The following is a 56,816-nucleotide window of genomic DNA, read 5'->3' on the forward strand; positions in this document are numbered from 1 at the left end:
TCGAGGAGACCCGGCAGTTCGTGGTCAACCTCGCGCCCGAGCACCTCTTCGAGCAGATCAACGCGACCGGCACCGACTTCCCGCGCGGCGTCAGCGAGTTCGACGCGGTCGGCATCGCCCGTGAGCCCAGCCGAGCGGTCAAGCCGCCCCGTGTCGCCGCCTCGCCCGTCGCCCTCGAGTGCGAACTGCACAGCACGGTCACCCTCGGCGACTCCACCGTGGTCTTCGGCCGCGTCGTGCACGCCGCCGTCTCCGAGGCCGCGATGGTCGAGGGTCACCCCGACGTCCGCAAGCTCCGCCCGCTGGCCCGCCTCGGCAAGGACGAATGGGGCACGACCGGCGAGGTCCTGGAGATCTCCCGCATCCGCTACGCCGACTGGCCGGGCATCAACCAGGGTTAGCCGACGGCGGCCCGGACCGGCGCGGCAGTCCGGCGCACGGTCCGGGCCGCCGGGTGTCAGGCACGGCGGCGCAGGGTCGGGTCGAGCAGGGCGGGCGGGGTGTCGAACTTCTCGTGCGGGGCGAGGTCGAGGCCGGGGGCGACGATCGCGTCGATCGCGTCCAGCACGTCGGCGGAGAGCACGGTGTCCGCGGCGGCGAGGTGCGACCGCAGGTGCTCCGGGGTGCGCGGGCCGATGATCGCGGCGGTGACCGCGGGGTGCGCCGTCACGAAGCCCAGGGCGAGCTGGACCATCGTCAGGCCGGCCTCGGCGGCGAGCGCGGCCAGCCGTTCCACGGCGTCGAGCCTGGCCCGGTTGGCGGGTAGCGCGGTGTCGAAGCGCTCCGGCATGAACGCGGAGCGGCTGGTGGTGATCTCCCGGCCCGCGCGGACGGCGCCGGACAGCCAGCCCGAGGCCAGCGGGCTCCACGCCAGCACGCCGAGGCCGTACTCCTGGGTCACCGGCAGCACATGGGTCTCGGCGCCGCGCTGCAGGATCGAGTAGCCGGGCTGTTCGGTGACGTAGCGGCCCAGGTGGTGCTCGCGGGCGGCCCACTGGGCCTGCACGATCCGGTACGCGGGAAACGTCGACGAGCCGAAGTAGCGGATCTTGCCCGCGCGTCGCAGGTCGGTCAGGGCCGACAGGGTCTCCTCGTCGCCGGTCGCCGGGTCCCACCGGTGGATCTGGTAGAGGTCGACGTGGTCGACGCCGAGCCGGCGCAGGCTGTCCTCCAGGGCCGTGACCAGCCAGCGGCGCGAACTGCCGCGGTGGTTGCGCTCGTCGCCCATCGGCATGGTCGCCTTCGTGGCCAGCACGACGTCGTCGCGGCGGCCGGCGAGGGCCTTGCCGACCATCTCCTCCGACTCGCCGGCACCGTACATGTCGGCGGTGTCGATGACGTTGATCCCGGCCTCGAGGGCGGTGTCGACGAGGGCGGTGGCCTCGTCCTGGGTGGTGCGTCCGATGCTGCCGAAGTTCATCGCGCCGAGCGCGAGGGAACTGACCTGCACACCGGTGCGGCCCAAGGTGCGGTACTGCATGACCGTGTTCTCCCTTGCGGGTGGGGTGTGGTGGCACTGCGCGGCACAAGCGCGCACGACTTGGTCCCGGGGCGTCCGCCCTGGCATCATGAGCAAACGGAACCTCGTTCCGCTAACGATACGGAACCAGGTTCCGTTTAGCAAGGACGGGTCGTGGAAGGAGCGGCGCAGTGGTGGAGCGGTCCAGGCGGGCGGACGCCCGGCGCAACGAGGAGAGCCTGCTCGAGGCGGCTGCCGCGGCCTTCGTCGCGTCGGGCGTGGAGGCCCCGGTGCGCGACATCGCGGCCCGGGCGGGCGTCGGGACGGGCACGATCTACCGCCACTTCCCGACCCGGGCGGATCTGATCATCGCCGTCTACCGCCACCAGGTCGAGGCCTGCGCCGAGGCCGGACCGGCGCTGCTGGCGAGCGGTGCGACCCCGCACACCGCGCTGGCGCGGTGGATCGGCCTCTTCGTCGACTTCCTGGTGACCAAGCACGGGCTCGCCGCGGTCCTGCAGTCCGACAACGCGGGCTTCGAGACGCTGCACACCTACTTCCTCGACCGCCTCCTGCCCGTGTGCTCCGGACTGCTGGACGCCGCCGTCGCCTCCGGCGAGATCCGCTCCGACGTGGAGGCGTACGCGCTCATGCGCGGCGTCGGGAACCTCTGCATCGGTGCGGACAGCGATCCGCGCTACGACGCACGCCACCTGGTCGGGCTCCTGGTCGCCGGCCTGGGCCAGGGGAACTGACCTGCCGTCAGGCGAGGCCGGCCCGGTACACCACCAGGGCGATCTGGACCCGGTTGTTCAGGCCGAGCTTGGTCAGGATGTGGGACACGTGCGCCTTCACCGTGGGGACGCTCATGTAGAGCGCCGCCGAGATCTCGGCGTTGGTCCTGCCCTGCGCCACCGCCAGCGCGACTTCCCGCTCCCGTTGCCCCAGGAGCCCGAGCAGCCGCCCCGCCTCGCCCAGGTCGTCCGGGCGCGCGCCGCCCGCCGAGCCGCCTGCCGCGCCGTCCGCCGTGTCGCCCGCCGTGGTGACGGCGCCGATGAGCTGTTTGACGGCGGCCGGCGAGAGGACCGGTTCACCCGCCACGACGTTCCGCACCGCGGCGACGATCTGGGCCGGGGGCGTGTGCTTGAGGACGTAGCCCGCCGCCCCGGCCCGCAACGCCTCCAGGACGTAGCCGTCCGTCGTGAACGTGGTCAGGATCAGCACCTCCGGCGGGTCCGGCCGGTTCCGCAGCTCCGCGGTGGCGGTCAGGCCGTCCATCCGCGGCATCCGGATGTCCATCAGGACCAGGTCGGGCCGGTGCGCGTCGACCAGCGGCAGGACCTCCGTACCGTCCGCCGCCTCGGCGACCACCTCGATGTCCGCCGCGCCGGACAGCATCATGCGCAGGCCGGAGCGCACCAGCGGGTCGTCGTCCACGATCAGGACGCGGGTCACCTGGTCCACGGCAGCCAGATCTCGACGGAGAAGCCGGTGGCGCCGAGGGTGCGGCGCATCCTGCCGCCGGCCAGGGCCGCCCTTTCGTCCATCCCGACCAGGCCCTGGCCGGAGCCACCGGGACGCTCCGGGTGCTCCTGGCGCACGGGGTTGCGGGCCGTGATCGTCAGCCCCTCACGGGCCCCGCCGGTCAGCGACAGCCGCAGCGGGCCGTCCGGTGCGTGCTTGCGGTGGTTGGTGAGGGCCTCCTGCAGGATGCGGTACGCGGCACGGCTCGTGGCCGGATCCATCGTCGTCAGATCCTCCGTCTCGCGGTGCAGGTCGACGGTGGCGCCGGCCGCGCGCGACTCCTCGACCAGTCGGTCCAGGTCGGCCACGGCGGGCTGCGGCGGCTCGGCGTGGGCGTTGACCGTGGGGGTGCGCAGGACGCGCAGCACGTCCTGGAGGTCCTCCAGGGCCTGCCCCGCGCTCTGCCGGATCACCCCGGCCGCCTCGGCGACCTGGTCGGGAGACGCGGTGGGATGGAACTCCAGTGCCCCCGCGTGCACGCTGAGCAGGGTCAGCCGGTGGGCCAGCACGTCGTGCATCTCACGGGCGATCTCCTCCCGGGCGTGCTGGCGGGCCTGCTCGGCCTTCAGATCCGCCTCCCGCTCCGCCCGCTCCGCCCGCTCCCGCACCCCGGACACGTACAGACCCCAGCCGACGGCGCCGCCCACGGACGCCACGGCGGACACGGTCTCCGCGGAGGTGAGGGGCCCGGAGTACGAGGTGAGCACGAGTTGCGCCGGTACCGGCAGCAGCGCCACGCAGGTGACCCTGAGCGTGGTCCGCAGGGGGCAGGTGGCGGCCACGGTGAACAGCGCCACCAGCAGCGGTACGACCACGGGCCAGACGACCGCCGACGCCACGAGGGCCAGGGCCAGGGCCACCGGGTGCCGTCTGCGCCAGAACAGGGACACGCAGGCCAGCAGGGGGAACACCGCTCCCCGGACCGCCCACAGGGTGGGCATCAGCGGACCCAGGAACGCGCCGCTGGACAGCTGCGGGTACACGTGCGCGCCCCACTGCTCGGCCCGGATGACGACGACCGTCAATGCGGCGGCACCGATCACCACGCCCGCGTCCACGAGCCCCGGACGCCCGTGCAGAGCCCGTCTCACATCGATCACGCACGCAACCGTAAACGCCGTCCCCGGCCCGCATCAAAAGATACGGGCGTCCTCGGCGGACTTCTATACCAAAGTATAGGGACGCCCGCCGCACATCGTTCCTTCGGACGGGAAAGGCCGCTGCCCGCGACCGAATTCCCGGGTTCCCGCGGTCCGTGCCTTTGTGGACGCGAACCCCGGGAAATGGACCGGACATTTCAACCGGCCCTGAATTCCGGTCGCCGGGCCACCGGAATCCAGGGCCGTCATCAGCGCCTGCAGCACGCTGCAGGGGTGACGTCACACGGCGGCCGGGGGCGGGGCAGTGGCTATCGGGCGTGCCCGAACGGTGCGCGGCCGCGCGTGCGCCGGCCTGTGCGGAAATGCGTCGCGCTCGCCTTCGACGGCGCCCCGGCGCGCCCATGCCGAAACTCCTGGACATTCTCGTGGGGGAGAAGGTCCACGCGACCTTTTTCGTCCAGGGAAAAGCCTTGCGGACACGTGTCCGCGGACGCCGCGGCGGATGGCGGGCGAAGGGCACGGCACAGGCAACCGCACCTGGTCGCACAAGGCGCTCACCGAACCGGACGCACAGCGGGTGAGCGACGAGCCGACTCGCGTCCGGAACGACGTGCGGGCCGGGCCCGACGCCCGCCGCGGCCCGGTACGGTCCACCGCCCGCAGGGCCCCGGCACCCGCCGGGATCAGGCGTCGGCGGGGAAGTCCGTCGACGCCGTCACCTCGGCCCACGCGGCGAGGTCGCCGGCCAGTTGCCGCTGCCCCTGCTCGACCAGGCGCAGGGCGTCGGTGCCGAGCACGAGGTGGACCGGCGGGTCGTCGGACTCCAGGACCCGGAGCACGGCCCGGGCGGCCCCGGCCGGGTCGCCGGTCTGCTTGCCGCTCTTGGCCCGCCGGGCGGCGCGGATCGGCTCGAAGAGGGCGTCGTAGTCGGGAACGGTGCGCGGTGCGCGGACCATCGAGCGGCCGGCCCAGTCGGTACGGAACGAGCCGAGTGCCAGGGAGGTGACGTGGATGCCGAAGCCCGCGACCTCCTGGGCCAGGGACGCGGCGACGCCCTCCATGGCGAACTTGCTGGCCCCGTAGAAGGCGACGCCGGGCAGCGCGGTCAGACCCGCCATGGACGACACCGAGAAGATGTGGCCGCCGCGGCGCCGGCGCATGTGGGGCAGAACGGCCTTGATGACCGCGACGCTGCCGAAGACGTTGACGTCGAACTGGCGCCGGAGGTCGTCCATGGTGGACTCCTCGACGGTCCCCTCCAGGCCGTAGCCGGCGTTGCTGATCAGCACCTCGATGGGTCCGATGTTCCGCTCGGCCTCGTCGACCACCGCGACGACGGCGTCCTCGTCGGTGACGTCCAGGACCCTGGCGACGGCGCGGCCGGGGGCGAGGGCCTCGAACCCGGCCGCCTGGTCCGGCTTGCGAACGGTACCGATCACCCGGTGCCCGGCGGCCAGCGCTTCCTGGGCGAAGGCGCGGCCCAGGCCACTGCCGACCGCGGTGATGAAGAACGTCCGGTGCACAGCGCAACTCCTCGGCGACGACGGATGTGCGGGGACTCGCCCGGCCTGGGTGCCGGCCCGCGCCGGGGCGCCCGGCGGCGGTGTCCGCGTCCCGATCATGGGCCGGGAACCGGCACCGCTGCCACGACCGGCTCCCTCCCTGCTGGAAGGCGGGGCCTCCCAGCCAGGGGTCACCGCCTGCGGCGGGTGCGGGCGGCGACCAGGACGGCGGCGAGGCCGGTGACCGCGATGAAGCCCATCGCCACGAGGAAGACCGGTGACGTCGGCGTCGTGGCGCGGCTGCCGGCGATGACGTAGGCCGCCGTGTTGGGCACGCTGCCCGCGGCCGTGGCCAGCAGGAAGGGCGCCAGGCGCATCCGCGAGACCGCGGCGCTGTAGTTGGCCGCCGCGAAGGGCACGCCCGGGAAGAGCCGCATCGCCAGCATCGTGCGGAAGCCGTGCTCGCTGAGCTGGCGGTCCGCGGCGAGCAGCACCCGCCCGCGCAGCAGCGGGCGCAGCGCGTCCCGCCCGAGGAGGCGGCCGAGGACGAAGGCGAGGCCGGCGCCGAGCACCGTACCGGCGAGCGCCGCGGGCAGCCCGGCCTGGGCGCCGAAGAGCGCCCCGGCACCGACGTTCAGCAGCGGGCGCGGTACGAAGGCGAGTGCGCAGAGTCCGTACCCCGCGGCGAAGAGCACCACGGCCGCGGCGCCGGTGAGTTGGGCGGGCCAGCCGTGCGCGAGAAGCCGCTGGGGCTCCCAGACCAGCACCGAGGCGGCGGCCCCGGACAGGAGCACGACCAGCAGCGCCAGCCGGGCCCACGACGCCGGGCGCGGACGCGGGCGGGAGAGGGCGGTGACCTCGGACATCCCGCGAGCCTAGCGGAGGAGTATGTCGCTCCGGTGCCGCCGCGTACCGTGGGGCCATGACCCCTGCCGCCCCGGTCGTGCCGGACAGCGCCCTCGCGGACCTCGTGCTGCCGCGCCTGACCTCGGCGTACGGGGCCGCCGCCGACCCGGTGCGGGCCGCCCCGGCGGCTGCGTACATGCGCGATGCGTTCCCGTTCCTCGGCATCCCCACGCCCGCCCGGCGTGCCCTGTCCCGCACCGTGCTCGCGGGCACACCGCGCCCGGACGAGGCCGACTGCACGGCCGTCGCGCTGCGTTGCTGGGCGCTCCCCGAACGGGAGTACCGCTACTTCGCCGTGGACTACCTGCGCCGTCATGTGGGGCGCTGCTCCTCGGACTTCCTCGGCACGGCCCGGCACCTGATCACGACGGAGCCGTGGTGGGACACCGTCGACCTGCTCGCCGCGCACGTCGTCGGACGGCTCGTGGCCGCCGACCCCGCCCTGGTGGACGTGATGGACGAGTGGATCGCCGGCGAGGACCTCTGGCTCGCCCGCACCGCGCTGCTGCACCAGTTGACGTACAAGGCGGACACCGACCCCGGGCGGCTGTTCCGTTACTGCCTGCGGCAGGCGGACCACCGGGACTTCTTCGTCCGCAAGGCGATCGGCTGGGCGCTGCGCGAGTACGCCCGCACCGATCCCGGCGCCGTGCGGGCGTTCCTCGCGGAAGCGGGGGAGCGGCTGTCGCCGCTGTCGGTACGAGAGGCGGGGAAGCACCTGTGAGCGGGACCGACGGGCGCGGCCGGGTGCGCCGCAGCTACGACACCGTGGCCGAGGAGTACCGGGAGCGCATCGGGACCGAGTTGGCGTACAAGCCGCTGGACCGGGCCCTGCTGGCGGCCCTCGCCGAGCAGAGCGCGGACGGCGCGCCCGTGGCGGACCTGGGGTGCGGCCCCGGCCACGTCACGGCGTGGCTCGCGGAGCGCGGGGCGCGGACCGTGGGCATCGACCTATCGCCGGGAATGGTCGCGCTCGCCCGCCGCGAGCACCCCGGGGCCGAGTTCCGCGAGGGCGACCTGCTCCGCCTCCCCGCGGCGGACGGCGAGTTCGGGGCGGTCGTGGCGCTCTACGCGGTGGTCCATCTGGCGCCCGGTGAACTGCGGGCGGCATTCGGCGAGATGCGGCGCGTGCTGCGTCCGGCCGGGCGGGTGCTCGTGGCCTTCCACGTCGGGACGGAGATCCGGCACGTGACGCAGTGGTGGGGGCACGAGGTCGACGTCGACTTCCACTTCCACGACCCCGGGACGGTCACCGGGGCGCTGTCCGACGCCGGGTTCGAGGTGGAGGCGCTGCTGGAGCGGGCCCCCTACCCGCAGGAGACGCAGACCCGGCGCGCCTACGTCCTCGCCCGCGTCAGCGGGGCGTGAGGCGGCCCGCCGGAAAATCGTTCGACCGACGGCCGTGCCGTACCCGATCATCGAGGCATGTCCCGGTACGCCTTCAGCGCAGATACGTCCGCAGTCGCGGACGCGCTGCAGGCTGCCCCGGCACAGGCTTTCTCGGCCAACGCGTTCGGCGGCGCCCGAACCTGACCCTTCCCGGACAGTCCGGCGGACCCCGCAGGGGGAGGGTCGGCACGGTCCAGGGGTCCCGCACGCGAGGCGATGAATCGACTTACCGAGGAAGCAACATGCCCAAGCAGGCGTACGTGCGCACCAAGCCGCACCTCAACATCGGGACCATGGGTCACGTCGACCACGGCAAGACCACGCTGACCGCCGCCATCACCAAGGTGCTCAGCGCCCGCGGCTCCGCCGCGTTCGTGCCGTTCGACCGGATCGACAGGGCCCCGGAGGAGGCCGCGCGGGGGATCACGATCACCATCGCGCACGTCGAGTACGAGACGGACACCCGGCACTATGCGCACGTCGACATGCCCGGTCACGCCGACTACGTGAAGAACATGATCACCGGCGCGGCCCAGCTCGACGGGGCGATCCTCGTCGTCTCCGCCCTCGACGGCGTCATGCCGCAGACCGCCGAGCACGTGCTGCTCGCCCGCCAGGTCGGCGTCGAGCACATCGTGGTGGCGCTCAACAAGGCCGACGCCGGCGACCCCGAACTCACCGACCTGGTCGAGCTGGAGGTGCGCGAGCTGCTGTCCGCCCAGGGGTACCCGGGCGACACGCTGCCCGTCGTCCGGGTGTCGGGCCTGCGGGCGCTGGAGGGCGACCCGCGGTGGACGTCCGCGATCGAGGCGCTGCTCGACGCGGTCGACACCCACGTGCCGATGCCGCACCGCTACACCGACGCCCCCTTCCTGCTGCCGGTGGAGAACGTGCTGACCATCACCGGGCGCGGCACGGTCGTCACCGGCGCCGTGGAGCGGGGCACGGTGCGGGTCGGCGACCGCGTGGAGGTGCTCGGCGCGGAGACGGCGAGCGTGGTGACCGGTCTGGAGACCTTCGGCAAGCCGATGGACGAGGCCCAGGCCGGCGACAACGTGGCGCTGCTGCTGCGTGGTGTGGCCCGGGACGTGGTCCGGCGGGGCCACGTGGTGGCCGCGCCGGGCAGTGTCACGCCGAGCCGCCGGTTCCGGGCGCGGGTCCACCTGCTGCCGGCCGCCGAGGGCGGGCGGCGTACGGGGATCGCCAGCGGATACCGGCCGCAGTTCCACGTCCGCACCGCCGACGTCGTCGGCGACGTGGACCTGGGCGAGGCGGGGGCGGCCCTGCCGGGGGCGACCGTCGACATGACGGTCGAGCTGGGCCGTGCGGTGCCGCTGGAGCCGGGGCTCGGATTCGCGATCCGCGAGGGCGGCCGCACGGTGGGCGCGGGCACGGTGACGGCGGTCGCCGGGTGAGCCGGGCCCGCTGAGCGCGGGGGTCCGGGGGTTCCGCCCCGGGCCCCCGTGCGTGCTGGGAGAATTGCCGCGTGGAGGACGACGGACGCATACCCGTGAGCCAGGACGTGGACTTCGGCGCGGCCAGGCTGCTGCCCGACGTGGACCGGCCGGCGGGCTGGCTGCTCACCGTCGACGGGGCGCCGCAGTCGTACGTGGACCTCGACGACCCGACCCACCTGGAGTTCGAGTACACCCGGCGCCTCGCGTACGTGCTGGACGAGGCCGCGCCCGCGGGCGCGCCGCTGGACGTCGTCCACCTGGGCGGCGGCGCCCTGACGCTGCCCCGCTACACGGCCGCGACCCGGCCCGGTTCGCGGCAGCGGGTCGTCGAGGCCGACCGGGCGCTCGCCGCGCTGGTCGCCGACCGGCTTCCGCTCGGGCGCACCGGCGAGGGCGTGGCGATCGCGACGGACGACGCCCGCACGTGGCTCGAAGGCGCCCCGGACGCGTCGGCGGACGCCGTCGTGGCGGACGTCTTCGGCGGTTCACAGGTGCCGGCGCACCTGACCTCGTACGAGTTCGTCACCGAGGCGGCCCGGGTGCTGCGTCCCGGCGGGGTGTACCTGGCGAACCTGGCGGACTCGGCGCCCTTCGACTTCCTGCGGCCGCAGATCGCGGGCCTGCGCGAGCTGTTCGGCGAGGTGTGCCTGATCGCCGAGCCCGGGGTGCTGCGGGGCCGCCGTTTCGGCAACGCCGTACTGGCCGCGAGCCGCGCCCCGCTGCCGGTGGCCCGGATCGCGCGGCGCACCGCGTCCGACGTCTTCCCCGCCCGGGTGGTGGACGGCGACGCGCTGGAGCTGTTCGGGCGGGGTGCGCGGCCGGTCTACGACAAGGACGCGGTGCCCTCGCCGATCCCGCCCGACGGCTCCTTCGGCGTCGGCTGACCGCGCCGGGCGACGGTGCGGCCGCCCTCGGGGTCGTCCACGCGCCGCAGCCGACGCACCTCGGGCAGGGTGAGCACCGCGCCGGTGAGCAGCACCGTCAGTCCCGCGCAGCCCCACAGGGCCCCGTACAGGCCGAAGGCGTCCGCGGCCGGGCCGGCCAGGGCGGTGCCGATGGGCATCATGGAGACCGAGCCGAACCAGTCGTAGGCCGCGACGCGGGAGAGCTTGTCCTCCGGGATCTCCTGGTGGAGCGCCATCATCCAGGCCACGCCGAAGACCTCGATCGACATGCCCGCGACCAGCATCGCGCAGGCCAGCAGCGGCACCGGGAGCGCCAGGGCCAGCGCGGCGGCGGGCAGCGAGAACGGGAAGACGCAGAGCACCCCGGCGAGCAGGATGCGACGCGGCCGCCAGCGGAGCATCAGCAGCCCGCCCAGCAGGTTCCCGGCGCCGAACGCGGCCAGGGCGGCGCCCCAGGGCCCGGCACCGCCCAGGTGCTCGCGGGCGACGAGCGGCCCGTACACCGCGTCGGCGGCGGTGATCACCGCGTTGACGACGGAGAACTGCACGACGATGCCCCACAGCCAGCGTCGCGAGACGAACTCCCGCCAGCCCTCGCGCAGATCGCCCAGCAGACCGCCGCCGCCCCGCTCCGCGCGGTCGCGCAGGGCGACCGGGGAGACCCGCAGCAGCGCGCGGAGCCCCGCGGCGACCGCGAAGCACGCCGCGTCCACCGCCAGGACCCAGCCGGGTCCCGCGAGGGCGACCAGCGCCCCGGCGAGCGCCGCACCGCCGACGTTCGCCCCGTTGACGCCGAGCCGGAACACCGCGAAGGCGCGGCCCGCGTGGGCGGAGTCGACGGTCGAGAGCAGCATGCCCTCGTTGGCGGGGGCGAAGAAGGCCTGCCCGGTGCCGCCCAGTGCGGAGAGCACGGCCATGTGCCAGATCTCGGCCCGGCCGGTGAGCACCAGGACGGCGAACAGGCCCTGCGAGACGGTGTTGAGGCAGTTGGCGGCGACCATGACCCGGTGCCGTGGCAGCCGGTCCGCGACCGCGCCTCCGATGAGCAGGAAGACGACCAGCGGCACGGTGCGCGCGGCGGCGACCAGTCCGATCTCCGTACCCCCACCGCCCGCCTGCAGCACGGCGAACGCCGACGCGACGACGGCGCCCGAGGCGCCGAGCCCGGTCACGAAGGCGGAGGCGGCGAGGAGCCGGAAGTTGCGGCCGGCCCAGTCCGGGAAGCGCAGCCGGTGGGAGACGTCGCGTTTCACCCGGGGACTATCGTCGCTGGGCCGGTCTTTGGCAAACCGATTTCCGGGCCGACGGCGGGAACCGTGCTACGACCTCAGCCGATCAGCCGGACGCTGTCGCGGACCTTCGCCACGGTCCTGGCGTCGATCGCGCCCGGGTAGCCGCTGTCCACGATCAGCAGCCAGGAACGGACCTCCTTGTCCTTGCCCAGGAAGGTGAAGCTGTAGGAGGTGCCGTCGGCGGCGCACGTGCCCTTCATCCCGGTCGCGCGCGTCGAGGCGGTCCAGCCGTGCAGGCCCTGCGCGTTGGTGTAGGCGCGGGGGGCGGACTCGGTGAGCCTGGTGCCGCCCTCCTTCTTGTACTTGCCGTACGCCCAGTTGTAGGACTCGTTGGCGGCCTCGGACTTCAGGCTCTCGGCGCCCTTGCCGCCCTTCACACCGGCCAGCCCGCGCTCGTCGCTGCCGCACCACTTCTCGTCGAGGACGGCCGCGCCTCCGGTGACCACCCGGTTGTCGTCCCACTCGTACCCGATGAGCAGGCCCTGCGGCTTGACCGTCCAGTCCTTGGGGAGGTCGTAGGCGACGCCCATGTCACTGCGCACGACGGTCTGCCAGCCGGGCACCACGGGCTTGATGGTGTCCTCGCCGGGGTTGCCGCGGGCGTCGTCCGGGCCGGGGCCCTCCTCGCTCGCCGTGGCGGAGGGGGTGGGGGTGGTGGATGCCGGCGGGCTTTCGGAGGCGACCGGTGACCCGGTGGCGGACGGGCCGGCCTGCGGGTCCTGGTCGCCGTCGGTGAGCTTCACGGCGACCAGTACACCGGCGGCGACCACCGCGACCGCGGCGACCACCGACACCGCGATCACCGCGCCCCGTCGCCCCCCGGGCGGCTTCGGCCCACCCGGCACCGTCGGCGGCCCCCACATCTGCGGAGGCTGCTGGTAGGCGGGATGCTGCTGCGGCTGGTACGGAGAGGGCTGCTGCTGGTGCCCCCACTGGGGCTGGTTCTGCGGGGGCTGCTGCGGATGCTGCGGTCCCCCCGGCTGCTGCTGTCCGGGCCACATGGCTGGAAACACTAGGGGTTGAGCGCTCACGGTTCCATGGATGCGTTCATTACTTGCTGGTAACATCCGGCCATGTCCGAGAACCAGCCGCAGATAGGCGAGCTGATGGCGGCCACCGTGCCGATGGCCGCCACCCTCAGCATCGAGTTCCTGGAGACCACCGCCGAGCGCGCCGTGGTCCGCCTCCCCGACCAGCCCGCCTACCACAACCACGTCGGCGGCCCCCACGCCGGCGCGATGTTCACCCTCGCCGAGACCGCCAGCGGTGCCGTCGTCCTTGCCGCGTTCGCCGACCGGCTCTCCCGCGCCGTCCCCCTCGCCGTCCGCGCCGAGATCGGCTACAAGAAGCTGGCCATGGGCCCGGTCACCGCCACCGCCCGACTCGGCCGTCCCGCCGCCGACGTCATCGCCGACCTCGACCGCGGTGAGCGCCCCGAGTTCCCCGTCACCGTCGCCCTCCAGCGCGAGGACGGCGCCGTCACGGGCGAGATGACCATCGTCTGGACCCTCCGCCCCAACAGCTGAGCGACGCACGGGTGCCGCACCCCGGTGCCCGACCGGGCGCCGGGACGGGCATCGCGAATCCGCTGCGAACTCGCCCGCCCCGCACACGCAACCCCCTGTTGACGCCGGACGCGTTCGGTTCCAAGATCGTGGCTCCCGCGGTCTTCGTGCGGCCGGCGTGGTTCCGGCTCCATGCCCCGGCTCAGGCCGCACGGGCTCACGGGGCGACCCGAGAGCCTGGAGGGCTACCCCATGTCGTACCTGATCGTCGGCTTCGCCGGCCTGTACAGCGGCGTCCGGGCACTGCTGCTCCGACGGCGGCAACTGGGCCCCGAGGCGGCGCGGTCCTCGTCGGTGATCCTGCGGCCGGGGGTGCTCGCCGTCCTCGCGGGGCTCGCTCTCGCGGGCGGGGTGTTCCTGCTCGCCGACGGGATCCTCGTCATGGCGCAGGGCTGAGCCCCCGGGGCGCGGCCGGTGGCGACACGCCGGTCCCCACGTCGGATACGCTGCAACGACGTGCGCGCACCGGCGCGCCGACCGACATCCGTCCGCCCTAGGGGGAGGAAGCGGCCTTGCACGTCCAGGAGTGGCTCGGCACGATCCCGCCGGTCAGCGTCTACCTGCTGGTGGGCCTCGTGATCGGCCTGGAGAGCCTGGGCATCCCGCTGCCGGGCGAGATCATCCTCGTCAGCTCGGCCCTGCTCGCCTCGCAGGGGCACGTCGACCCGTGGTTGGTCGGCGTCTGCGCCTCGGCCGGGGCGATCGTGGGCGACTCGATCGGCTACGCCATCGGCCGGCGCGGCGGGCGGCCGCTGCTGGACCGGCTGGGGCGGCGGTTCCCCAAGCACTTCTCGCCTGCGCATATCGCGACCGCCGAGGCGTCGTTCACGCGCTGGGGCATGTGGGCGGTGTTCTTCGGGCGCTTCGTGGCCCTGCTGCGGATCTTCGCCGGCCCGCTGTCGGGCGTGCTGAAGATGCCGTACTGGAAGTTCCTCACCGCCAACGTCCTCGGGGGCATCGTGTGGGCGGGCGGCACCACGGCCGTCATCTACTACGTGGGCATCGTCGCCGAGCCGTGGCTCAAGCGGTTCTCCTGGCTCGGCCTGGCGGCCGCCGTGCTGATCGGCGTCGGCTCGTTCCTCGTCGTGCGCCGTCGTGCCAAGGCCGCGGCGAAGGCACACGAGGCAGCCGCGCTCGAGGCCGACGCCGTGGCGGCCGCCGCCGAGTGACCGCGGTCCGTCCGGGGGCGGCAGGTCCCGGGGCGGCAAGCCCAGGGACGGTCAGTCCCGGGCGAAGGCGGCCCGGTGGGCGCCGGCGAGCGCGACGTAGTGCTCGGCGTTGATCCGGACCATCTCGCGCTCCTCCGTGGTGAGCTCCCGGCGCACCTTCGCCGGCACGCCCGCCACCAGCGATCCCGGGGGCACCCGCATGCCCTGGGGGACGAGCGCGCCCGCCGCGACCAGCGAGCCGGTGCCGATGTGCGCGCCGTTGAGGACCGTGGCGCCCATGCCGACCAGCACGTCGTCCTCGACGACGCAGCCGTGCAGCACCGCGTTGTGGCCCACCGTGACGCCCGCGCCGATCACGGCCGGGAACCCGGGGTCGGCGTGCACCGTCGAGTTGTCCTGGACGTTGCTGCCCTCGCCGACGCTGATCGACTCGCAGTCGCCGCGCAGCACCGCGTGGTACCAGACGCTCGCGCCGGCCGCCATCGTCACGTCGCCCAGCACCACCGAGGTCGGCGCGGTGAAGGCGGCGGGGTCCAGCCGGGGTGTGCGTCCGGCGACGTCCGCGATCAAGGCTCTCTCCGTCATGGGGGTCACCGTAGTCCGGTGATTGCGCCCCTCGCGTGGCGGGTAGCGCGTACTGCGTGCTGAAGTTCTCCGACGAAGTGATCATCGCGCTGGAAACGGGCGCCCCGGTCGTCGCCCTGGAGTCGACGATCATCTCCCACGGCCTGCCGCGCCCCCGCAACCACGAGGTGGCGCTGGAGCTGGAGGCCGCCGTGCGCGAGGCCGGCGCCGTCCCCGCGACGATCGCGGTGCTGGACGGCGTGCCGTGCATCGGGCTCGACGGGAAGGGCCTGGAGCGCATCGCGGGCGACGAGGGGATGCGCAAGCTCGGCCACCGCGACCTGCCCGTCGCGGTCGCCACCGGCGCCAGCGGCGCGACCACCGTCTCCGCCACGGCCTTCCTCGCCGCCCGCGCCGGGCTGCGGGTCTTCGCCACCGGCGGACTGGGCGGAGTGCACCGCGGCTGGACCGAGGAGCAGGACGAATCCGCCGACCTGAGGCTGCTTGCCGGCACCCGGATCACCGTCGTGTGCGCAGGGGTGAAGTCGATCCTCGACGTGCCCGCCACCCTGCAGCGCCTGGAGACCCTCGGCGTCACCGTCGTGGGCTACGGGACGGCCGAGTTCCCCGGCTTCTACCTGCGCGGCTCCGGGCACCCCGTCGACTGGACGGTCCGCACGCCCGACGAGGCCGCCTGCGTCATGGCCGCCCAGGACGACCTCGGCGGCCCGCCGTCCGCGGTGATCCTCGCCAACCCCGTTCCGGAGCACGAGCAACTCGACCCGGCCCTGCACGACCGCGTGCTGGCGGAGGCACTGTCCGCCGCCGAACGCGAGGGCGTCAGCGGGCAGGCCGTCACACCGTTCCTCCTCGGGCACCTCGTCGAGCACACCGGCGGCGCCAGTCTGGAGGCGAACCTCGCCGCCGTGCGCGGCAACGTCCGCCTCGCCGCACAGGTCGCCGTCGCGTGGCAGGAACGCGGCGCACATCACATCTGATCCCCCGGCCGCGCCCCCGCGCCCTCGATACGGTGAGCGGGTGCCGAAGAACGAGAACCTGTTCTCCTCCGTGGCGGCCTGGCGCCGCCGCGCCGTCTCGCGCCTGGTGCACCGCGGCTGGCGGTGGGTCCAGAACGCGGGTGCCGTCTCCGCCGACCGCCCCGGGCCGCTGCGCTTCGGCCGGATCGGCGCGGGCACCCGGCTGGCGTTCCCGCAGGGGACGATCTTCGGCGAGGAGTGGATCCACCTCGGCGAGTGCTGCATCATCGGCGAACAGGTCACCCTGACGGCCGGGATGATGCCCGGCCTCGACCTCGGCCCCGATCCCGTCGTCCGGCTGGGCAACGGCGTCGTCCTCGGCCGCGGCAGCCACGTCATCGCCTCCCGGCCGGTCGTGTTCGGCGACGACGTCTACTGCGGGCCGTACGTGTACGTCACGAGCGACAACCACTCCTACGACGACCCGCACGAGCCCATCGGCCGCCAGTGGCCGCGCTCGGCGCCCGTCGAGATCGGGTCGGGGAGCTGGCTCGGCGCGGGCGCGGTGATCCTGCCGGGGGCGCGGATCGGGCGGAACGTCGTCGTCGCGGCGGGGGCCATCGTGCGGGGCGAGGTCCCCGACCACTCGGTGGTGGCGGGCGCGCCGGCCCGGGTCGTCCGCCGCTGGACGTCCGAGCGCGGCTGGGAGCCGCCGCTGCGGACGCCCGCGCCGCGGCCGGTCCCCGCCGGCGCGACCCACCAGCAGCTGGCCGCGCTCGCGGGGCTGGAGCCGGAACTCCTCGCGGGCCTGGAGGAGAAGCTCACCTCGGAGACCTGACCGGCCGGCCGCCCGGCGCTTCTTGCCGAATCGGCATGGAACTTTGCCCCCTGCCGGCGGCCGGGGCGATCGTGCCGCCATGGACGAGAACACGAACGACAACAGCGGCAACGGCATCGAGGCACCGGGCGGCGCGTGGGACGTGGTGGTCGTCGGGGGAGGTGCCGCCGGGCTCTCCGGCGCGCTGACCCTGGCCCGGGTGCGCCGGCCGGTGCTGGTGATCGACGCGGGCGAGCCCCGCAACGCCCCCGCCGCCGCGGCACACGGACTGCTGGGGCGCGACGGCATCGCCCCGCTGGAACTCCTGCGCAAGGGGCGGGAGGAGGTCGCCTCCTACGGCGGCCGCGTCGTCGGCGGCCGCGTCACGGAGATCCGCCGCGAGGGCGGCCGCTTCGTGGTCGAGTGCGCCGACGGGCGGAGCACGGTGGCCCGGCGGGTACTGGTGACCTCCGGCCTGGTCGACGAACTGCCCGACGTGCCGGGCCTGGAGCAGCGGTGGGGCAGGGACGTGGTGCACTGCGTGTTCTGCCACGGCTGGGAGGCCCGGGACACCGCGGTCGGCGTACTCGGCAGTTTCCACCAGGCTCTGCTGTTCCGGCAGTTGTCCGAGGACGTGACGTTGTTCGTGGGCCCCGGCGCCGATCTGACGACCGATCAGTGGGAACAGCTCGCCGGGCTGCGCGTCGCCGTGGTCGAGGGCGCCGTGAACGGCCTCGAGACCGACGACGCCGACCGGCTGTCGGGCGTGCGCCTCGCGTCCGGGCACGTGATTCCCGTCCGCGTGCTCGCGGTCGCCCCGCGCTTCACGGCCCGGGCGTCCTTCCTCGGCGGTCTCGGACTTGCCGTGCGGGAGCATCCGGCGGGTTTCGGGGAGCAGCTCGCTGTGGACGCCTCCGGCTTCACCGGCGTCGAAGGCGTGTGGGCCGCGGGAAACGTCAGCGACCTGATGGCGGGAGTCCCGGCCGCCGCTGCCGCCGGGACGACCGCGGCCGCGGCCATCGTCATGGACCTGCTCACGGACGATGCCCGCGCGGCCGCCCGGGACCGCCGGGCCGGTGACGCCGGGATCTTCGGCGGGCGGATGGAGGCCGAGGTCACGCGGCGCGTGCTCGGTACGCGGGCGCACGGTGTGGACCCGCTGCGGGGGAGGTGACCCTGGTCGCGCCGGTCTCAGGCGGTGCGGGCCCGCAGGTGGGCCCGCTCGCCCTGCCGCCCGAACAGGACGAGCAGTTCGACGGGGTGCTCGCCGTCGGGGCCGAGCCAGTGCGGGACGTGGGTGTCGAACTCCGCGGCCTCTCCCGGCTTCAGGACCACGCGCCGGTCGCCGAGGAGCAGCAGCAGCCGGCCGGCGAGGACGTAGACCCACTCGAAGCCCTCGTGGGTCTTCAACTCGGGCTCCGTGCCCGGATGCGGCGGGATCAGCAGCTTGTGCGCCTGGATTCCGCCCGGTCTGCTCAGCGGCACGTACGTCAGGCCGTCCCGGGTCACCGGCCGCAGGTGGATGCGGGGATCGCCGGTGCGGGGTGCGCCGACGAGCTCGTCGAGCGGCACCGCGTGAACCTCCGCCAGGGTCAGCAGCAGCTCAAGGGTCGGCTTGCGCCCGCCGCCCTCGAGACGGGACAGGGTGCTCTCGTTGATCCCCGTCCGCTCGGCCAGCTCGGCCAGCGTCATCCCGCGCCGCCGCCGCAACTCGCGCAGCCGGGGCCCGACCGCGTCCAGCACCTCTTTCCTCGTGGCTGCCACAGCCCCAGGTTGCCGAAACGGCACGGCGGAATGCAACCCGGGCAACGGGCCGCCGGCGAGGGCGGTCGGGCCCGGCGAGGGAGCGTGGTGACCGCCGGCGTGCTCGCGCAGTTCGTGCGGCCCCGCCGGCGGAGGCATTCGCCGAGCGGACGGACCGGCGCATCGAGACGTCCTTCGGCCCCGCCATGAGCGCCGTGCGGCGCAGCGCACAAGGCCGTTCACGGCCGCCGCCGCGGTGCCCGCACGGCAACGCGCCCCGAGCCCACCGCGAGCCCCCCGACCGCGGCAGCGCACCGCCGCCGGGAGGGGACGACGCCGGCCATCTCCGCCCCCGCACTCGCCCTGCGAGACGCCACGCCGCCGACTCCCGGGATTTGTTAGCGTGCCCGACATGCGCGCACCCATCGGCACCTTCACCGACGTACACCCCGCCGTGGAACGGCTCGACCTGCTGCCGGCCCCCGTCGGCGCCGCACTGACCGCGTGGAGCGGACAGGTGCCGGTGGAGGAGTTGCTGCTGGTCGACACCGATCCGGAGAAGGCCGACACCGCGGTCTTCGCCGAGACGTACGGGGTGGGCCTGGAGCAGTCCGCGAACTGCGTGGTCGTCGCGGGCAAGCGCGGCGGGGAGGTGACGCTCGCCGCCTGCGTGGTCCTCGCCACCACGCGGGCCGACGTGAACGGCCTCGTACGGCGTCACCTCGGCGTCCGCAAGGCCTCCTTCGCGCCGATGGACACCGCCGTGGGCGAGAGCGGAATGGAGTACGGCGGCATCACCCCGATCGGGCTGCCGGCCGCATGGCCGCTGCTGGTGGACGCGTCGGTCGCGGACACCCCGTACGTGATCATCGGCAGCGGCCGGCGGCGCGGCAAGCTGCTCGTGCCGGGCAAGGCGCTGGCGGCGCTGCCCGGTGCGGAACTGCTGGAAGGGCTGGGACTTCCCGCGTGAGCGAACTGCTGGACCGCCTCGAGCGCTACTACGACGCCGTGCCCCGCGCGGGCGCCCGCGCCGAGGAGCACGGCCCGCTCACCCTCTTCGTGCGCGAGGGCGTCGGCTGGCCCTTCTACGCCCGCCCGGCGCTGGACGCGGACGGCGGCCCCGTCGGCCGGGCCGACGTGGACCGGGTCCGGGCCCGCCAGCGCGAGCTGCGCCTGCCCGAGTGCTTCGAGTGGATCGCGGAGACCAGCCCGGGACTGCGGGAGGCGGCGCTGGCGTCCGGCCTCGCCGTGCACGAGCACCCGCTGATGGTGCTCGATCCGCTCGTCCCGCCCCCGCTGCTGCCGGAGCTTCCGGCGGACGTCACCGTACGGCTGCTCGGGCCCGGTGACCCGGCGCTGCCCAGCGCGCTCACCGTCCCGCACCTGGCCTTCGCCCAGCCGGGGACGGGCATCGGCACCGCCGGGCGGGCGGAACTCGCCGCGGCGCTCCCGCTGCACGCCGCCCCGGGTCTCGTGGCGACCGCGGAGGCCCGTGTGCGGGCCGGGCTCACCGTCCACGCCGCGGCCGTCGAGGGCGGCACCGCGCTGTGCGCGGGCCAGTACAACCCCGTGGGGGAGGTCTGCGAGATCGTCGGTGTCGGCACCCTGCCCAGCGCCCGCCGCCGCGGTCTGGCCCTCGCGGTCACCGGCGCGCTCGTCGCCGACGCCCGTGAACGCGGGCTGACCACGGTGTTCCTCTCGGCCGGGGACGAGGACGTCGCCAGGATCTACGCCCGGCTCGGCTTCCACCGGGTCGGCACGGCCCTCATCGCGGAGCCCCCCGCCCACTGACGGGTCCGCCGGCCGGTCCGCCGGCCGGCCGCCGCGACAGGTCCAGGGACAACGGGATCGAGTGCTCGGAGAAACCCAGGCTGCGGTACAGCGGCTCGGCCTCCGCGGTCGCGTGCAGGTCGACACGGGTCACGCCCTGCTCGGCGAACCAGGCGAGCAGGGCCTCCGTCGTCGCCCGCGCGTACCCCAGGCCGCGGTAGCGGGTGTCGGTGCAGACGTTGAAGACGAAGCCGAACCGGCCCGCCGGGTGCCCTGGCGCGGGCAGCCGCTCCTCGACCCGGCCCACCGCGCACGCCGCCAGGTGCGGCCGGTCCGCGGCCGCCGGGTCGCCGTCCACCACGAACGCCCCCAGCCACCGCGCACCGCCCCCGGCGAGCTGCTCGCGCGCCCGCTCCTCGGCGGCGGTCTCCCAGGGACCGGGCTCGTCGCGCCCGCTCATGGCGAGGAACATCAGCCGCCGCAGCCGTACCAGCTCGGCGGCGTCATCGGGTCGGGCGGGGCGCACGGGACCGGGCATGCGCGCACGCTACAGCAGCGGTTCCGTCCGCACGCCGCCGATTTCCCGCCCGGCGGCCGGGACGCCTACCCGAGCCGGGGGATCTCGATCGCGGGGCAGCGGTCCATGACCATCAGCAGCCCCGCGTCCCGGGTGCGCGCGTACGCGGCCTCGTCGATCACGCCGAGCTGGTACCAGACCGCCTTCGCGCCGATCCCGACGGCCTCGTCGGCGACCGCGCCGGCCAGGTCGGAGTTGACGAAGACGTCCACCACGTCGACCGGGAACGGGATGTCGGCGAGCGAGGCGTAGCCCTGCTCCCCGTGCACGGTCTCGGCCTTCGGGTGCACCGGCACCACGCGCTTGCCGTACCGCTGCAGCACCGCGGCGACGCCGTACGCCGCCCGCGAGGCGTTGTTGGACAGCCCCACCACGGCCCAGGTGTCCCCCAGGCCGGTCAGGATCTCCCGAACCGCCGCGTCGTCTCCGTGCACGTCGTCCTCCCTCATTCCCGTCCGCAGCAGTCAACCAGACGACGCATCCGGCTGTTCCCGTGGACGCCTCACGTCCTTCGGTCTTCGAGGCGGGAGGGCGAGCGCGCTGCTCGAGCGCGCGGAAATCCGGTGCGCGTATCCGGTGACGCGATGCGACACTCCGTCCATGACCAGGCCGGAGCTGTCCGAACTCGACCATCTGCGGGAGGTCGAAAGGCTCGCCAGGGCCGTCACGACCGCAGCCGCCCGTGAACCCTGGTACCTCCGGGACACCGAGGACGACACTCCCCTCCAACGCGGTGTCAACGCATTGGGGCGGGCGCTGCGGCACCACCACTTCCCGCTGGACGGATGCCTGGAGGACGAGGCCGAGCGCCCGCACGTCCTCCTCGCGGCCGTGGCCGTCCTCCGCCCCGATGCCATGCCGTTCGGCACCGATGAGACCTACCCGCAGGCCTGTACCCGCCTGGGGGTGGATGCACGGCCCGAAGGGTGGGCGCTGTGGGAGACCTGGGCCGACGGCAAGGCGAAGGTCACCATGGTCGTGTCCGCCGTGGACACCACCGAGGGCCTGCTCGCCAACTGGGCCAAGGGCACGAACCTGCTCCCCGTGATGCCCCTGCCCTCCCAGATCGCCCAGGTCCACGCCGGTTGGACCGGTCGGGGGTCGATCTTCTCCCCGTACGGCAAGCGGAAGCTCGGCCTGGACGGACAGCCGTGATCGCCGTGCGCCGGCCGATCCCGGCCAAAGCAAAGGCGACCGCTCCCGGGGTGGCGAAAGGCCTTCCGGCCCCGCTGCCGGCCAGGGCTTAGGGTGGCGGGGTGGTGGAGCGGTATCTGACGGTCGGACGCGAGCACGTCCACGAGAGCGAGATCAAGCGCTCGCGGTTCCTGTGCGCGCTGGCGCCGGTGTCCAGCGAGGAGGCGGCGCAGGAGTTCATCGCCCGCGTCCGCAAGGAGCACGCCGGGGCGACGCACAACTGCTACGCCTATGTGATCGGTGCCGAGGGCCGGATCCACAAGGCGAGCGACGACGGGGAGCCGGGCGGCACCGCGGGCACCCCCATGCTGCAGGTGCTGCTGCGCCGCGAGGTCCGTGACGTCGTCGCCGTCGTCACCCGCTACTACGGCGGCATCCAGCTCGGCGCGGGCGGCCTGGTCCGCGCCTACGGGGGCGCGGTCTCGGCGGCGCTCGACGAGCTCGGCACGGTGGAGCGGCAGAAGCTCGCGCTGGTCACCGTCGTCGCCGACCACCAGCGGGCCGGGCGCATCGAGAACGACCTGCGCGCCGCCGGCCGCGCCGTGCGCGGCGTGGCGTACGGGGCGGCGGAGGTACGCATCGAACTCGGCGTGCCGGAGGAGGAACTGGCCGCCTTCCGGACCTGGCTCGGCGACGCGTCCGCGGGGAGCGCGGGCCTCGAGGTGTCGGGCAGCGCCTTCGTGGACGTGTAGCGGGCCCGGCCGGGGTCAGCTGCCGGGATTCACGTAGGTGATCTTGCCCTGGAGGGTGGCCTCGATGAAGCAGGTGCGGTACTCGTCGGTCCGGTAGTAGTACATGGACGGCTTCTTGCTGCTGATGTCGGGCTTCACGATCGCGTAGGCGGCCGTCGGTTGCCTGACCTTGCACTCCTTGTCCGCACGGCTCATCAGGGCCGGGAGCACGTCCCAGTCGACGGCCTTGAGGTCGATGAGCGGGTCGTCGGCGTCGATGGTGCCCTTCATGATCCCGTCCCTGAGCCCGCCGTCGTCGTAGGAGTAGCTGTCGTAGACGGTCTTGTCCGCCCTCTTGGGCGCCTTGAAGCTCGCGAAGTCGTCGTAGAGGGTCAGCTCGACCACCTTGGTGCCGCCCGAGACCGACTTCACGACGTCCGTCATCGAGCGGCCCCCGGCCGGCGAGAGCAGGTTCTTCGGCGCCGCCGTGCTGGGGGCGCCGGAGGAGTGCGTGCCCTTCGGCGATCCCTTGCCGCCCTTCGCCGCATTGCCGGCGTTCCCGTCGTCGTGGAGCCCCGGCACGAGCGTGTACAGCAGGACGCCCGCGACGCCCACCGCCACGACCGCGGAGGCCGCCGCGGCGACACGGCCGCCACGGCGGGGGGCGGGCGGCGGGGTGAGGCGGGTCGGCGGCTGCGGCGGGTAGTACGGGTGCGGCGCCATCGGCCGGTACGACGCCGGGGCGGGCCCGAAACCGGGGGGCGCCGCGTCCACGGGCGCCGCGGACGGGGGCGCGGGCGGCGCACCGCTCTCGGCGTCGGCGAGCATCCGGTCCAGCCGGTCGGCGTCCGGCCGCGCGGCGGCGTCCCGTACGAGCAGGGCGGTCAGCACCGGGGTGAGCGGACCCGACCGCGCCGGCGGCGGCAGGGGCTCGTCGAGGACGGCGACGAGCGTGGCGATGCTGGTCTCCCGGCGCAGCGGGTGGACGCCCTCCACGGCGACGTACAGCAGCATGCCGAGCGACCACAGGTCGGAGGCGGGGTTGCCCTCCTCGCCGCGGATGCGCTCGGGGGCGATGTACTCGGGCGAGCCGATGAGGCCGCCGGTGGTCGTCAGCCGCGTCGAGTCGCGGAGCGTGGCGATGCCGAAGTCGGTGAGCACCGGCGTCATACCGGGCCGCAGCAGTACGTTCGCCGGTTTCACGTCGCGGTGGTGGACGCCGACCGCGTGCGCGGCGCGCAGTCCCGCCAGGATGCCGCGGCCGATGGCGGCCGCCTCCGGCGGGGTGAGCGGGCCGCGGGCCAGCCGGTCCTGCAGCGAGCCGCCGGTCACCAGCTCCATCACGAGCCAGGGGTGCGCGAGGTCCGTTCTGTCCACGATGTGGTGGATCGTCGCGACGTTGGGGTGGTGCACCCGGGCCAGCGCGCGGGCCTCGCGCAGCACCCGCTCCCGCAGTTTCGCCGCCGCCTCGGGGTCGGCGTCGGCCAAGTCCGGGTCGGGCGGCCGCACTTCCTTCAGCGCGACCTCGCGGTGCAGGGCGGTGTCCCGGGCCCGCCACACCAGGCCCATGCCGCCGCCGCCCAGCCGTTCCAGCAGCTCGAAGCGGCCGTCGATCAGTCGTCTGCCGGAGGCACTCGCCGTCATGGCGGTTATCGTACGGGCGGGCGGGGACACGGCTTGACCGACCTTGCCCGAGTTCGGACTCCGACGACGCGCTGTCAGTGGTGGCGGATAGCCTGCTCTCGGAGCGCATGGGACCGGTGGGAAGACCGGGGCCCCTGCGGAGCATGCGGAACGTGAGCCGGAGGAACGGAACATGCGGGCGGGAGAGCCACGGTGAGGTTGCTGCACACCTCCGACTGGCATCTGGGGCGGTCGTTCCACCGGGTCGGACTGCTCGACGCCCAGGCGGCGTTCATCGACCACCTGGTCGCGACGGTGCGGGCGGAGCGCGTCGACGCCGTCCTCGTCGCCGGTGACGTCTACGACCGGGCGCTGCCCTCGCTGCCCGCCGTCGAGCTCTTCGACGACGCGCTGCACCGGCTCGCCGCCCTGGGCGTGCCCACGGTGATGATCTCCGGGAACCACGACTCCGCCCGCCGGCTGGGCGTGGCCTCCGGCCTCATCGAACGCGCCGGGATCCACCTGCGGACCGACCCGGCCGGGTGCGCGACGCCCGTCGTGCTCGCCGACGAGCACGGGCCGGTCGCCCTGTACGGTCTGCCCTACCTCGAACCCGCCCTGGTGCGCGAGGAGTTCACCCTCGACCGGGCCGGGCACACCGAGGTGCTGAGCGCCGCGATGGCACGGGTCCGCGCCGATCTGGCCGTGCGCCCCGCGGGCACCCGCTCGGTCGTGCTGGCGCACGCCTTCGTCGCGGGCGGCGCGCCCAGCGACAGCGAGCGGGACATCACGGTCGGCGGTGTGGCGGCCGTGCCCGCGGGCGTCTTCGACGGCGTGGACTACGTGGCCCTCGGCCACCTGCACGGCTGCCAGACGATCTCCGACCGCGTGCGCTACTCCGGCTCCCCCCTCGCGTACTCCTTCTCCGAGGCCGACCACCGCAAGAGCATGTGGCTCGTCGACCTCGGTGCGGACGGCTCCGTGGCCGCCGAGCGGGTCGACTGCCCCGTGCCGCGGCGGCTCGCGAGGATCCGCGGCCACCTCGACGATCTGCTGGAGGACCCGGCGCACGCACGGCACGAGGACTCCTGGGTCGAGGCCACCCTCACCGACCCGCACCGCCCGCACGAGCCCATGGCCCGCCTGCGCAAGCGGTTCCCGCACGCCCTCGCCCTGGCCTTCGAGCCCGAACGCCTGGACGCCGACCCCCACGCCTCGTACGCGCAGCGCCTGCGCGGCCGCACCGACCGGCAGATCGCCGAGGACTTCGTGACCCATGTGCGCGGCAGGGGCCCGGACACCGCGGAGCGGGGTGTCCTGCGGGACGCGTTCGACGCGGTCCGTACTGATGCCGCACGGGCGGAGAGCGACTGATGCGCCTGCACCGTCTGACCCTGACCGCGTTCGGGCCGTTCGCCGGCAGTCACACCGTGGACTTCGACGAGCTGTCCGCCGCCGGGCTGTTCCTGCTGCACGGCGCGACCGGCGCCGGCAAGACCTCCGTCCTCGACGGGGTGTGCTTCGCCCTGTACGGCGGCGTCCCCGGCAGCCGGCAGGGCAACCGGCTGCGCAGCGACCACGCCGAGCAGGACACGCTCACCGAGGTCGTGCTCGACCTGACCGTGGGCGGCCGGCGGCTGGAGGTCACCCGGCGGCCGGAGCAGGTCCGCCCCAAGAAGCGCGGCAGCGGCTACACGACGGAGAAGGCAGTCACCCTGCTGCGCGAGCACACCGCGGGGGAGTGGCGGGCGCTCAGCAAGTCCCACCAGGAGGCGGGCGAGGAGCTGAAGCAGCTCATCGGCATGAGCCGGGAGCAGTTCTGCCAGGTCGTGCTGCTGCCCCAGGGCGAGTTCGCGACGTTCCTGCGGGCCACCGCCACCGAGCGGGCCGCCCTGCTCGGCAGGCTCTTCGACACCCGCCGCTTCAAGGCCGTCGAGGAGTGGCTGCGGGCCGAGCGGCGGGCCGCCGAGCAGCGGGTCGCCGCCGGGGACGGGGAACTGCTGCGGCTGGCCGAGCGCATGGGCCAGGCCGCCGCAGACGACCCCGAGGCCCTCGCCGGGCCGTTGCCGGAGGGCGCCGCCGCCGGCGACCCGGAGCTGGCCGCGCACATCCTGCGCTGGGCGGCCGTCCTGGCCGCCACCGCCCGGGAACGCGTCGACATCGCCGACCTGGCGGTCACCGCCGCGGAGGGCGCGCACGAGCAGGCCCAGCGCGAGGCCGAGGCGGTCCGAGAACTCGCCGTACGGCAGGGCCGGCACGCCGCGGCCGAGCGCCGCGCGCATGCCATGGCCGACGGGCGCGAGGCCCGCGCCCGCGAACAGGAACTGCTGCAGAGCGCGGAGCGCGCCGCGACGGTGGTGCCCGCCCTGGAGCTGCGCGAACGCGCCGCCCACCGGCAGGTACGCGCGGCCGCCGACGAGCGCACCGCCCGCGCCGGACTGCCCGCCGAGCAGCACGAGGCGGGCGCGGAACAGCTCACGGAGTACGAGAACCGGCTCCGCGAGGAGCTGGGCGGCCTCTCCGACGCCGGCCGGGACGAGCAGCGTGCCGCCGAACTGGCCCACGACCGCGGGCGCGTGGAGCGCGAGGCCGCCGAGGACGAGCGGCTGATCGCCGACACGACCGCCTGGCTCGACGGCTGGGAGGCCGAACGCCTCGGCCTGGAACGGGCGGTGGACGCCGCGCAGTCCGCCGCCACCCGCGCCGCGGAGCTGTCCGGAGCCCTCGACCGGGCCCGCCGCCGCCTCGACGCCGCCCGTGAACGCGACGGCCACGCCACCGCGCTGCTCGCCGCGCAGGACCGGCTGCGCGCGGCGCGCGACACGGCCGCCGACGCCCGCGACCACTGGCAGGACGTGCGCGAGGCGCGCATCAACGGCATCGCCGCCGAACTCGCCGCGCAGCTCAGCCCCGGCGAGGGCTGTCTGGTCTGCGGCGCCACCGAGCACCCGCACCCGGCCCGCCCCACCGCCCGCCAGGTGGGCCGCGCCGACGAGGAGGCCGCGCAGGAGGCCCAGCAGCGGGCCGCCGCCGCCCGCGACGCCGCGCAGGAGCAGGTCCTGCGCCTCACCGCGGCACACGACGCGTCCCTCGCCACCGCGGGGCCCGGGCCGGAGCCCGAACTCGCCGCGGCGCACGCCGCGCTGGAGGAGGAGTACCGGACCGCCGTGCGCGCCGCCGCGGAAGCGCCGCAGGCGCGCCAGGCGCTCGACCGGGCCCTCGCCGAGCACGCCCGCCGCACCGCCGACCGCCACGAGGCCCGGAACCGGCTCGCCTCCCTCACCACCCGCCGCGAACTCCTCGACCAGGAGCACACGGAGCTCGCCGCCCGGCTGGCGCGGGCCCGCGGCCCGTACGCCACCGTCGCCGAGCGCCGCGCCCGGCTCGCGGCGGACGCCCGGGCCGCGGCGACCGCGGCCGATGCCGCCCGCGCCGGGCAGGAGTCCGCCCGCGCGCTGAAGGAGGCCGACTCCGACCTGGCCGACGCCGCCTACAAGGCCGGTTTCCCCACGCCCGAGGCGGCGGCCGCCGCCGTGCTGCCGGAGACGGAACTGCGGCGGCTGCGGCAGCGGGCGGAGGAATGGCGCCGCGAGGAGGCCGCCGTCACCGCCGAACTCACCGCCCTGGAACTGGCCGAGGCCGCCGCGCTGCCCCCGGCGGACCCCGACGCGGCCCGGCGGGACGTCGAGACCGCCACCGTACGGCTGCGCGGTGCCGCCGCCCGCCAGGCCGCCGCGCACACCACCCGCGACGCCCTCGGCCGGTTGCGGGCCGAGGCGCTGCGCGGCACCAGGGCGCTCGCCCCGGCCCGCGAGGAGCATGCGCGGCTGCGGCGCCTCGCCGACCTGGCCACCGGCGCCGGGGAGAACACGCTGCGCATGGAGCTGGAGACCTACGTCCTCGCCGCCCGGCTGGAACAGGTCGCGGCCGCGGCCAGCGCCCGGCTGCACCGCATGTCCTCCGGGCGCTACACCCTCGTCCACACCGACGCCCGCGCCTCACGCAACGTCAAGTCGGGCCTGGGGCTGATGGTCGTGGACTCCTGGACGGGCACGGAGCGCGACACCGCCACGCTCTCCGGCGGCGAGACCTTCTTCGCCTCCCTCGCCCTCGCCCTCGGTCTCGCGGACGTCGTCACGGACGAGGCGGGCGGCGCCCGGCTCGACACGCTCTTCGTCGACGAGGGCTTCGGCAGCCTGGACGAGCAGACCCTCGACGAGGTGCTGGACGTCCTCGACGGGCTGCGCGAACGGGACCGCGCCGTCGGCATCGTCAGCCACGTCGCCGAGCTCCGGCAGCGCGTCCCCGCCCAGTTGCAGGTCGTCAAGGGCCAGCGGGGGTCAGCCCTCCGCCACCGCACGGCGGGGGAGGGGTGAGGAGTAGACGACGCTCGTCGTCACCGAACCCAGGCCCGAGACCCGCCCGGTGATCTCCTCCAGGTGACGCATCGACCGGGCGGTGACCTTCATGACGAAGCAGTCGTCGCCCGTCACATGGTGGGCCTCCAGGATCTCCGGGGTCGACTCCAGCAGATCGTGGAACGGCTTGTAGTTGCCGTGCGGGTAGCGCAGCCGGACGAACGCCAGGATCGGGCGGCCGGTCCGCTCCAGGTCCACGACGGCCGTGTACGCCGTGATCACACCCGCCTCCTCCAGGCGGCGGACCCGCTCCGTCACGGCGCTCGGGGACATCGACACGGCACGCGCCAGCTCGGCGTAGCTGGCCCGGCCGTCGCGCTGCAGGGCGTCCAGGATGCGCCAGTCGGTGGCGTCGAGGGAATCCACGGTCATGCCCCCTGGCTACCAGGGAAATCCCCGGCCGGGCAAGACGGACGCCGGGGAACGGCCCTTCAGGCGGCCGGCCGGCGCTCGTAGATTTGCCGCCATGACGACACGGACAGCTCCCGCGACCACCCCCGCCCCGGCCCCCGCCGACAACCCCGTGCTGCGTGTGCCGCCCGCCGCGCCGGCCGAGGCCGCCGCGTACTTCGCCGCGAGCCTCGCCTTCCACGCCGACGTGTCCGACGTCGCCGCCGCCCTCGCCACCGCCGCGGGGACCGGAGCCGGCCCCGGCTTCGTCGTCGTCGACTCCCGTTCCACCGCGGCCTGGGAACAGGGTCACGTCCCCGGCGCCGTCCATCTGCCCACCGCGGACGTCCCACGGCTCGCCGGTGCCTTCCTCGACCGTGACGTGCCCGTCGTCGTGTACTGCTGGGGCCCGGGCTGCAACGGCGCCACCCGCGCCGCGCTTGCCCTGGCGGGCCTCGGCTACCAGGTCAAGGAGATGCTCGGCGGCATGGAGTACTGGATCCGCGAGGGCTTCGCCCACGAGACGGCCGACGGCACCGAGCGGCGCCCCGCCGACCCGCTGACGGCGCCCGTGGGCGTCGACGACTGCGGCTGCTGAGGACCGCCGCGGGGCGGTCTCAGCGGACGACGGAGACGGCCGGCCGCAGGAACAGGCGGTCCCGCGGCCCGAACCCGGCGAGCGGCGCCGCCGCGCGCAGGACGACGTCCAGTGCGGCCTCGGCGTCGCAGGCGTAATGCCCGCTCGCCCAGGCCGCGTTGGCCTCGACCACCGCCCAGCCGTCCCCGGTCCGGCCGACGTCCACCACGATCGCGCCGGGCAGCTCCGGCACGCCGGGCGCGAAGAGCCGCCCGGCGAAGTCCCGCACCTCGCGGGCCAGCGGGTCGCCGTCCAGCGGCGCCACGTCCAGGCCGCCGCGGGTCGCGTAGCGGCTGCCCGTCACCACCTCGCCGTCGAGCAGGAACAGCCGGTACTCGACGGCGAACGCCACGATGTCGCTCACCAGCACGGGGGCGTCCTCGTCCACCGCGTCCGGGCCGGGCAGGCCGCTGCCGTCGGAGTACACCCTGGCCGGGAAGCTCTTGTCGTTCGGCGGCTTCACGAAGGCGGGCCGGCGCAGCGCGCGGGCCTCGGCCACGGTCGTGAACCCGACCTCCCGCCCGACGAGTTCCCAGGGCAGCCGGGCCAGCCAGTCCTCGTCGGCCTCCAGCAGCCCCAGGCCCAGGTCCCCCGCCACGGCGTCGGCGAACAGCGGCCCCGCGTAGAGCGAGGGGCCCACCGCCTCCGCCGCGTCCTGCGGCACCCGCCACGTCGGCAGGGTGCGGGCCGCCATGCCGCGCCGGTGGGCGGCCGCGGCCAGCGCGTGGCCGGTGGCGGTCACACGGGGCGAGAGGAAGAGCGTCCGGGGCGGGGGCACGGTGTTCACGGCCCCGATGGTGGCGGAACCGGAGGGCGCCGCGACAGCGAATTACGCCGGCACACCCCGGCCGACCGGCCGCAACTCGTAGGCCCACTGGGCGTCCCGGTCCGCGATCCGCCCGAAGCCCGCCCGCTCCAGCACCCGTTGCGAGGCGCGGTTGCCCGGGTCGGTGGTCGCCAGCACGGTGCGCACCTCGGGGCGGCTCAGCGCCCACCGGGACAGCACCAGCACCGCGTCCGTCGCCCAGCCGGCGCCGCGCGCGGACTCCGAAAGGTCGTAGCCGATCTCCACCAGGCCGTCGACGGCGGAGGGGGGCCCGTGGAAGCCGATGCCGCCGAGCGCGAGGCCGTCGTCCGACCGCTGGATCACGAACAACCCCCACCCCGGGGCGAACACCCCGGCCGCCGCCGCGATCGTCGCCATCCCGGCCGCGATGATCGTGCCCTCGCCCGGCCCCCCGTCGATCCACGCCAGCCCGGCCGGCTTCCCGTCGGCCAGCTGCGCCGCCTCCTCCGGAAGCTGCTCGCGCAGGGTCAGCCGACCGTGCGCCAGCACGAGCCGGCCGTCTTCCCGCGAAGCGTTCGGGATCATCCGTGCAACACCCCCATGCGTCTCACCCTATCCACCCCGACCGGCCCGCACGTGCGGGTCCCGCCGCCGCGGACCCGCACAGCGGCCGCGCTGATGTCCCGTGAGGTGAGGCAGGAGAAATGCCCCTTCCCCTTCGTCGGCGACTACTCCTGGCCCGACCCGGAGCGGCAGGCGGTTGCGCGCCCGGCGTCCTTCCCCGGGCGGGGCCCGGGGAAGGACGGGTGACCGTCAGAGCTTCGAGAGCTCGTCGACGAGGTCGTCCAGCCCCAGGGAGCCCTGCGACAGCGCGGCCATGTGCCAGGCCTTGGCGTCGAAGGAGTCACCGTGGGCCTTGCGGGCGGCCTCGCGGCCGGCGAGCCAGGCCCGCTCGCCCAGCTTGTAGCCGATCGCCTGCCCCGGCATGCCGAGGTAGCGGATGATCTCGCTGTCGAGCATGGCGTCGCTGAGCCCGTTGTAGCGCCCGAAGAACTCGCGTCCCAGCTCCGGCGTCCAGGTCTCGCCCGGGCGGTACGGGCTGTCCTGCGGGATCTCCAGCTCCAGGTGCATGCCGATGTCCAGGATGACGCGGGTGGCCCGCAGCATCTGCGCGTTGAGGTAGCCGAGCCGGCGGCCCGCGTCCGTCAGGAAGCCGAGCTCGTCCATGAGGCGCTCCGCGTACAGGGCCCAGCCCTCGGCGTTGGCGCTGACCTGGCCGAGCGTGGCCTGGTAGCGGCTGAGCCGGTCCGCGACGTACACCCACTGCGCGAGCTGCAGGTGGTGGCCGGGTACGCCCTCGTGGTACCAGGTGCTGACCAGGTCCCAGACGGGGAACCGCTCGCGGCCCAGGGTGGGCAGCCAGGTGCGGCCCGGGCGGGAGAAGTCCAGCGACGGCGACGTGTAGTACGGCGCGGCGGCGCTGCCGGCCGGGGCGATGCGGGACTCGACGCGCTTGACGGGCTCGGCCAGGTCGAAGTGGGTGCCGTCGAGCGCCGCCATGGCCTCGTCCATCACGCCCTGCAGCCAGTCGCGGACCGCGTCGACGCCCTCGATGGCCTCGCCCGCCTCGTCCAGGTGCGCCAGGGCCTCCATCGGGGTGGCGCCGGGCAGGACCTTCTCCGCCTCGACGCGCATCTCCGCCTCGATGCGCCGGAACTCCTCCCAGCCCCAGGCGTACGCCTCGTCCAGGTCCAGGTCGGAGCCCGTCCAGTAGCGGGCCCAGCGGGCGTACCGCTCGCGGCCGACGGCGTCGGACGTGCCCTCGACGGCCGGGGCGTAGCTGTCGCGCAGCCAGTCCCGCAGGCCGGCGACGGCCGCGGTGGCCTCGGCGGCGCCGCCGTCGAGCTCGGACCGCAGGGCCTCGGGGCCCTCCTGCACGAACTGCGCGAACCAGCTGCCGTCCGCGTCCTCGCCCAGCCATTCGCCCAGCTGCCCGACGACCGTGTCGACCTGGCGCGGACCGGCGGGCAGCTTGCGGGCGAGGCCCTCCTCCAGGGAGGCGCGGTAGCCCGCCAGGGCCTCCGGGACCGCCCGCAGCCGGGCGGCGACGGCGGCCCAGTCCTCGTCGGTCCCGGTCGGCATCAGCATGAAGACACCGCGCACCGAGTGGACGGGGGAGTGCAGGTTGCTCACGGCCCGCAGGCCCTCACCGGCCTCGTGCACGGCCAGCTCGGCGATGAGCCGCTCGCGCAGCAGCCGCGCGCAGCGGCGCTCGTCGTCGTCCGGGACCTCGGCCGCTTCGACGTCGGCGAGGGTGCGGCGGGCGAGTTCGGCCTGGGCCTCCAGGCCGGCGGGGGTGAAGTCGGGGAGCCGGTCCTGGCCGGTCCGCACCCCCAGGTACGTGGCGGTGATGGGATCGAGTTCGGTGACCGCGTCGACGTACGCGTCGGCGATCCGGCGGGGCAGCGCGCTGCCGGTGGTGTCGGGCATGGTCACATCCTGGTACGGAGCGGCCCGCTCCGTCATCACCATTGACGATCATATTCCTGACGTGGGCGGGAGCAGCGGGCCGCAGTCCCAGTGCTGGAAGATCAACCGGGTTTCCACACGGGCGACTTCGGGCCGCGAGGTGAATTCGTCGACGACCAGCCGCTGGAGGTCGCCGGTGCTCGCGACGGCCACGTGGACGAGGTAGTCGTCGGGCCCGGTGAGGTGGAACAGCGCCCGCGACTCCGGCAGCGCCCGCACCCGCTCCACGAACGGGCCGATCAGCTCCCGGCGGTGCGGCCGCACCTGCACCGCCAGCAGTGCCTCCAGCGGCCGCCCGAGCCGGGCCGGGTCGACCCGCAGCTCGTGGCCGAGGATCACCCCGGTGCGGCGCAGCCGGCCGACCCGGTCCAGGCAGGTGGACGGGGCCACGCCGACGGCAGCGGCGAGGTCCTTGTAGGTCGTCCGTGCGTCGTTCTGCAGGAGCCGCAGAATCTCGAGGTCGACCGGATCCAGAAGCACAGAATCGGACATCGGCCGAAGTTAACACGGGTCTTTCCCGCTACGGTCCGGTAGCTGTTCAGCATCGGGCCATGGACACGACAGCATCGGCGCCCACCCGCGCCCTCGCCACCGAGGCTGTGCACGCCGGCCGCGAAGACCTCGCGGACCTCGGCCTGCACGCCGTTCCCCTGGACCTGTCCACCACCTACCCCTCGCGGGACAGCCGCGCCGAAGCCGCCCGCCTGGACGACTTCGCCGTGACGGGCGCCGCCCTGACCGGCCCGCCGGTCTACTCCCGGCTCGACAACCCCACCGTCGCCCGCTTCGAGACCGCGCTGGCCCGGCTGGAGGGCGCCGAGGCGGCGGTGGCCTTCGCCAGCGGCATGGCCGCCCTCACCGCCACCCTGCTGGCCCGCGCCTCCATGGGGCTGCGCCACGTGGTGGCCGTCCGCCCGCTGTACGGCTGCAGTGACCACCTCCTGACCGGCGGCCTGATCGGCACCGAGGTGACCTGGACCGACCCAGCCGGAATCGCCGACGCCATCCGCCCGGACACCGGTCTGGTGATCGTGGAGACCCCCGCCAACCCGACGCTGGCCGAGGTCGACCTGCGGGCCGTCGCCCATTCCTGCGGCGAGGTGCCGCTGGTCGTCGACAACACCTTCGCCACGCCCGTCCTGCAGCGCCCCCTGGAGAGCGGCGCCAGGATCGTGCTGCACAGCGCCACCAAGTACCTCGGCGGCCACGGCGACGTCCTGGGCGGGGTCATCGCCTGCGACGAGGAGTTCGCCCGCGTGCTGCGCAAGGTGCGCTTCGCCACCGGCGGGGTGCTGCACCCGCTCGCCGGCTACCTGCTGCTGCGCGGGCTGTCCACGCTGCCGGTCCGGGTGACGTCCGCCTCGGCGACGGCCGCCGCGCTGGCCGAGCGGCTGGCCGCCGACCCGCGGGTGGCGAAGGTGCACTACCCGCGGATCGGCGGCGCCATGGTCGCGTTCGAGGTCCGGGGCGACCCGCACGAGGTGATCGCCGGGGTCCGGCTGATCACCCCGGCGGTCAGCCTCGGAAGCGTCGACACGCTCATCCAGCACCCGGCCTCGATCAGCCACCGCATCGTGGACGAGGGCGACCGCCACAGCTCCGGGGTCAGCGACAAGCTGCTGCGGCTGTCCGTCGGCCTGGAGGACGTCGAGGACCTGTGGGAGGACCTGGACATCGCGCTCAGCGCAGCCGAGCGCTCGCGCCGGCCGGTGACAGCGTCGCGGTGATGACCAGCGTGCCGTCCTCGACCTGGTAGTCCAGCGGCAGACCCAGGCGGCGCATCGTCGCGACCATCCCGGTGTTGGTCGCCCGGGTCACCGCGTACACGCTCCCGCACCCCGCGTCGACGGCCTGGGCGACCAGGCGGCGCAGTAGCTCCAGGCCGATGCCGCGGCGCTGCCAGGCGTCCTCGACCAGCAGGGCGACCTCGGTCTCGTCGCCGTCCCACAGCAGGTGGCCGAGGGCGACGAGCCGGCCGGAGACCGTCTGCACGGCGAGCGTCTGCCCGAAGCGGGGGCTGAGCAGGTGGGTCAGATAGCGGTCCACGTCCGCGACCGGGCCGTGGTAACGGCGCGCCAGGGTCGCGGTGGAGCACCGGCCGTGGAGCTCGCGGGCGGCCTCGAGGTCCTCGGGGCCCACCCGCCGGACGGTGATCTCGTTGCCCTCGGGCAGGGTGAGCACCGCCCGGCCCTCCGGGACCCGGGTGCCCAGCTGCGCGTCGAACTCGACCAGCGCGCGGGCCCGGGCGAACTCGGTCGGGGTGAACGGGAGGTAGGCCCGTTCCACGGTGACGGTGCCTCCGGCCGGGTCGCGCAGCCGCATGACCGTGCCCTCCAGGGTGTCCTCGGCCGGGTCGGGGCCGGCCGTACCGGGCGGGGTGGACCTTATCGTGCAGCGGCCGAACAACTGGCGCAGGGCCAGGGGAAGTTCGGCGGCGTCCATGGCAGTGCGGGTGGCGAGGCCCAGCACCCGGGTCGGGGTGTCGACGAGGTCGTGTGCGTCGGCCCGCTCGATCCAGGTGTCCCGCCCGCCCCCGCCGGCGACGGCCCGCGTCAGCTCGCCCGGCGCGAGTGCGGCCGGTGCGCGGACCAGGAACTCGTCCACGGTGCCCTCGGCCAGCGGGTGCGTCTGGAGCGTGAGGATGTCCACGTCCCGCCCGGCCAGCGCGGTGCAGAGGGCGGCGAGGCTGCCCGGCGCGTCGCGCACGGTGGTGCGCACCCGCCACAACGTGGTCCCCGCCTCGGGTCCGTCGGCGGCGGAGCTTTCCCCCGGCTCCGTCGTACGGTCCCCGTCGTGGCTCCCGGCGCGTGGGGGCGAATGAACGTGCCGGCGTGCCCACCATGTGTGGAAGCCGGCGGTCGCGGCGAGCGCGGCGGCCGACAGGCACAGCAGGGCGGGGCCGTCGGGGGCGTGCCCGACGAGGTTGGCGATGAGGTCGGCGGTGGCCACGGCCACGAAGAGCGCGGCGAGTTCGATGACGTCGCGGCGCCAGTGATGCTGCCGCCGCGCGAGGGCGGCGGGGGCCGTCGTGGTGGATGTCAGGTCTCGCATGCAAACACCATGCCGAACAGGTGTTGCGCGATCACGAACGCGTTGTGACCGACGGGTAAAGGGTGTCCCATGTCGGTTAACTCCCCCTTTCAACAGTTCCGTCCTGCGACAACCGGCGCAGGCACCGGCCGTAACGGCGTGCGATGCCACGCTGAGTGACGCGTCCCAGGGGGCCCAGTAGACCCACGTACCACGCCCCCGGTCCACTGAAGGCCGTGACATCAAGCCACACGGACCCGTCCGGTGCGAGGCTCACCACGAACGACTCCTCCCCGCGTTCCGGATGGCCGGGGAGCGTCCCGTAGGCGAACCCCACGCGATCCGGGCCGTGTTCGGCCCACACCACCTCGCACGGCGCGCGCAGCGGGCCGATCCGCAGGGGCACCCGGACCCCCGGTGCGGCGTCCGGCGTGCCGCCGGGCACCCGCAGTCCGGTCGCCCGGTGCATCCGCCACCCCATCAGCGCCCGCCCGGCCGCGGCCAGCACCCCCGGGCCCTCACCGAGCCGGATCCGCTCGTGCAGGTGGTGGAACCCCGGCGGGGTCGGCCCACCGGTGCGGGTCACCCCGACCTGCTCGTAGCTGAAACCACCCGTCACGGCGCTGTCCTCCCGGTCCGTCAGGAGCCCGCGCGGCGCCCTCCCCGGTCGCCCCACGAGGTCTCGAAATCGCCGTATTGCCCGGCCGATTTGCACATGCTAAGCCCTCCGGGCCACCGCCCGCCCGTAGGCGTGAACTCCCCGGCCGCGTCCCACTCCGGCGACAGCCGCAGCTCCACCCGGCGGGTCCGGTCATAGGGCAGGGGTTCCCCGAGAGTCAGGAGTTCGTCCTCGCCGTCGCCCGTCGTGCACGCCGATCGCCTCGGCCAACCCGTGTTCCGGCAAGTGATCAGCGGTTGGGGGCGGTCCCCCGCGTGGGTGTGCGCGGGGGGACGCCTTGCCGGGCCGTTCCGCGGCGCCCGGACCGAGGTGCGGCGCTCAGGCGCCCTGCCGCCCGCCGCCCCTCCCTGCTCTACCCGGCGGCCCGCCGGTAGGTGCAGACGTTGACGCCCTTGGCACTCGTGACCGTGGAGACCAGTTCGAAGGTGCGCAGCCCCCCGTCCTCGGGGAAGACCGACTTGCCGCCACCGAGGAGGACCGGCATGACCATGAGGCGCAGTTCGTCGACCAGGTCCTCGCCCAGCAGGGTGCGTACCAGGGTGGGGCTGCCCATGACCACGATGTCGCCGCCGGGGGCCTCGCGCAGCTCCCCGATCCTGCCGACGGCCTCCGCGGCGGGGATGCGGGTGGTGTTGTGCCAGGTCAGCTCGGAATCGCCGAGCGTGTCGGACACCACGTACTTCGGGAGCGCGTTCAGCCGGTCCGCGAAGGGGTCGCCGGCCCGCTCGGGCCAGGCGCCGGCCATCGCGGCCCACGTGCGGCGCCCGTACAGCAGCGCGTCGGCCTTGCTCACGGTCTCGTCGAAGGCGCCGCCCACGACCTCCGCGTCGAAGAAGGGGTGCGTCCAGCCGCCGTTGGCGAAGCCGCCGTCGGTGTCCTCCTCCGGTCCGCCCGGGGCCTGCACGACACCGTCGAGGCTGATGAACTCGGTGACCACGATGCGCATGGGGACTCGCTCCTTCGTCTTCGTCAACTCACTGCGCCTACGGCAGGGGAGACCGCCGCACTGCCCCGAAATCATCGCGCCGATGAGGCGATGTGAGGTGACCCGGACCACATGCCCGCCCATCACGCCTGAATCCGACCGCCGTCGACCGCCTGTGAGCACCTCGGCAGCACGCTGATCCGTCCCTTCGGGAAGGCCCGGCGTCAGAGTGGCCGCGGGCCGTGGCGGACGTGATCCTGGCGGCCGCCCGCTGAGCACCGGACGGCCCGGCGGCACGCGTTCGCGCCGCCGGGCCGTCGGCCGTTACTGCCCGACCAGCCCCGCCCGGAGCACCTTCGTGAACAGCACCGTGCCGTCCTGCTCGCGCAGCCGCACCGTCATGTCGCCGGAGTGGCCGTCGATGTCGACCTGCCCGAAGAACTGGTAGCCCTCGGCGGGCGAGACGTTCGACGCCGTCGGCGCCTTCACGAAGACCCGCTCCGGCCCGAAGGTGCCGTCCAGCGCGCTCGCCGGGAAGGCACCCGCGTTCAGCGGGCCGGACACGAACTCCCAGAACGGAGCGAAGTCCGTGAACGCCGCGCGCGAGGGCTGGTAGTGCTGCGCGGAGGTGTGGTGGACGTCGGCGGTCAGCCACACCGTGCCGGTGATCCCGCGGTGCTTGACGAACCGCAGCAGCTCGGCGATCTGCAGTTCGCGGCCGAGCGGCGCACCCGGGTCGCCTTGCGCGACGGCCTCGATGTTCGGCCGGCCCTCCGTGGTGTCGGGCACCACCAGCCCGAGCGGCATGTCCGCGGCGATCACCTTCCACACCGCGCGCGACCGCGACAGCTCCCGCTTCAGCCACTCCAGCTGCTCACGGCCGAGGATGCCCTGCGGGTCGTGGGCCTGGTCGCCGGGGGAGTTGGCGTTGCGGTACGTGCGCATGTCCAGGACGAAGACGTCCAGCAGCGGACCCTGCCGCAGCACCCGGTACACCCGGCCGGCACCGTCCGGCCGCAGCGAGGAGACGGGGAAGTACTCGGCGAACGCCTGCCGGGCCCGGCCGGCGAGGACGTCCACGCTCTTCTCGGTGTAGCGCGGGTCCGAGGCGGGGATCACCTCGCCCGGGTACCAGTTGTTGCGGACCTCGTGGTCGTCCCACTGGATGACCGACGGCACCCGGGCGTTGAAACGACGCAGGTTCTCGTCGAGCAGGTTGTAGCGGAAATTGCCGCGGAACTCGGCCAGGGTCTCGGCGACCTTCGACTTCTCCGCCGTGGTGACGTTGCGGTAGGTGCTGCCGTCGGGGAGCGCCTGGGTCGCCGCGATCGGGCCGTCGGCGTAGATGTTGTCGCCGCTGCACAGGAAGAAGTCCGGGTCCACCGCGCCCATGGCGTCGAAGATGCGGTAGCCGCCGATGTCGGGGTTGATGCCCCAGCCCTGCCCGGCGAGGTCGCCCGACCACACGAAGCGCACCCCGCCGCGCCGCCCGTCCGGCGCCGTGCGGAAGGTGCCCGTGACCGGCGCGCCGGTGCGGCGCGGGTCGTCGGGGTCGGCCAGCAGCACCCGGTAGTGGACCTGCTCGCCCGCCGGCAGGCCGTGCAGCCGGGTGACCCCGGTGAAGTCGGTGCCGGGGCCGACCACCGGGCCGTGGAAGCGCCGGGTGTGCCGGAACGACTCCGTCGCCGAGGTCTCCACCACCATCCGCGCCGGCCGGTCCGCGCGCGCCCACACCAGGCCGCCCGACGCCGTCACGTCGCCGGTCTGCACGCCCGACGTCGCCGCGGGCCTCCCCGACAGGGCCAGCGCGGGCGCGGCCACCGCGGGCACCAGCAGCGCCCCGGAGGCCGCCAGCCCGCCCCTCAGCACCGAGCGCCGCCCGACCGTGCTCCCGGATCCGTCCGCCATCCTGACCTCCCAAGTACCGAGCCGCGTACGCCGAATTGCGTCCGCCCCCGTTCCTACTCGCGCCGTGTGCCGTCGATCCGAACGCGCAGTGAACAACCGCCCCGCGCCGCTCGGCGGCGCCCGGCCGCTCCCCGCACTCCCCGCCGGCCGCCCCGCACGACGAAACCCCCTGGTAACACGGGCCTCCGGCGCCATACGATGTCCCGAATCCGGCGGCCGCGATCACCCGATCGCCCTACCCGCGCCCCATCCGCCCTCCCCGGGATGCAGCGGCGCCTCCACGATGACTGCAGATCAGACACCGCACGCCTTCCAGGTCGACCTGCGCGGCCTGGTGGACCTCCTCTCCCACCACCTCTACTCCAGCCCCAAGGTCTACCTGCGCGAGCTGCTGCAGAACGGCGTCGACGCGATCACCGCCCGCCGGGCCGGACAGCCCGACGCCCCCGCCCGGGTGCGCCTGCACGCCGAGGGCGGCCGGCTGCGCGTCGAGGACACCGGCATCGGCCTCACCGAGTCCGACGTGCACGACCTGCTGGCCACCATCGGCCGCAGCTCCAAGCGCGACGGACTGGAGAGCGCCCGCTCGGAGTTCCTCGGCCAGTTCGGCATCGGTCTGCTCGCCTGCTTCGTCGTGGCCGCGGAGATCCGGGTCGTCAGCCGGTCCGCGCGCACCCCGGACGCCCCGCCCGTGGAGTGGACCGCCCGTGACGACGGCTCGTACACCGTCCGCACGCTGCCCGCGCAGGACCACCCCGAGCCGGGGACGACCGTGCACCTGACCGCCCGGCCGGGCGCGGCGGAATGGCTCGCCGAGGAGCGCGTGCTCGCCCTCGCCAAGGACTTCGGCTCCCTGCTGCCGTACGACGTGCGGGTCGGCGACACCCCGGTCACCGAGCGGCCGCCGGTCTGGGACCGCCCGCACCCCGGGCAGGCCGCCCGCCGGGTCGCGCTCGCCCGGTACTGCCACGAGCAGTTCGGCTTCACGCCGCTCGACGTCATCGACCTCGACGTCCCCCTCGCGGGCGTGCGCGGCGTCGGCTACGTCCTGCCCGCCGCGGTCAGCCCGGCCCAGCGCGCCGGGCACCGCGTCCACCTCAAGGGCATGCTGCTCACCGACCGCGCCGACGAACTCCTGCCCGAGTGGGCCTTCTTCGTCCGCTGCGTCATCGACACCGACAGCCTTCGCCCCACCGCCTCCCGGGAGAGCCTGTACGCCGACGAAACGCTCGCCGCCGTCCGCGAGGCGCTCGGCGAACGCATCCGCGGCTGGCTGACCGAACTCGCCGCCGGCGACCGGGAACGGCTCGCCCAGTTCCTCGCCGTCCACCACCTCGGCGTCAAGTCGCTCGCCCGGCACGACGCCGGGATGCTCCGCACGATGCTGCCGTGGCTGCCGTTCGAGACCACCGACGGGCAGCTCTCGCTGGAGGAGTTCGCCCGCCGCCACCGGGTCGTCCACTTCACCCGCACCGTCGAGGAGTACCGCCAGGTCGCGGCGATCGCCTCCGCGCAGGGCATCGGGGTCGTCAACGGCGGCTACACCTACGACGCCGACCTGGTCGAGCTGCTGCCGACCGTGCGTCCCGGCACCGCCGTCGCCGAACTCGACGCGGACACCGTCACCGCGCACCTCGACGCCGTCGACCCCGCCGAGGAACTCGCCCTGTCCGGCTTCCTCGCCGCGGCCCGCGCCCGGCTCGACCCGCTCGGCTGCGACGTCTCGCTGCGCACCTTCCACCCGATCACCGTCCCCGCGCTCCACCTGGACGACCGGGACGCCCGCCACGAACGCGCCCGCGCCGAGGAGGAGGAGCAGGCCGACGAACTGTGGGCGGGCATCCTCGGCTCGCTGCGCGGCGGCGCCCCCCGCGCCCGGCTGGTGCTGAACCACCTCAACCCGCTGGTCCGGCGGATCAGCGGCTTCACCGACCCCGAACTCGTCGGCACGGCCGCCGAGGCGCTGTACGGCCAGGCCCTGCTGATGGCCCAGCGCCCGCTGCGCCCCGCCGACTCCGCGCTCCTCAACCGCGCCTTCCTCGGCCTGCTGCAGTGGGCGGCGCAGAGCGCGGACGGCCACGCGGGGCAGCCCGGCGACGCCGAACAGGAGGACGGCCGATGAGCACCCAGGACCCGGCGGTCGAGACCGTGCGCCGCGCGCTGCTGCACAACCGGGAGGAGCCCGAGGGCCGGGCGCGCAACGCCGGCGCGGAGCGCCTCGTCACCGAGGCCGAGGCCACCGGGGACGCCCCGCTGCTTCTCGACGCCCTGTTCAACCTCGCCAGCGCCTACGCGTACAGCAGCGAGAAGGACAAGTTCTTCGTGCCCTTCGCCCGCCTGCTGCGCATGTGGGACGAACGGCCCGGGGACTTCGACGGCGCGAACACCCACCACCTGCACTGGATCTTCAAGTGGGTGGCCAACGGGATGCTCGACCAGCCCGACGTCCCGCTCGCCTCCATCGAGAAGTGGCATCGCGAGATGGAGCACCGCTACCGCCTCGCGGGCCACTCCGAACGCGCCGTCCGGCAGGGCGAGTTCCGCATCGCAAGGCACCTCGGCGACACCGCCCGCGCCGAGGCCGCCCACGCTGCGTGGCTGGCCGCGGACCGCGACGCCATGGCCGACTGCCACGCCTGCGAACTCCACGGCCAGGGCAGCTGGCAGGTCGACCGCGGCAGTGACGACGAGGCGCTGGGCACCTGGCAGCCCGTCCTCGCCGGGCAGTACACCTGCGCCCACGAACCGCACAACGTCCTGGCGTCCTCGCTGCTGCCGCTGGTCCGGCTCGGCCGGCTCGACGAGGCCCGCGCCCACCACCTGCGCGGCTACCGTTTGGTGCGCAGCATGGAGAGCATGCGCGGCGCGGTCTCCTCCCACGTCGAGTTCTGCGCCCTGACCGGCAACGAGGCACGGGCCCTGGAGATCCTCGCCGAGCACCCCGCGTACTTCACCGACACCGGCGACCCCGACACGCTCATGGACCACCTGGCGGTCACCGGTCTGCTCATGCGCCGCCTCGTCGCCCTCGGCCACGCCGACCGGGGCGTCCCCGGTCCGGCGGGCACCGACTGGACCGCCGGCGCGCTGCTCGCGCACGCGGAACGCGAGGCCGCCGCCGTTGCCGCGCGCTTCGACGCCCGCAACGGCAACGACGCCGTCAGCCGCCGCATGCGCGAGCGCCTCGCCGCCGGGCCCCTCGTGGAGCGGCTCCCGTTGGGCGTCCGGGCCCGGCAGCGGCTGACGACGCCCTCCGCCCCGCCGCAGCCCGCGCCCGCCTCCGGAGCGTCCGCCGCACCCGAGGGCGCCGCGGACGTCCCCGCGCTGCTCGCCGAGGCCCGCGGGCTGAGCGAGGCCCGGCACCCCGACGCGGGCGCCGCCTGGGCCGCCGCCGGCCGGGCCGCCGAGCGCACCGGTACCGTCCTGGACGACCTGGCCGGCGCCGAGATCGCCGACCACGCCGGCATCGACGCCTTCACCGACCCGGGCACCGCCGTGCCGCTCTTCGACTCCGCGGCCGAGCTGTTCGAGGCGGCGGGGAAGCCGGGCGAGGCCGCCGCCTGCCGCGCCCGCGCCGCCTACGCGGTGGCCGTCGCGGAGGAGACCGGCCAGGCCGTCGCCGCGCTCGACGCCGCCGTCGAAGCGCTGCACGAGCTGCACAGGACCGGCCGGGCCACCTCCCGCCAGCTCACCGGCGCCCGGCTGGCCCGGCTCGGCGTGCGGCCGCCGGGCGCCGAGAGCGAGGCGGAACTGCTGCGGATCATCGCCTTCGCCGAGGAGCACCAGGCCGAGGAAGGGATGGCGGGACGGCTCGCCGACGCGATCACGCTGCACGCCCGCCACACCGCCGCGCGCGGCGATCTCGCGGCCTCCGCCGGGCTCTTCGCCCGGGCCGCCCGCCTCCACCACGAGGCCGCGACCCCGTGGTACGCGGCGGAACCCGAGGCACTGCTCGCCGACCTCTCCCTCCAGCGGGACGACCACGCCACCGCGGAGCAGTCCGCCCGCGCCGCGCTGGAGCACGGCGCCGCCACACTGGGCCCGGCGCACCGCGCCCACCTGCACACCGTGCTGGCCGCCGCGCTCGCCGGCCGCGGCGCCGACGCCGAGGCCGCCGACCAGGCCCTGGAGGGCGCCCACTGGGCCGACGAGGGCGACGTGTCCGAGCAGATCGGCGCCTGGGCGCGGCTGGTCCTCGGCGGGGCGCTGCTGCGGGAGGGCAGGGCCGCCGAGTCCGCCACCGTCCTGGAGACCGCCCTGTCCGACCTGGTGTGCGCCCACCACGACGGGCGGGTCGTCCAGGCCCGCTGGTGGCTGGGGGAGGCGCTGCGCGATCTGGACGAGCCGCGCGCCGCCGCCGAGCAGTTCCTGCTCGCCGCGGAGATCGCGCAGGGCTGGGACGAGCAGCAGGACCACGCCGTCCTCGCGAACCTCGCCGCCGACTCCCTGGAACGGGCCGGCCTGGCCGGTGAGGCCGGCCGGGCGTACCAGCGGGCCGGTGAGCTCTGGCGCGCCCTGGAGCGTCCCGTTCCGCTCGTCCGCACCCTGCGTGCCCGGGCCTGGCTCGCCCTCCACGACGACCAGGGCGGCCTCGCCGCGGGCCGCTCCGCGATGGCCGAGGCCGCCGCGGTCGCCGAGGAGGCACTCGCCGCGGCGACGGCGGCCGGCGACGGGGCGGCCGCGGCGCACCTGCGCGCCGAACTGGCCGGGACCCACCGGCAGACCGGCGAACTGATCGTCCGCGCCTGCCCCGGCGAGCCGGGCGAGGAGGACACGGACGGCTCGGCCCGCGCCGCGTACGAGGAGGGCCTGACCTGCGCCGAACGCGCGATCACGCTCTTCGGCCCGGGTCCGGCGCGCAGCGCGGCCCAGCTCATGGCCGCCTGGCTCGAGGCCGACCTGGGACGGCACGCCGCCGCCGCGGAACGGGCCCGGGCCGTGATCGCCCTGTACGAGGCGCAGGACGAGACCGGGGAGGACGAGGTCGCCGCACAGCGGCTGGCCGAGGCGCGCTCCGTCCTCGAATACGTCGGCGAGCGGCCCGGCGGACCGGAGAAGACGCAGGCCGGGGAGGTGTAGGCCCGGAGGCCGGCACCGTCCTGACCGAGAAGGAGGAGGACCCGGAGGGTTAGTCTGAAGGGTGGCTTTTGCCGTTTCCCGGCACGCGAGGAGGCCCCCGTGACAGCCGAAGCCCTCCGGTCCGAGTTCGCACCGGCCGACGGCCGCTACCTTCCGATCGCCGCCCACGGACTCATCGGCGACCTGCGCAGCGCCGCGCTGGTCGGTACGAACGGCACCATCGACTGGTACTGCTCCGGGCGCTTCGACGCCCCCAGCATCTTCGCCTCCATCCTCGACGCCGAACGGGGAGGCAGCTTCGAGCTGGCCGCGGACGTGCCCGCGCGCACCAAGCAGTTCTACTTCCCCGACACCAACGTGCTGATCACCCGGTTCTTCGCCGAGGACGGCATGGGCGAGGTGCAGGACTTCATGCCGGTCGTCGACGAGTCGCACGAGGCCGACCGGCACCGCCTGATCCGCCGCGTGGTGTGCGTGCGCGGCGTGCTGCCGTTCCGGATGCGGGTGGCCCCGCGCTTCGACTACGGCACCGTGCCGCACACCGTCCACATGAACGGGATGCAGGCGCTCTTCGCCACCCCGGCGCAGACCATCGCCCTGACCTGCTCGGTGCCGCTGGAGCACGACGACCGGGACGTGTGGGCCCAGTTCAAGCTCTCCGAGGGGGAGGCCGCCGTCTTCGCCCTGGACCAGGTCGGCGACGGTGTCGGACCGCGCGGCTGCCCGCTGACCGAGGCGGAGGACCAGTTCGAGAAGACCGTGCAGTACTGGCGGCACTGGCTCTCCCAGTCGCAGTACCGGGGCCGCTGGCGCGAGATGGTGCACCGGTCCGCGCTCACCCTGAAGCTGCTCACCTACGCGCCCACCGGCGCCATCATCGCCGCGCCCACCACCAGCCTGCCCGAGCGCATCGGCGGCGAGCGCAACTGGGACTACCGCTACGTCTGGATCCGCGACGCCGCCTTCTGCGTCTACGCGCTGCTCCGGCTGGGGTTCACCGACGAGGCCGAGGCCTTCATGAACTTCCTGTCGGACCGCGTCTGCATGGGAGGACCGCGTTGCACCGCCGGCCCGTTGCAGATCATGTACGGCATCGACGGCCGCTCCGAGCTGCCCGAACGGGAGCTGGGCCACCTGGAGGGCTACGCGGGTTCCGCGCCCGTCCGGGTGGGCAACAACGCCGTCCACCAGCTCCAGCTGGACATCTACGGCGAGCTCATCGACTCCCTCTACCTGTACGACAAGTGGGGCAAGCCGATCTCCAGCGACCACTGGGACACCGTCTGCGAACTCGTGGACTGGGTCTGCGACAACTGGGACCAGCCCGACGAGGGCATCTGGGAGACGCGCGGCGGCCGCAAGAACTTCCTGTACTCACGGGTGATGTGCTGGGTGGCGATCGAGCGGGGCATCCGGATGGCGAACCACCGCGGCCTGCCCGCCAACCGCGAGCGCTGGTACGGGGCCCGTGACGACCTCTACCGGCGGATCATGAGGAACGGCTGGTCGGAGGCGCGCGGCGCGTTCACCCAGAGCGAGGGGGAGGACGTGCTGGACGCGTCGGTGCTGATGATGCCGCTGTCCAAGTTCATCTCGCCGACCGACCCCAAGTGGCTCTCGACGCTCGACGCCCTCGGCAAGGACCTCGTCTCCGACTCCCTGGTCTACCGCTACGACCCCCTGGCGAGCCCGGACGGCGTCCCCGGCGACGAGGGCACCTTCTCCATCTGCTCCTTCTGGTACGTCGAGGCCCTCACCCGCGCGGGGCGCAAGGACGAGGCGCGCCTGGCCTTCGAGAAGATGATCACCTACGGCAACCACCTCGGCCTGTACGCCGAGGAGATCGACCGCGCCGGGGAGCAGCGCGGCAACTTCCCGCAGGCCTTCACGCACCTCGCCCTGATCAGCGCGGCCTTCAACCTGGACCGGGCGCTCGGCTAGCGGCCACCCGTGGCGTGGCGGACCCACACGTTGGGCTCGACGTACACGGCGTGGTCGTGCGCGGTGTCGCAGTGCACCGGCACCAGCGCGCCGGGTACCTCAACGGCGCCGTCCCGGTCGAAGGGGAGCCCCGTCCAGCGCCGCCACTGGGCCAGTGTCCCGCTGACCGTCATCGAGGCCGGCGCCACCTTCACGACGACACCGCCCGCCCTGACGTGCACCCGCAGCCACGGGTCCTCGGGAAGCCCGTCCTCACGCAGCTGGCCGGCGTAGTCGGTCATGGGGAGCCGCGGCCGCAGGTGCTTGGCCGTGGGACGGACCGGGGCGAGCAGCGCGTCGTGGCCGAGGTCCCGTGCGCCGTCGCGCAGCGCGGCCACCATGCGGTGCGACAGGCCCCGCCCCAGGTACCCGGCGTCGATGGTGATCTCCAGCGCGCTGGCGGCCGTCGCCGGACGTCCGTCGCGCAGATCGTTGTACGCCCACACCAGCACGCGGTCCCAGCCCTGGTCGGGGGTCTCCTCGCGGCTCTCGCCCGAGGCGTCGAAGGGGACCGCGAAGCCACGCGCCACGACCCGGTCGCCGTCGGTCGCGACGACGCAGTACCGCGGGAAGTCCGCGGGCACCCGGTCCAACAGGGCTCCGGCGACCGGGTCCTGGGGGACGAAGGCCGGCCAGTTCCCGGAGATCTCCCAGAGCCGGGGGATCAGTTCGGGGCGCTCGGCGAGCGAGGTGATGCGGACGGATGCGGTGTCGTTCACGAGGCGGCATCCTGCCGGACGCGCCCCCGCGGCGGCATCCCGTTTTCCCCTCAGGCCGCCCGGCGGACGTCCGAGCGGGCCACGACCGCGGCGGCGGCACGGCGGCCGACCGCCACCGCGCCCCGGCCCCAGTTCCCGGAACCCGCGCCGCGGGCCACCGCGGTGAGCGGTACGGCGGCGAGCAGGAGCAGGCAGGCCAGGACGGCGCCCATCGCGGGGAAGCCCAGCCGGGCGGCGAGCAGCGCGCCGGCCAGCGGTCCGCAGGCCACCCCGAGCGAGGACGCGGAACCGGCGTACACGGCCCAGCGGCCGCGCGGGTCGAGGGCGGCGGCCAGCCCGATCGCGTACGAGAGCACCACCGGGTAGACGGTGTTCCACAGCACCTCGCCCACCGCGAAGGCGACCGCGCCGCGGGCGGAGGCGCTGGCCGCCACGCACACGGCGATCACGACCGTGCCCACCCCGATGGGCACGGCGCGCCCGAGGCGCGCGCCGAGAGCGCCCGCCCCCATGACGCCGAGCAGCCCGCCCCCGAGCGCGACCGCGAACACCATGCCCACCGCGGCCTCCGACAGGCCGACCCGGTCCAGCCCGATGCGGCCGCTCACCCCCCACAACGCGTTCTGCGCCAGCGACCAGCACAGCATCGACACGGCGAGCACGGCCCCGGCTCCCAGGTGCGGCATCGGCAGCCCGGTCGGTTGTGCGGCGGCCGTGGAGTGCGGGCGGGGTCGCGCGGGCAGCCGCCAGGTCAGCGGGAGCACGAGCAGGGCGGTCGCTGCGATAGCCGCGAAGGGCAGGGCGTGGCCCCCGCCCAGCCGCGGCAGCACGAGGTAGAGCGCCCCGGCCGTCGCGGAGGTGGCCAGCAGCGCGAGCACCGTGACCCGGTGGGGCTCCCGTTCACCGGAGATGCCGACGGCGGCCACGGCCGTCGAGGTGCCGGAGCCGAACCCGCCCGCCACGCAGCCGAGGACGACCAGCGGCACATGGCCGGTGGCCGCGGCCGTCGTGAAGCCGCCCGCGATCATCAGCAGCCCGTACCGGGCCAGTCGCGCCCGGCCGATCCGGTCGACCCGCGAGGCCAGTGTGAAACCGGCACAGGCCGAGCCGAGCAGCAGCGCGCTGCCCACCGCCCCGGCCTGGGAACCGCTCAGGCCGAGACCGGTGGTGAGGCGGCCGACGACGGTCGGCATCAGGTACGGCGCGAGGTAGCCGGCGCAGAAGAGCGCGACGAGCGGCAGCAGGGCGCGCGAGGGCGCGGTCCGCGAAGACATGGGCGTTCCTGGGAGGGACGGCCGAAGGCACGGCGATCGGAGGGGGAGTGGTGCGACCGTCGACGGACAGGAACGCGCGGAACCATGTGTATCAAGCAACCAGGCTCGCGGATAAGTGGGTATTGCCCGCTCAAACCCGCTGTTGCCGAATTGAGATCAAACGCCCGCACTAGGCACACGTGCACCACGTTCGACGCCACCCGCCGACCGCGGCCGCGACGTCTCCGCGCCCGCGCCGCCCGCAGCGGGGAACACGGGCTCGACGCCACGGCGTTCCCGCGCGGAGTGCGGCCGCCCACGCGAGGTCCCGCGGTTGGCGCCCGGCGCCGTCCGGCCGCGGGCCGTGACGGCGCCCGCCGTCGGGGTCGTCGGCGGCCGGCGCGTCGTCGACGTGTCGGCCCACGTCCGCGGACGGCGCCGCCCGGTCCGGGCAACCGGGGCCTTTGCCGCCACCGGCCGGCCGCGACCCCGCGCGGCCGGCCGACGTGCGCCACATCACACCGCGCGATCCGGAACGGGCGGGAACTCCGGCCCCGCGCCGGTAGTTCGACGGGTACGGGCCGCGCGCGGAGCGCCGGCCCGGCCAGCGGCCCCGACCGGGGGCCCCCGTCCCGGTCGGGGTCTTCATCGTGGGGCCGCGGGTGGCCGCACCGGCCCCCGCGGCCCACCGGGCGCCGTTACTTGACCCCGAGCAGCTGCTCGATCGGGTCGATCGCGAAGTAGACGACGAAGAGCGCCGAGACCGCCCACAGCAGCCAGTGCACCTGCCGGGCCTTGCCCAGCACGGCCTTGAGCAGCACGAAGGCGATGAAGCCGGCACCGATCCCGTTGGTGATCGAGTACGTGAAGGGCATCACGGCGATCGTCAGGAACGCGGGGATGGCGATCTCGAAGTCGTCCCAGCCGATGTTCTTGACCTGGGTCATCATCAGGAAGCCGACTGCGACCAGCGCCGGTGCGGCCGCCTGCAGCGGGACGATCGTCAGCAGCGGGCTCAGGAAGAGCGCCACCGCGAACAGGCCGCCGGTGACCAGGTTGGCGAAGCCCGTGCGGGCCCCCTCGCCGACACCGGCCGCCGACTCGATGTAGGCCGTGTTCGACGACGCGGAGGCGGCGCCGCCCGCGACCGCCGCGGCACCGTCGATGAGCAGCACCCGGCCCAGGTTGGGGACCTTGCCCTCCTCGTCCAGCAGGCCCGCCTCGGCGGTGATGCCGACGACCGTGCCCATGGTGTCGAAGAAGTCCGACAGGATGAGGGTGAAGACCAGCAGCACCACCGTGATGAAGCTGACCTCGGCGAAGGCGCCGAAGAGGCTGAAGTGCCCCAGCAGCCCGAAGTCCGGCGCGGCGAACACGTCGTCGGGCACCTTGGGCGTGGTCAGCCCCCAGCTCTTCACGTCCGCGACGGCGTCGACCACGATCGCGAGCACCGTCATCGCGACGATGCTGATCAGGATCGCGCCCTTCACCTTCCGGGCCAGCAGGGCGATCGTCAGCAGCACACCCAGGCAGAAGACCAGCACCGGCCAGCCCGACAACGCCCCGCTCCCGCCCAGTTGCACGGGGACGGTGGTGTTCGCGGCGTCCGGGATGCGACTGACGAAGCCGGCGTCCACGAAGCCGATGAAGGCGATGAACAGGCCGATGCCCACGCTGATCGCCTGTTTCAGCGGCTGGGGTATCGCGTGCATCACCGCCTCACGGAGCCCGGTGACCACCAGCACGCAGATGACCAGGCCCTCGAGGACGATCAGGCCCATCGCGTCGTCCCAGCTCATCAGGGGCGCGATCTGGAAGGCGACCACCGCGTTGAGGCCGAGGCCCGCCGCGATGGCCAGCGGCAGATTGCCGCCGACTCCCATGACGATCGTCATGACCGCCGCCACCAGCGCGGTGGCGGTGACGAGTTGACCGGTCGACAGGACGTGGCCGAACTTGTCCTTCGCGCTCCCCAGGATGATCGGGTTCAGCACGAGGATGTACGCCATCGTGAAGAAGGTGGCGAAACCACCGCGGACTTCACGGCCGAAGGACGAGCCGCGTTCCCCGATGCGGAAATAGCGGTCCAGTGCGTTCTGTGGTGGTGGTGGCGAGCCCTTCGCCACATCGGTGGCCTGAGCGGACATGGTGCTCCTCGGAGTTGGTGCGACAACCGGGCAACCTGCTGGAGGCTGGAGGGATTGTGTACGCCGGAACGCCCGCTCGGGTTTTGAATCCGTTTCCTTGTGTTAACGAATCGGCATTGCGCAGCAGGGGGGCGCTGCCGGGAGTTGCGTACGGGGTGCGCCGGCTGTTCGGGCGTCCCGCCGTCTCGCGCCCTTCGGGCGCAATGCGGCGGGCTGCGGAAGGGGAGGTGGGGGCGACCCTCTCCGACGGGGTGCGGGCGGTTTGGTGGGCGGCGTTCAGGCGCCGGAGCAGGGCCGGTTGCTCGTACGGTTGCGGTCTCGTCGCCGTCCGCGGGTGCAGATGGCCGGTGGCCACGCCCACCCTTGGTGGGTGGCGCGCCCGCCGTAACCGGCGTCCGCGGGTGCTTCCCCGACATCGGGCTCTGTTCCGCCGACATAGTCGGCGAAAGCGAGCCCGATCTCGCCCGTCCCGAAGATCGGGCTCTGTTCCGCCGAACATGTCGGCGAAACAGAGCCCGATATCCCGTGGGCGGCTCAACAGCACCCCGAAGCAGCCGCAGACGCCGGTAACGGCGGGCGCGCCACCCACCCACCGAAGGCGTCGAAGCGGCCATCTGCACCCGCGGACGGCAACGAGTCCCCGGCCGACGGAAACCCCACCCGCTCCGGAGCCTGAACCCCCACCCCGAACCGACCCGCACAGCGGTGACGGCCCGACGCCCCCGAAACTCCCATCCGCAGCCAGCCTCTTTGCGCCCGAAGGGCGCGAGACGCAGGGACAGCCGACCCACCCACCCGCGCACCCACCGGCCCCGTCCGGCAAGGAGTAATGCGGGGGTCGAGATGACTGGCCGGCCGCCACGACGACACCGTCCGCGCGTCGACGGCGCGCACCACGCCCCGTCCCGGCGGCGGACGCATACGGAGGGCCCGCCGGGCCACACCGGAAGGGCGTCAAGCGGCGTCGGTTAGGGTGCCCCGGGGCGGGGGCGCCAGGAGCGGTTCAGAGGTGGGGAGCGGCTGTGCACGATCATCCGGAGGGCCAGGAGGGCGGGGCGCGCCTGGAGGCGGAGGGCGAAGTGGCCACCGCGCGCATCGCGCTGGCGGGGGGCGACCTCGGGCATGCCGCCCGGCACCTGGAGGACGCGCTCGCGCGCGACCCGGGACTGCCCGAGATCCACGAGGCGCTGGCCGAGTTCGCCGCGCGCGTCGGCGGCGCGGAGGCGGCGCTGACGTACTTCGCCCCCGAGGACCGGGCGTTCATCGGCACCGTGGCGGCGCGCGGCCACCTGTCCGCGGTGGCGGGCAGCTGGGACGAGGCCGTCGGCCTGCTCGCCCAGTGCGCCGGGCACGAACCGCAGCGGCCCTGGCTGGACGTGGCGTGGCTGCGCCGCCCCGACATCGCGGAACTCGTCGCGCCGGACACCGTGGCCCGTGCGGCCGCGCGCGTGGCGCCGCAACTGCCCGACCCGGTCGACGAGGAGCGGCGCGGCCCGCTGCTGCCGCTGCTCGACCTGGTCCGGGCGAGCGCCGCGCGCCACCCCGACCACACGATGCTGCTGTGGTGCGGCTCCACCCTCGCCCGGCGCATGGGCGGCTCCGAGGAGGCCGTGGACTGGGCGCGGCGCTCGTACGAGCTCGAACCCTCGCACCCGGCCGCGGTGATGCTCGGCTACGCGCTGCGCAGCGCCGGCCGCTCCGAGGAGGCGCTGGAGGTCTGGCGCCGCGAGGTCGCCCGCGACCCCTCGGACCTCGACCTGTATGTCGACATCGCCGAGCTGCTCGACGGCCTCGGCCGTCCCGCCGAGGGCGTGGCGTGGGCCGAGCGGGCGCTGGCGGTCGACCCCGCTCACCCCAAGGCGGCCCCCGCGGTGCACGCGCTGCGGTACGCGGTGGAGCCGGACCTGCGGCACCTGGTCGCCCTCGCCGACCACCTGCGGGGCGAACCCGGGCACGGCTACGCCGCGGACCTGCTCACCCGGCTGAGCCAGGGCACGCCGTGGCTCAACTGGATACCGGGCGGCAACGAGGCGATCGTCAGCCTGCTGCACCAGGCGCTCGGGCAGTCCGTGCCCCGCGAGGCAGGGCTGACGCTCACCGTCTCCGCACTGGAGCCGCCGAGCGCGCTGCTCGCACTGCGCGCCGCCTACCCGAACGCGGTGACCGAGATCCAGTCCGTGCCCGAGCCCGACCTGCGGATCGCCGCGCGCCCGGTCGGGGTCTCGCTGTGGGCCTACGAGGGCACCACCGCCCGGCCCGCCGTCCGCCCGCCGTCCCCGGAGGCGGCCGAAGCGGTACGCCGGCTGGCGTGGCACGGCTGGCCGCACCTGGTCGCCGCCTACGACGACGCGGTCGCGCTCTCCGGGCTCGACCCCGAGGACCTGCTCGGCGTGCTCGTCCACCCGCCGGCCCCGCGCGAGGACGACCTGGGCCGCGCGCTCGCCGCCCAGGCTCCCGACCTGTGGATACGGTGCGTGCAGGTGTGGGCCTGCCTGGGTCTGGCACACCACCGCACGGACGAGCCGTGGGCCGTCTCCCGGCGCCGGGCGCTCCTCGTGGACGTGCTGGACAACGCCGAGGACTGGGTGTGCGAGGCGGCCGGGCTGGCGATCGTCGCGACCGCCTGGACGGACCCCGCCGTGCGCAAGGACGCGGCCGAGCTCATCGGCCGTCGTCTGCTGGAAGCCCTGGAGGCGCGGCAGAGCCGGGTCGTCACCCTGACCTGGTCGCTGTGCCACCTGGCCCTCGCGACTCCGGAGCTGATCCCGCAGGTCGCCGCGCTGGCCACGGACGTGCTGCGCATGATCGACACGGAGGACGACCAGGAGGCCGCCGCAGGGGAGTAGCCGGCGGCGACGCTACAGACCGCCCGAGACGCGCAGCACCGCGCCCGTGGTGTACGACGCGTCCGGCGACATCAGCCACGCCACCGCGCCGGCGACCTCGTCCGGCTCACCGGGCCGCCGCATGGGCACGCGGTCCGGGTTGCGCCATGGCCGTTCGGGGTCGCCCATCGCGGCGTGGATGTCGGTCACGATCATCCCGGGCTGCACGGAGTTGACGCGCACGCCGTCCGGAGCCAGCTCCTTGGCGAGGCCCACGGTCAGCGCGTCGACCGCCGCCTTGCTCGCGGCGTAGTGCACGTACTCCCCGGGACCGCCGAGCGTCGCGGCCCCGGAGGAGATGTTGACGATCGCGCCGCCCCGGCCGCCGTGCCGGGTGGACATCCCCAGCGCCGCGCGCCGGGCGCACAGGATCGCGCCCATCACGTTGACGTCGATCACCCGGCGCATGACCTCGACCGGGGTCTCGGTGAACCGGCCCAGCGGCCCGGTGACGCCGGCGTTGTTGACCAGGCCCGTCACCGGCCCGAGCTGCTCGCCCACGGTGTCGAAGAGCGCGTCCACCTGCTCGGCGTCGCTGGTGTCGACGCGCACGACGACGCAGCGGGCGCCCGCGTCCCGCACCTTGCGTGCGGTGTCCTCGGCGGCGTCGGTGTCCTTCTCGTAACCGATGCCGACGGCGTGTCCCTCGCGGGCGAGCCGCAGGGCGACCGCCGCGCCGATGCCGCGGCCGCCTCCGGTGACCACCGTGACCGGACCCATGCCAGCTCCCTCGCTCGACGTGATCACGAACGCTACCAGCGTGCCAACGGCGCATGCCGGGCGCGAACACCTCGTGAACAGTGCGCGGCCGTGCCCGCCGCACGTCGTCGCGCCCCTGAGCATTGGTCTTGACCAACTCGGAGGGCAGCTCTATCGTCGCCTAGTAGTGCAAGAACCTTTAATAAAGAGCCGTTCGGAAACAAGGCTGAACAAACCCCGGACGGCGTCAGGCGGATTGCGGAGGACAGGGTGGGGACCACGCAGCTCGAGCACGTGCCGGAGCCCAAGTACTGGCACCTCAAGACCGTCCTCATCGACGCGCTCGACTCCGAGTTCGAGGTCGGTGAGATCCTCCCCAACGAGCGTGAGCTCGCCGCCCGTTTCGGCGTCGCCCGGGCCACCCTGCGCCAGGCGCTGGAGCAGCTGGAGCTGGAGGGCCGCCTGCAGCGCCGCCGCGGCGTCGGCACCACGGTCGCCCCGCCCCGCGTGGGCGTCTCCGTAGGCCCGTCGAGCGGCAGCTGGCCCGGCGCCACGGGTGACGCGTGGCGCACCGTGGGCTGCGTCGAGGCCGCCGCCCCCACCGCCGTCGCCGACGTGCTCGGCACCGACACCGACGAGGCGGTGCACACCGTCCGCCGGGTCCGCTCCATGGGCGGCCAGTCCGTCGCCACCGAACTGCTGTATGTGCCCAGGGCCTCCGTCCCGGGCCTCCCCGGTGATCTGACGCCGGCCGGCCACGCCCCCGCCGTCCTGCGGGAGTTGCAGGCCCTCGAACTCGACGGCGACGACCGGGCCGTGGAGCTGGGCTCGGCCCGCGCCGAGGACGCCAAGCAGCTCGACCGGCTGCCCGGTGCCCCCGTGCTGGTGGTCACCACCCGCTACTTCAGCGGCGGACGGGTCGCGGCCGTCGCCGTCGCCACCTACCGCGCCGACACCTGCCGGCTGACCTTCGGCGACAGCGGCGCGATGGAGATCACCCACCACGGCCAGGAGCGGCACGCCGCCGCGTCGTGACCCCGGCACCACCGCACGTCACGTCCGGTCAGTAGAAGCGGCCCGTGTTGGCGTCCTTGGCACCGCCGGTGCCGGACGGCACGGGCAGGGGGTGGCCGGAGCAGCTGACGTCCCGGTCGCCGGCGGCGCCGGACACCAGGTAGCGGTCGACGCGTGCGGTGACGCACTCGTTCCAGAAGCTGATCAGGCCGTGCGAGCCCCGCCCCTGTTCGGTGATCATGCGTGAACCGGGCAGCCTGCGGTGCAGTTCGACCGCGCCTTCGTACGGTGTGGCCGCGTCCCGCTCCGACTGGACGATCAGCACCGGCGGCAGCCCCGACCCGGCGCGCGCGCCGACGTCCACCGCCCCTCCGCCCTCGACCTGCCACGAGGCGCACGGCAGGTTCAGCCAGGCGTTCGCCCAGGTCTCGAAGGGGTGCCCGCGCGCGACCCGTGAGTTGTCGCGGTCCCACACGTTCCAGTCGCGCGGCCAGGCCGCGTCCGAGCACTCCACGGCCAGGTAGACCGCCTCGCTGTTCTCCTCGTCCTTCGCCGCCCCCGGGTCGGGGGCGGCCGCGGCGATCAGCGGGTCGTCGTCCCCGCGCAGGTAGCGCGAGAGCAGATGGGCGAAGGAGACCCAGCGCTGGTCGTAGTACGCGGCCTGCACCGCCGCCGAGTGCAGTTCCCCGGCCCCCACCTTGCCGGCCGGGCGCTTGCCGAGCATCCGCATCGCCCGGTCGAAGCTCGCCTGCACACGGCCGGGCGTCGCGCCGAGCCCGTACACGGCGTCGTGCCCGGCCGCCCAGGCGCGCCAGTCCGCCCAGCGGCGCTCGAAGGCCAAGTCCTGCGCCAGGTTGGCGCCGTACCAGACGCCGCGCGGGTCGGGGTTGACGACGCTGTCGACGACCATGCGGCGCACGTGCGAGGGGAAGAGGGTGGCGTACACCGCGCCCAGGTACGTCCCGTAGGAGACGCCGTAGTAGTTCAGGCGCGGCTCGCCGAGGGCGGCGCGGATGACGTCGAGGTCCCGCGCCAGGTCGGCGGTGCGCATGTTCCGCAGCAGCGCGCCGCCCCGCGCGCCGCAGTCCTCCGCCTTGCGCCGGGCCTCCGCGCGCTTGGCGGCCTTGACCGCGTCGGTGGCCAGGCGCGGGTCGGCGCCGGGGGCGTGCTGACGACCCGCCGGGTCCTGGCAGGACAGCGGCGCCGAGTGGCCCACCCCGCGCGGGTCGAACCCCACCAGGTCGTACGTCCTGGCCGCGGTCTCCCAGACCTTGCGGGTGACCGCCCCCGCGCCCGACCGGCCCACCCCGGGGAACCACAGCCCGGACGCCCCGGGGCCGCCCGGGTTGAACACCAGGGAGCCCTGCCGGACGGAGGCGGGGCCCGCGGCGCGCAAGCGGCTCACCAGCAGGCCGATCTTCGTGCCGCCCGGCTCCGTGTAGTCCACGGGCACCCGGACCGTGCCGCACTGCACGGGCGCCTTGAGCCCGCTGTCCGCCGGGCACGTCCCGAAGGTGATCCCGGTGGACCCGG

Annotated in this window: 51 protein-coding genes (2 of these 51 running past the window's edge); 25 read left to right on the forward strand and 26 right to left on the reverse strand. The window is 74.5% G+C overall.

Features of this window, described 5'->3' with window-relative positions; translation table 11 throughout:
- Positions 1–401 carry the 3' portion of a flavin reductase family protein gene (locus tag ACFW3D_RS03455; RefSeq protein ID WP_500500813.1) on the forward strand. It extends 214 nt beyond the left edge of the window, so 401 of the gene's 615 nt are visible here — the last part of the coding sequence; the start codon falls outside the window, past its left edge; it ends in the stop codon at positions 399–401.
- A 56-nt stretch (positions 402–457) separates the two neighbouring features.
- Here ACFW3D_RS03455 and ACFW3D_RS03460 read toward each other — a convergent pair whose 3' ends face one another.
- Positions 458–1,480 carry an aldo/keto reductase gene (locus tag ACFW3D_RS03460; protein ID WP_500500815.1) on the reverse strand — a complete coding sequence of 341 codons (1,023 nt, stop codon included), beginning with the start codon at positions 1,478–1,480 and terminating at the stop codon, positions 458–460.
- A 170-nt stretch (positions 1,481–1,650) separates the two neighbouring features.
- On the opposite strand from ACFW3D_RS03460, the gene ACFW3D_RS03465 reads away from it, so the two are divergent.
- Entirely contained in the window at positions 1,651–2,214 is a 564-nt protein-coding gene (locus tag ACFW3D_RS03465) for a TetR/AcrR family transcriptional regulator (protein ID WP_500500817.1), read from the forward strand.
- Between the two features lie 7 nt (positions 2,215–2,221).
- Here ACFW3D_RS03465 and ACFW3D_RS03470 read toward each other — a convergent pair whose 3' ends face one another.
- From ACFW3D_RS03470 to ACFW3D_RS03485, 4 genes are all read right to left on the reverse strand, one after another.
- Entirely contained in the window at positions 2,222–2,923 is a 702-nt protein-coding gene (locus tag ACFW3D_RS03470; protein ID WP_500500819.1) for a response regulator, read from the reverse strand.
- Positions 2,911–4,083: a sensor histidine kinase gene (locus ACFW3D_RS03475; protein ID WP_500500821.1), complete on the reverse strand. Its 1,173-nt coding sequence runs from the start codon at positions 4,081–4,083 to the stop codon at positions 2,911–2,913. Before ACFW3D_RS03475 ends, ACFW3D_RS03470 begins: the two co-directional genes overlap by 13 nt.
- Before the next feature lie 683 nt (positions 4,084–4,766).
- The gene (locus tag ACFW3D_RS03480; protein WP_500500823.1) at positions 4,767–5,606 is read right to left on the reverse strand and encodes an oxidoreductase; all 840 of its coding nucleotides are present in this window, start codon (positions 5,604–5,606) and stop codon (positions 4,767–4,769) included.
- A 170-nt stretch (positions 5,607–5,776) separates the two neighbouring features.
- Positions 5,777–6,451 (reverse strand): TVP38/TMEM64 family protein, encoded by a 675-nt coding sequence (locus tag ACFW3D_RS03485; protein WP_500500825.1) that lies wholly within the window; start codon positions 6,449–6,451, stop codon positions 5,777–5,779.
- A gap of 56 nt (positions 6,452–6,507) precedes the next feature.
- Between ACFW3D_RS03485 and ACFW3D_RS03490 the strand changes: the two genes are divergently transcribed.
- The 4 genes from ACFW3D_RS03490 to ACFW3D_RS03505 all read left to right on the forward strand — a co-directional run bounded on the left by ACFW3D_RS03490 (position 6,508) and on the right by ACFW3D_RS03505 (position 10,221).
- The gene (locus ACFW3D_RS03490) at positions 6,508–7,215 is read left to right on the forward strand and encodes a DNA alkylation repair protein (protein ID WP_500500827.1); all 708 of its coding nucleotides are present in this window, start codon (positions 6,508–6,510) and stop codon (positions 7,213–7,215) included.
- Positions 7,212–7,859 (forward strand): class I SAM-dependent methyltransferase, encoded by a 648-nt coding sequence (locus tag ACFW3D_RS03495; protein WP_500500829.1) that lies wholly within the window; start codon positions 7,212–7,214, stop codon positions 7,857–7,859. Before ACFW3D_RS03490 ends, ACFW3D_RS03495 begins: the two co-directional genes overlap by 4 nt.
- Before the next feature lie 263 nt (positions 7,860–8,122).
- Positions 8,123–9,295, forward strand: coding sequence for an elongation factor Tu (tuf, locus tag ACFW3D_RS03500; protein ID WP_500500831.1), 1,173 nt, complete (start codon positions 8,123–8,125; stop codon positions 9,293–9,295).
- A 71-nt stretch (positions 9,296–9,366) separates the two neighbouring features.
- On the forward strand, positions 9,367–10,221 hold the full coding sequence (locus ACFW3D_RS03505) for a spermidine synthase (protein ID WP_500500833.1): 855 nt from the start codon (positions 9,367–9,369) through the stop codon (positions 10,219–10,221).
- On the opposite strand, the gene ACFW3D_RS03510 is transcribed toward ACFW3D_RS03505, so the two are convergent.
- A complete protein-coding gene (locus tag ACFW3D_RS03510; protein WP_500500835.1) occupies positions 10,161–11,495 on the reverse strand; it encodes an MFS transporter in 1,335 nt (444 codons plus the stop codon). The genes ACFW3D_RS03505 and ACFW3D_RS03510 overlap by 61 nt on opposite strands.
- A gap of 74 nt (positions 11,496–11,569) precedes the next feature.
- Positions 11,570–12,535, reverse strand: coding sequence for a DUF8017 domain-containing protein (locus ACFW3D_RS03515; RefSeq protein ID WP_500500837.1), 966 nt, complete (start codon positions 12,533–12,535; stop codon positions 11,570–11,572).
- Between the two features lie 72 nt (positions 12,536–12,607).
- Between ACFW3D_RS03515 and ACFW3D_RS03520 the strand changes: the two genes are divergently transcribed.
- From ACFW3D_RS03520 to ACFW3D_RS03530, 3 genes are all read left to right on the forward strand, one after another.
- Positions 12,608–13,060 carry a DUF4442 domain-containing protein gene (locus tag ACFW3D_RS03520; RefSeq protein ID WP_500500839.1) on the forward strand — a complete coding sequence of 151 codons (453 nt, stop codon included), beginning with the start codon at positions 12,608–12,610 and terminating at the stop codon, positions 13,058–13,060.
- Between the two features lie 171 nt (positions 13,061–13,231).
- Complete coding sequence (locus tag ACFW3D_RS03525) at positions 13,232–13,495, forward strand: hypothetical protein (RefSeq protein ID WP_500500841.1); 264 nt, start codon at positions 13,232–13,234, stop codon at positions 13,493–13,495.
- Positions 13,496–13,611: 116 nt separating this feature from the next.
- Entirely contained in the window at positions 13,612–14,268 is a 657-nt protein-coding gene (locus ACFW3D_RS03530) for a DedA family protein (RefSeq protein WP_500500843.1), read from the forward strand.
- 51 nt (positions 14,269–14,319) lie between these two features.
- Here ACFW3D_RS03530 and ACFW3D_RS03535 read toward each other — a convergent pair whose 3' ends face one another.
- Entirely contained in the window at positions 14,320–14,853 is a 534-nt protein-coding gene (locus tag ACFW3D_RS03535; protein ID WP_500500844.1) for a gamma carbonic anhydrase family protein, read from the reverse strand.
- 56 nt (positions 14,854–14,909) lie between these two features.
- Here ACFW3D_RS03535 and ACFW3D_RS03540 point away from each other — a divergent pair, with 56 nt between their 5' ends.
- The 3 genes from ACFW3D_RS03540 to ACFW3D_RS03550 all read left to right on the forward strand — a co-directional run bounded on the left by ACFW3D_RS03540 (position 14,910) and on the right by ACFW3D_RS03550 (position 17,800).
- Positions 14,910–15,830, forward strand: a complete 921-nt coding sequence (locus ACFW3D_RS03540) for a pseudouridine-5'-phosphate glycosidase (protein ID WP_500500846.1) — start codon at positions 14,910–14,912, stop codon at positions 15,828–15,830.
- A gap of 40 nt (positions 15,831–15,870) precedes the next feature.
- Positions 15,871–16,647, forward strand: coding sequence for an acyltransferase (locus ACFW3D_RS03545; protein WP_500500848.1), 777 nt, complete (start codon positions 15,871–15,873; stop codon positions 16,645–16,647).
- 79 nt (positions 16,648–16,726) lie between these two features.
- Positions 16,727–17,800, forward strand: coding sequence for an NAD(P)/FAD-dependent oxidoreductase (locus tag ACFW3D_RS03550; protein WP_500500850.1), 1,074 nt, complete (start codon positions 16,727–16,729; stop codon positions 17,798–17,800).
- 17 nt (positions 17,801–17,817) lie between these two features.
- On the opposite strand, the gene ACFW3D_RS03555 is transcribed toward ACFW3D_RS03550, so the two are convergent.
- Positions 17,818–18,318: a helix-turn-helix domain-containing protein gene (locus ACFW3D_RS03555; protein WP_378357829.1), complete on the reverse strand. Its 501-nt coding sequence runs from the start codon at positions 18,316–18,318 to the stop codon at positions 17,818–17,820.
- Between the two features lie 463 nt (positions 18,319–18,781).
- Between ACFW3D_RS03555 and ACFW3D_RS03560 the strand changes: the two genes are divergently transcribed.
- Positions 18,782–19,339 carry a YbaK/EbsC family protein gene (locus ACFW3D_RS03560; protein ID WP_500500852.1) on the forward strand — a complete coding sequence of 186 codons (558 nt, stop codon included), beginning with the start codon at positions 18,782–18,784 and terminating at the stop codon, positions 19,337–19,339.
- Positions 19,336–20,160, forward strand: coding sequence for a GNAT family N-acetyltransferase (locus ACFW3D_RS03565; RefSeq protein WP_500500854.1), 825 nt, complete (start codon positions 19,336–19,338; stop codon positions 20,158–20,160). Before ACFW3D_RS03560 ends, ACFW3D_RS03565 begins: the two co-directional genes overlap by 4 nt.
- On the opposite strand, the gene ACFW3D_RS03570 is transcribed toward ACFW3D_RS03565, so the two are convergent.
- A complete protein-coding gene (locus tag ACFW3D_RS03570; RefSeq protein ID WP_500500856.1) occupies positions 20,135–20,677 on the reverse strand; it encodes a GNAT family N-acetyltransferase in 543 nt (180 codons plus the stop codon). The genes ACFW3D_RS03565 and ACFW3D_RS03570 overlap by 26 nt on opposite strands.
- Before the next feature lie 65 nt (positions 20,678–20,742).
- Complete coding sequence (locus tag ACFW3D_RS03575; RefSeq protein WP_500500857.1) at positions 20,743–21,150, reverse strand: CoA-binding protein; 408 nt, start codon at positions 21,148–21,150, stop codon at positions 20,743–20,745.
- A gap of 166 nt (positions 21,151–21,316) precedes the next feature.
- Between ACFW3D_RS03575 and ACFW3D_RS03580 the strand changes: the two genes are divergently transcribed.
- Positions 21,317–21,871: a hypothetical protein gene (locus ACFW3D_RS03580; protein ID WP_500500859.1), complete on the forward strand. Its 555-nt coding sequence runs from the start codon at positions 21,317–21,319 to the stop codon at positions 21,869–21,871.
- A 101-nt stretch (positions 21,872–21,972) separates the two neighbouring features.
- Positions 21,973–22,602, forward strand: a complete 630-nt coding sequence (locus ACFW3D_RS03585) for a YigZ family protein (protein WP_500500861.1) — start codon at positions 21,973–21,975, stop codon at positions 22,600–22,602.
- Positions 22,603–22,617: 15 nt separating this feature from the next.
- On the opposite strand, the gene ACFW3D_RS03590 is transcribed toward ACFW3D_RS03585, so the two are convergent.
- Positions 22,618–24,225, reverse strand: a complete 1,608-nt coding sequence (locus ACFW3D_RS03590; protein WP_500500863.1) for a serine/threonine-protein kinase — start codon at positions 24,223–24,225, stop codon at positions 22,618–22,620.
- A gap of 192 nt (positions 24,226–24,417) precedes the next feature.
- On the opposite strand from ACFW3D_RS03590, the gene ACFW3D_RS03595 reads away from it, so the two are divergent.
- Together ACFW3D_RS03595 and ACFW3D_RS03600 are read left to right on the forward strand one after the other, a co-directional pair.
- Complete coding sequence (locus ACFW3D_RS03595; RefSeq protein WP_500500865.1) at positions 24,418–25,578, forward strand: exonuclease SbcCD subunit D; 1,161 nt, start codon at positions 24,418–24,420, stop codon at positions 25,576–25,578.
- On the forward strand, positions 25,578–28,580 hold the full coding sequence (locus ACFW3D_RS03600; protein ID WP_500500867.1) for an AAA family ATPase: 3,003 nt from the start codon (positions 25,578–25,580) through the stop codon (positions 28,578–28,580). Before ACFW3D_RS03595 ends, ACFW3D_RS03600 begins: the two co-directional genes overlap by 1 nt.
- Here the strand turns inward: ACFW3D_RS03600 and ACFW3D_RS03605 are convergent.
- Positions 28,545–28,994 (reverse strand): Lrp/AsnC family transcriptional regulator, encoded by a 450-nt coding sequence (locus tag ACFW3D_RS03605; RefSeq protein ID WP_500500869.1) that lies wholly within the window; start codon positions 28,992–28,994, stop codon positions 28,545–28,547. The genes ACFW3D_RS03600 and ACFW3D_RS03605 overlap by 36 nt on opposite strands.
- A 94-nt stretch (positions 28,995–29,088) precedes the next feature.
- Between ACFW3D_RS03605 and ACFW3D_RS03610 the strand changes: the two genes are divergently transcribed.
- A complete protein-coding gene (locus ACFW3D_RS03610) occupies positions 29,089–29,610 on the forward strand; it encodes a rhodanese-like domain-containing protein (RefSeq protein WP_500500871.1) in 522 nt (173 codons plus the stop codon).
- 19 nt (positions 29,611–29,629) lie between these two features.
- On the opposite strand, the gene ACFW3D_RS03615 is transcribed toward ACFW3D_RS03610, so the two are convergent.
- From ACFW3D_RS03615 to ACFW3D_RS03630, 4 genes are all read right to left on the reverse strand, one after another.
- Positions 29,630–30,436: an ATP-grasp domain-containing protein gene (locus tag ACFW3D_RS03615; protein ID WP_500500873.1), complete on the reverse strand. Its 807-nt coding sequence runs from the start codon at positions 30,434–30,436 to the stop codon at positions 29,630–29,632.
- Between the two features lie 42 nt (positions 30,437–30,478).
- Entirely contained in the window at positions 30,479–31,021 is a 543-nt protein-coding gene (locus tag ACFW3D_RS03620) for a GNAT family N-acetyltransferase (RefSeq protein ID WP_500500874.1), read from the reverse strand.
- A gap of 228 nt (positions 31,022–31,249) precedes the next feature.
- On the reverse strand, positions 31,250–32,926 hold the full coding sequence (locus tag ACFW3D_RS03625; protein ID WP_500500876.1) for a DUF885 domain-containing protein: 1,677 nt from the start codon (positions 32,924–32,926) through the stop codon (positions 31,250–31,252).
- Positions 32,927–32,974: 48 nt separating this feature from the next.
- Entirely contained in the window at positions 32,975–33,457 is a 483-nt protein-coding gene (locus tag ACFW3D_RS03630; RefSeq protein ID WP_089224626.1) for an Lrp/AsnC family transcriptional regulator, read from the reverse strand.
- Positions 33,458–33,516: 59 nt separating this feature from the next.
- Here ACFW3D_RS03630 and ACFW3D_RS03635 point away from each other — a divergent pair, with 59 nt between their 5' ends.
- On the forward strand, positions 33,517–34,692 hold the full coding sequence (locus ACFW3D_RS03635) for a trans-sulfuration enzyme family protein (protein ID WP_500500877.1): 1,176 nt from the start codon (positions 33,517–33,519) through the stop codon (positions 34,690–34,692).
- On the opposite strand, the gene ACFW3D_RS03640 is transcribed toward ACFW3D_RS03635, so the two are convergent.
- From ACFW3D_RS03640 to ACFW3D_RS03655, 4 genes are all read right to left on the reverse strand, one after another.
- Positions 34,646–36,016, reverse strand: a complete 1,371-nt coding sequence (locus ACFW3D_RS03640; protein WP_500500878.1) for a GNAT family N-acetyltransferase — start codon at positions 36,014–36,016, stop codon at positions 34,646–34,648. The genes ACFW3D_RS03635 and ACFW3D_RS03640 overlap by 47 nt on opposite strands.
- 76 nt (positions 36,017–36,092) lie before the next feature.
- Positions 36,093–36,614, reverse strand: coding sequence for a DUF1990 domain-containing protein (locus tag ACFW3D_RS03645; protein WP_500500879.1), 522 nt, complete (start codon positions 36,612–36,614; stop codon positions 36,093–36,095).
- A 412-nt stretch (positions 36,615–37,026) separates the two neighbouring features.
- Positions 37,027–37,620 carry a dihydrofolate reductase family protein gene (locus ACFW3D_RS03650; protein ID WP_500500880.1) on the reverse strand — a complete coding sequence of 198 codons (594 nt, stop codon included), beginning with the start codon at positions 37,618–37,620 and terminating at the stop codon, positions 37,027–37,029.
- Between the two features lie 303 nt (positions 37,621–37,923).
- Positions 37,924–39,507 carry an alkaline phosphatase D family protein gene (locus ACFW3D_RS03655; RefSeq protein WP_500500882.1) on the reverse strand — a complete coding sequence of 528 codons (1,584 nt, stop codon included), beginning with the start codon at positions 39,505–39,507 and terminating at the stop codon, positions 37,924–37,926.
- Positions 39,508–39,790: 283 nt separating this feature from the next.
- Here ACFW3D_RS03655 and ACFW3D_RS03660 point away from each other — a divergent pair, with 283 nt between their 5' ends.
- The 3 genes from ACFW3D_RS03660 to ACFW3D_RS03670 all read left to right on the forward strand — a co-directional run bounded on the left by ACFW3D_RS03660 (position 39,791) and on the right by ACFW3D_RS03670 (position 46,527).
- The gene (locus ACFW3D_RS03660; RefSeq protein ID WP_500500884.1) at positions 39,791–41,629 is read left to right on the forward strand and encodes an HSP90 family protein; all 1,839 of its coding nucleotides are present in this window, start codon (positions 39,791–39,793) and stop codon (positions 41,627–41,629) included.
- Positions 41,626–44,586: a tetratricopeptide repeat protein gene (locus ACFW3D_RS03665; protein ID WP_500500886.1), complete on the forward strand. Its 2,961-nt coding sequence runs from the start codon at positions 41,626–41,628 to the stop codon at positions 44,584–44,586. The genes ACFW3D_RS03660 and ACFW3D_RS03665 overlap by 4 nt, the downstream gene beginning before the upstream one ends.
- A 99-nt stretch (positions 44,587–44,685) precedes the next feature.
- Positions 44,686–46,527, forward strand: coding sequence for a glycoside hydrolase family 15 protein (locus tag ACFW3D_RS03670; protein WP_500500888.1), 1,842 nt, complete (start codon positions 44,686–44,688; stop codon positions 46,525–46,527).
- Here the strand turns inward: ACFW3D_RS03670 and ACFW3D_RS03675 are convergent.
- The 3 genes from ACFW3D_RS03675 to ACFW3D_RS03685 all read right to left on the reverse strand — a co-directional run bounded on the left by ACFW3D_RS03675 (position 46,524) and on the right by ACFW3D_RS03685 (position 50,685).
- The gene (locus tag ACFW3D_RS03675) at positions 46,524–47,285 is read right to left on the reverse strand and encodes an N-acetyltransferase (RefSeq protein WP_500500889.1); all 762 of its coding nucleotides are present in this window, start codon (positions 47,283–47,285) and stop codon (positions 46,524–46,526) included. The two genes, ACFW3D_RS03670 and ACFW3D_RS03675, sit on opposite strands and share 4 nt — an antisense overlap.
- 50 nt (positions 47,286–47,335) lie before the next feature.
- Entirely contained in the window at positions 47,336–48,559 is a 1,224-nt protein-coding gene (locus ACFW3D_RS03680; protein WP_500500891.1) for an MFS transporter, read from the reverse strand.
- 677 nt (positions 48,560–49,236) lie between these two features.
- Positions 49,237–50,685, reverse strand: coding sequence for an NCS2 family permease (locus ACFW3D_RS03685; RefSeq protein WP_500500893.1), 1,449 nt, complete (start codon positions 50,683–50,685; stop codon positions 49,237–49,239).
- A 1,022-nt stretch (positions 50,686–51,707) separates the two neighbouring features.
- Between ACFW3D_RS03685 and ACFW3D_RS03690 the strand changes: the two genes are divergently transcribed.
- The gene (locus ACFW3D_RS03690; RefSeq protein WP_500500895.1) at positions 51,708–53,531 is read left to right on the forward strand and encodes a tetratricopeptide repeat protein; all 1,824 of its coding nucleotides are present in this window, start codon (positions 51,708–51,710) and stop codon (positions 53,529–53,531) included.
- A gap of 12 nt (positions 53,532–53,543) precedes the next feature.
- Here ACFW3D_RS03690 and ACFW3D_RS03695 read toward each other — a convergent pair whose 3' ends face one another.
- Positions 53,544–54,290 carry an SDR family oxidoreductase gene (locus ACFW3D_RS03695; protein WP_500500897.1) on the reverse strand — a complete coding sequence of 249 codons (747 nt, stop codon included), beginning with the start codon at positions 54,288–54,290 and terminating at the stop codon, positions 53,544–53,546.
- 249 nt (positions 54,291–54,539) lie between these two features.
- Between ACFW3D_RS03695 and ACFW3D_RS03700 the strand changes: the two genes are divergently transcribed.
- The gene (locus tag ACFW3D_RS03700) at positions 54,540–55,304 is read left to right on the forward strand and encodes a GntR family transcriptional regulator (RefSeq protein ID WP_500500899.1); all 765 of its coding nucleotides are present in this window, start codon (positions 54,540–54,542) and stop codon (positions 55,302–55,304) included.
- Positions 55,305–55,332: 28 nt separating this feature from the next.
- Here the strand turns inward: ACFW3D_RS03700 and ACFW3D_RS03705 are convergent, their stop codons facing one another.
- Positions 55,333–56,816 carry the 3' portion of an alpha/beta hydrolase gene (locus ACFW3D_RS03705; RefSeq protein WP_500500901.1) on the reverse strand. 139 nt of this gene lie beyond the right edge of the window, so only the last 1,484 of its 1,623 coding nucleotides appear in the window; its start codon lies off the right edge, out of view; the stop codon is at positions 55,333–55,335.

The organism is Streptomyces sp. NPDC058864, from assembly GCF_042742985.1.
Classification (GTDB): Bacteria; Actinomycetota; Actinomycetes; order Streptomycetales; family Streptomycetaceae; genus Actinacidiphila.

Coding starts and splice junctions, on each gene's coding strand:
- ACFW3D_RS03460 (WP_500500815.1), bottom strand. CDS start 1,480: ATGCAGTACCGCACCTTGGGCCGCACCGGTGTGCAGGTCAGTTCCCTC.
- ACFW3D_RS03485 (WP_500500825.1), bottom strand. CDS start 6,451: ATGTCCGAGGTCACCGCCCTCTCCCGCCCGCGTCCGCGCCCGGCGTCG.
- ACFW3D_RS03490 (WP_500500827.1), top strand. CDS start 6,508: ATGACCCCTGCCGCCCCGGTCGTGCCGGACAGCGCCCTCGCGGACCTC.
- tuf (WP_500500831.1), top strand. CDS start 8,123: ATGCCCAAGCAGGCGTACGTGCGCACCAAGCCGCACCTCAACATCGGG.
- ACFW3D_RS03515 (WP_500500837.1), bottom strand. CDS start 12,535: ATGTGGCCCGGACAGCAGCAGCCGGGGGGACCGCAGCATCCGCAGCAG.
- ACFW3D_RS03520 (WP_500500839.1), top strand. CDS start 12,608: ATGTCCGAGAACCAGCCGCAGATAGGCGAGCTGATGGCGGCCACCGTG.
- ACFW3D_RS03525 (WP_500500841.1), top strand. CDS start 13,232: ATGCCCCGGCTCAGGCCGCACGGGCTCACGGGGCGACCCGAGAGCCTG.
- ACFW3D_RS03535 (WP_500500844.1), bottom strand. CDS start 14,853: ATGACGGAGAGAGCCTTGATCGCGGACGTCGCCGGACGCACACCCCGG.
- ACFW3D_RS03550 (WP_500500850.1), top strand. CDS start 16,727: ATGGACGAGAACACGAACGACAACAGCGGCAACGGCATCGAGGCACCG.
- ACFW3D_RS03555 (WP_378357829.1), bottom strand. CDS start 18,318: ATGACGCTGGCCGAGCTGGCCGAGCGGACGGGGATCAACGAGAGCACC.
- ACFW3D_RS03560 (WP_500500852.1), top strand. CDS start 18,782: ATGCGCGCACCCATCGGCACCTTCACCGACGTACACCCCGCCGTGGAA.
- ACFW3D_RS03570 (WP_500500856.1), bottom strand. CDS start 20,677: ATGCCCGGTCCCGTGCGCCCCGCCCGACCCGATGACGCCGCCGAGCTG.
- ACFW3D_RS03580 (WP_500500859.1), top strand. CDS start 21,317: ATGACCAGGCCGGAGCTGTCCGAACTCGACCATCTGCGGGAGGTCGAA.
- ACFW3D_RS03590 (WP_500500863.1), bottom strand. CDS start 24,225: ATGACGGCGAGTGCCTCCGGCAGACGACTGATCGACGGCCGCTTCGAG.
- ACFW3D_RS03600 (WP_500500867.1), top strand. CDS start 25,578: ATGCGCCTGCACCGTCTGACCCTGACCGCGTTCGGGCCGTTCGCCGGC.
- ACFW3D_RS03605 (WP_500500869.1), bottom strand. CDS start 28,994: ATGACCGTGGATTCCCTCGACGCCACCGACTGGCGCATCCTGGACGCC.
- ACFW3D_RS03610 (WP_500500871.1), top strand. CDS start 29,089: ATGACGACACGGACAGCTCCCGCGACCACCCCCGCCCCGGCCCCCGCC.
- ACFW3D_RS03620 (WP_500500874.1), bottom strand. CDS start 31,021: ATGATCCCGAACGCTTCGCGGGAAGACGGCCGGCTCGTGCTGGCGCAC.
- ACFW3D_RS03625 (WP_500500876.1), bottom strand. CDS start 32,926: ATGCCCGACACCACCGGCAGCGCGCTGCCCCGCCGGATCGCCGACGCG.
- ACFW3D_RS03630 (WP_089224626.1), bottom strand. CDS start 33,457: ATGTCCGATTCTGTGCTTCTGGATCCGGTCGACCTCGAGATTCTGCGG.
- ACFW3D_RS03635 (WP_500500877.1), top strand. CDS start 33,517: ATGGACACGACAGCATCGGCGCCCACCCGCGCCCTCGCCACCGAGGCT.
- ACFW3D_RS03640 (WP_500500878.1), bottom strand. CDS start 36,016: ATGCGAGACCTGACATCCACCACGACGGCCCCCGCCGCCCTCGCGCGG.
- ACFW3D_RS03650 (WP_500500880.1), bottom strand. CDS start 37,620: ATGCGCATCGTGGTCACCGAGTTCATCAGCCTCGACGGTGTCGTGCAG.
- ACFW3D_RS03655 (WP_500500882.1), bottom strand. CDS start 39,507: ATGGCGGACGGATCCGGGAGCACGGTCGGGCGGCGCTCGGTGCTGAGG.
- ACFW3D_RS03660 (WP_500500884.1), top strand. CDS start 39,791: ATGACTGCAGATCAGACACCGCACGCCTTCCAGGTCGACCTGCGCGGC.
- ACFW3D_RS03665 (WP_500500886.1), top strand. CDS start 41,626: ATGAGCACCCAGGACCCGGCGGTCGAGACCGTGCGCCGCGCGCTGCTG.
- ACFW3D_RS03680 (WP_500500891.1), bottom strand. CDS start 48,559: ATGTCTTCGCGGACCGCGCCCTCGCGCGCCCTGCTGCCGCTCGTCGCG.
- ACFW3D_RS03685 (WP_500500893.1), bottom strand. CDS start 50,685: ATGTCCGCTCAGGCCACCGATGTGGCGAAGGGCTCGCCACCACCACCA.
- ACFW3D_RS03695 (WP_500500897.1), bottom strand. CDS start 54,290: ATGGGTCCGGTCACGGTGGTCACCGGAGGCGGCCGCGGCATCGGCGCG.